Genomic DNA, 56,855 nt, shown 5'->3' with positions numbered 1-56,855 from the left:
CGAGCCATCCGAGGATGATCGGGAAGGCGAGTCGCCGAATCCATGTGGCTACGGCGGAGCGTTCTGCCTGGGGAAGCGGCACCGGTGTGGGCGAGGTGATCTCAGGACCAGCAGCGGCTGTCATAGATGATCCCGGGGCGCAACATGTGCTACATCGTTGGGGCAAGTCATCGCCCAATGGGTCGGACGAGGCGCGTAGAAAGTTCCCACGCTCGAAGCCGCAACCAACGGTTCCCGTTAGAAGGGCGGTGGGTCGTCGTCCGCGGTGGCGTCGACTTTGGGGAACCAGACGGCGTTGAATGCGGCCCGCCGGGCTTGACGGGCCTTGTGGTTCTGGTTGCGTTCGGTCGCGATGCGCGCCGCGCGATTCTGGGCGCGGGTACGCCGTCGGCGGGGCATCATCGCGGTGCGGTCACCACAGCGGTCATCGACAGATGGCTTGGGGACCGGCACCTCCCCGGTAGGTGCGCACAAGCGCGGGAACAGCCACGAACTGCCCGGCGTGGTGACATAGGTCTGGCCCGATGGAGCGGTCAGGATCACCGTCCCGTCCGGCAACTGCTGATCACGCCACGCCCAGAACGTCTTCACCAAATGATGTGTACGGCAATAACATTTAAGGTTTGATGCGTGGGTGGCGCCACCGTCACCATAGGGAACCGTGTGGTCGAGATCGCATTCGGTCGCCGGCCGGTCACACCCAGGCCAGCGACACGTCAGATCCCGGCAGCGGACAAAGTCGGCTAGCGCCTTCGAGGGCACATACCCCGACTCTGGTGGCGCGTCCAAGGGATGCACCAACGACACCAACCGGGCCGATCGGGCAAGCTCGGCGATCAACTCCGGCGGGATCAATCCATCCGCCCCAACCAACGAGCCCGGCGCATCACCGGTCCCGTCGACGGTGGCCTGCTCAGCGATCACATGAATGACCACCGGCGACACCGCCGCACGGCCTCCCGCCACACAATCCGGCCGCCCGCAGCGGCACCCCAGCCGATCCGCCCGCGCCGCCAACGCCCCCATCGCATCGGCCCGCCGCTGCTCACGAGTCCGCGGATCGTGCTCACACACCGTGGCCGCCAACGCATCCAGCGCCCTGTCCACCGCACGCGCATCAACGCTGAACAGACTGCCTTGGATCTCCGAGAGACCCCCCTCGACAAAATTCCCGAACAAGATCTCGCGTTCGGACTGCCGCTCCCTGCGGCGACGCACCGCATCGGCATCGGCCTTCGCCACGATCTTGTCGACCTTTCCCGCCAACCGGTTCATGGTCAGCGACGGCCACCGCGTCACCTGCGCCGCCAACTGCCCATCAACGACCGCCAGCACCTCCCGGTCGGTGATCAACCCGGTGCGATACACCATCGTCTGAAACAACCGCATATCGATATCGCCGGCCTTGAACACCTCCGCCACCTGCGGCAACTGCTCACGCATCGCCCGGGCATAGTGCAACCGACTCCCAGCCAGCCCCTGACTGATCCGCAACGCCGCCGCCACCTCCGCAGCCACCGCCGCCTCAGTATCGACCGCCCACTCCTGCCTCTCACCACAACGACTCAAGCGCAGCGCAAACAACTCCCCAATCGCCACCAACTGCGCCGCCGCCGCCCGATTCTCCGCCCGCGCCAACACGCAAACCCGCTCCACCAACCCCGCCGACTCCGCCGTCACCGACGGATAACGCCGCTCAAACCGCTCACTGAGCCGCGCGACCGACTCCGGAGAGGGAACCCTCGACGACGACTGTTCGAACATACGTTCGATTATAGCGTTCTCCACTGACTCAAACTTTGCGTCAGGGTCGCCAGTTGTGGATAACTGCCGTCACTGTCGGACGGCTGTGGAGTGAGATCTGACTACGGATCAGAAGGTTGGGAGTGTTAGCTCAGTTCCCAGACCGCGGTCACGGTGAAACTCACGGTCTGCTGACCGGGCTCGACCGGGGGAGCGGCGGCCATCGCGCGGGGCATCGGCATGCCGACCGGCATCGGCGGCGGCGTCCCGCCGGCGACCTCGGAGATTGAGAGCACCCGTCCCAGGTGCAGACCGGACAGCTGGGCGTACTGCTCGGCACGGTCCTTGGCGTCGTTGAAGGCCCGCTCCCGGGCTCCGCGCACCAGCGCCGAATCGTCCTCGATGGAGTAGCTCACCCCATTGATTCGGGTGGCGTCCCCGCCGGCCCGCACGATCACCGCCAGCACCTGGGAGGCGGAATCGCGCTCGACCTTGACCCGGATGGTGTTGCCGGCCCGGTAGCCGGTGATGTTCGCCGACCCGCTGGCGTCGGGATTGCCGTACTGCGGTTGCAGGCTGACCTGGGTGGTGCTGATGTCTTTGCGGTCCACCCCGGCATCCACCAGCGCATCGATCACCGCCTGCTGACGCTCGCTGGTCTGGTTCATCGCGCTGGTGACATCTGCGGCGACGAACTCGATGCCCGCCTCGGTGGTCAGCGTGTCCGGAACTCCCTGGACCTCGCCGGTGCCCACCACCGTCACCTGGCGCGGGATGTCCGGTCCGCCGCTCGGCGCGGCGTCGCAGCCGGCCATTGCGAGGGCGGCCACGCCGGCCAGCGCCAGCGTCATGGACCAGCGGAGAACCATCCGGGCACTGTGTGTCGGCATGAGTGGCACCCTATCGGAGTCGATGCCCGTGCCGGCGAGAAAGATCCATGCGGCACACTGAGGCGATGACCTCTGCGCCGTCGCGAGCACTGTCCAGCGCTATCGAGCCGTTCGCCGGCCAGGTGTACTTCGCCCCGGAGTGTCACCGTAGCTACACGGCACTGGGTTTCGGCGCCAGCCCCGCAACAACCGATGGGGTCGAAATGCCGGACGGGCCGGCCTACTTCTGTAGCCGCGGCTCCGCGCTGGGCCAGGCGCCCGGCGCGGTGATCGCCGCGACGTTCGGGGTGTTCAATCCGGCCGTAGTCGTTCCCGCCGTCGGCTACGGCTGGAAGCTGACCGACGCGCCGACCATCCGGGCGGCGCGCACCGAGGGTTCAGCGGCTCAGCTGCGCCGGGTGTTGGGTGCAGCTCCCGACGGCATCGATCGCGCGGTGGAATTGCTGCGCCGCGCTACCGACGGCCTCTCGGTGGCGGGTAAGCCGTTGTTCGCCGGGCTGGTTGCCGACGGGCTGGTCGGCGAGCCGCTGACCGATGCCTGGCTATTGGCTGACCAGCTCCGCGAATTCCGTGGCGATGCGCACGTGAATGCCTGGGTTGCAGCGGGATTCGATGCCGTCGAGATCGGCCTGATCACCGAGCTCTATCGCGGTTTCCGGCCGCGAACCTACGTCCGGTCCCGGGCGTGGAGTGACGAGCAGTTGACCGCCGGGGAGGAGCGGCTGGCCGAGCGTGGCCTGGCGCGCGACGGAGTGCTCAGCGATGCCGGACACGCCGCTCGCGAGGCGATTGAGACCGCAACGGATGCCGCATGCGCGCCGATCGTGGCGCGCCTCGGCGACGACCTGGGTGAGGTGGTCGAGCTGGTCGGCGGGTGGTCGAAGCAGCTGCTCGACGCCGGTGGCTTTCCCAAGGCCTGGCTTAGTGCTGAGGGGTAACCAGGATCTTGCAGTGTCGGTCGGGATCGGCCAGCTCGTCGAAGGCCGCGCCTACGCCATCGAGTCCGACCTCGCCGGTGATCAGCGGCGCCACGTCGATGCGGCCCTCGGCGATAGCCCGCAGTGACGCGGCGAACTCCGCCGGTTCGTAGGCCAACACGAACTGCACGCTGATCTCCTTGGCGATCCCGTAGAACGGGTGCACGGTGTCGGGTTCCATGCACACTCCCGCGACCACCAGTCGGCTGCCTACCGGAGCTCGGCGCAGTACGTCGTCGATGATGCCCGGAACGCCGACCGCTTCAAAGATCACCTTGGGGGTGACGGCATCGAACGGTGATCCCTGCGCCGGATCGAGGGTGCGATGCGCGCCCATGGTCGTCGCAAGTTCTCGGCGGGCCGACGAATAGTCAGCGGCCACAATGTCTTCCACGCCTGCGTTGCGTAAGGCGGCGACGATTGCCATCCCGATCGGTCCGCAGCCCAACACCAGCGCCGTCTCGCCGGGCACAATGCCGGATCTGTTGACCGCATGCAGTCCCACTGCCATCGGTTCGGTCAGTGCGGCGTGGCGGGGATCCAGCCCGCTGGGGATCGGCACCAGCAGCGGAGCCGACAGCAGCATCTTCTCGGCGTAGCCGCCCACTGTGGTGTTGGAGTAGACGATCGGTTCAATACCCTTGGTGGCCAACAAGACCGGGATGGAGGTGACCGGGGTTCCGGCGGGAAAGGTATCGGTTCCGGGGCCGGCCTCGAGCACCGTCGCGCTGAACTCGTGGCCCATGAAGATGTCGGTGCCCAGATCGACCGACGCCCGGGATGAGGGGCTGCCGGACATGGATTGCGTCGCGGCCAGCACCTGCTCGCCATGCGAGGCGAAATGCAGGTCGGATCCGCAGATGCCGCATGCGGTCACCGCAACCAGCACCTGGCCCGGGCCCGGCGTCGGCTCCGGCACGTCGTCGCGGTAGATCATCCGCCCGTCGCGCAGCACCGCGGCGCGCATCAGTGCGAACTGTTCTTTTTGGGGGGCGCCGACTCGGTCACATGCTCGACGACGGCGTTCTTGATCGCCTCGCCGGCTCGGCCGAACAGCGTGTCGCGCATGCCCCGGGCCCAGTCATGCGACGCCTTGGGTGCGGCAAGCTGGCCCTTGAAGTGTGGAATCACCTTGCGGGCCAACAGCTCGTAGCTGCGATAGGTAGCCTCCGGGGCGGCCCAGTCATGCCCCAGGAACAGCAAGGTGCCGAAGCCGCCGGAACGCTCCAGCAAACCGGTGATGTGTTCGATCGCGTCATCGGGAGTGCCGATACAGCAACTTCCGGCCGCGGCGTAGGCCTGGACGAACTCGGTCGGTGTCTGCGGTGAGCCTTCGACTTCGCTGGCCAGCGGTACGAATCCGGCCGCGCCGAAGTAGTTCGCGAAATCCTGCAGTCCGTAGGTGCAGTCGGCGATCGCCTGCTCGCGGGTGTCGGCGATGTGCATGATGCTCAGCACCCGCCAGTCACCCCGGTCCGGTTCGTCGCGGCCGGCTTTGGCGGCCTGATCGCGTACCACATCCCAGGTGTTCTCCAGTGCCGCAAACCCGCCTGGCACCGACATCGACAGCGACAGCAGTGAGGTGCCCAGCGCGCCGGCCAACCGCGGCCCGGACGGTGAAATCATCGCGGCCGCAGAGACTTCTGGGTACGGCCAGGTGTACGGGCGAATGTGCAGGGCGGCGTCGCGCAGGGTGAACCAGTCCGAATGCCGAGTGATCAACTCGCCCGGCTCGGCCCGGAACAGTGCCAGGATCGCCTCCAGCGACTCCTGCATCATCCGGCGCTGTTCGACGGGGTCGATGCCCATCATGTGGGCGTCGGTGGGCAGCGCGCCCGGTCCCGCACCGAACATCACCCGGCCGCGGGTCAGGTGATCCAGCAGCACCCAACGGTCGGCCACCATCAACGGGTGGTGATACGGCAGCGAAACCACGCCGGTGCCCAGCCGGATGTGCTTGGTGCGTTCCGCGGCGGCGGCGATGAACACCTCGGGGCAGGCGATCAGCTCATAGCCGCCCGAATGATGCTCCCCGAACCAGGCTTCGTCGAAGCCCAGCCGATCCAGTGCGACGACGCGCTCCAAGTCATATTCCAATGCGACCGTCGGCGATTGGCCCAGCGCGTGAAATGGGGTGATGAAGACCCCGAAGCGCAGCGGTCGGGCGGTCACCACTGCACCTCGTTCAGAAACTCCAACAGTACGGCGTTGACCTCGTCGGGCCGCTCCTGCTGCAGCCAGTGGCCGGCGCCGTCGATGATCAGCTCGCGGTAGGGGCCGGTGACCAGCTCGGCGGCTCGGTCGCGGCGGGTGAAGGCCAGCACCGGATCGGCGGACCCGGCGATGAACAAGGTGGGACTGTCGATGGTCGCGGCGGGTGGAGTGGTCATGATCTCCCAGTTGCGGTCGAGGTTGCGGTACCAGTTCAGCCCGCCGGTGAACCCGGTGCGGGTGAATTCGGCGATGTAGTGGTCCAGTTCGTCGGCGCTGATCCAGTCCGGACGCGCCGCCGGCTCGGCAAGTCGATCGATGAAGCCCATCGGCCCGGGGGCGGTCATCAGCAATGCCGATTCGCGGTCGCCCGGACTGAGGCTGCCCATCATCCGGCGCATGGTGCGCGCCGGGTCAGAGTCCAATTCCGCGTCCGCGATACCCGGCTCCTGGAAATAGAGCATGTAGAAAAAGTTCTCGCCGAAGATATTGCGGAAGGCCTCCGTCGGAGGGGCTTGCGGCCGGGGCACCGGCGGCACGCTGAGCCCCGCCACGCCGGCCACCCGGTCCGGGTGCAGCTGCGCGGCGCTCCACACCACCGGCCCGCCCCAGTCGTGGCCGATCCAGATCGCACGCTGGGCGCCGACGTCGTCCAACAGCCCGACCAGATCACCGGTGAGCGCTGCGATGTCGTAGGCCGCGATCTCGTCCGGTCGCGACGAGCCGCCATAGCCGCGCTGATCGGGTGCCAGCACATGGAATCCCGCCTCGGCCAGTGCCGGGATCTGATGGCGCCACGAGAAGGCCAATTCCGGGAATCCGTGGGCCAGCAACACCACCGGAGCGCCACGCTCGCCCGCCTCGGTGACCCGCAGGGTCACGCCGTTGGTGTCGACGAATCGTTGCGTTGCTCGTTCGATTGCGGGAGCCACCGTCACACCAAAGCACAACCGGGCCGCGATCGAACAGGGTTCCTGAGTCCGGCCAGGCCTGTTCGTCGTGGGGGACGGTAGCCTGAACATGCCCAGCTGCATGTATTGGAAGGATTTGGCCGCGCCCGGCCGATGTCTGATGAATCGCAAAAACGTGATCCGTACCGTAACCGCGATCGCAGTGGTGTTGCTGCTCGGTTGGTCGTTCTTCTATTTCAGCGATGACACTCGCGGATACAAGCCGGTCGACACCTCGGTGGCGGTGGCCCAGATCCACAGTGGCAACGTCAAGAGCGCCCAGCTCGACGACCGCGAGCAACAGCTGCGCCTGGTCCTGAAGACCCCGCTCACCAGCGTCGAGGTGACCGACAAGGCCGGCCAGCCGGGCAAAGCCGACAAGCGTGGCCGGGCCGAGAAGGTCGACAAGCTGATCACCAAGTACCCAACCGGGTACGCGGTTCCGCTGTACACCGCGTTGACCGCCAAGAAGGCCGAGATCAACACCACGGTGAACCAGGGCAGTCTGCTCGGATCACTGCTGATCTACATGTTGCCGATGTTGCTGCTGATCGGGCTGTTCGTGATGTTCTCCCGAATGCAGGGCGGCGCCCGGATGGGCTTCGGCATGGGCAAATCCCGGGCCAAGCAGTTGGGCAAGGACATGCCCAAGACCACGTTCGCCGACGTCGCCGGTGTCGACGAGGCGGTCGAGGAGCTCTACGAGATCAAAGACTTCCTGCAGAACCCGGCCAGGTATCAGGCGCTGGGCGCCAAGATCCCCAAGGGTGTGCTGCTCTACGGTCCGCCGGGCACCGGCAAGACCCTGCTGGCCCGGGCGGTGGCAGGTGAGGCGGGCGTGCCCTTCTTCACCATCTCCGGCTCGGACTTTGTGGAGATGTTCGTCGGAGTGGGCGCCTCCCGGGTTCGCGACCTATTCGAGCAGGCCAAACAGAACAGCCCATGCATCGTGTTCGTCGACGAGATCGACGCCGTGGGCCGCCAGCGTGGCGCAGGCATGGGCGGTGGCCACGATGAGCGCGAGCAGACGCTCAACCAGTTGCTGGTCGAGATGGACGGCTTCGGTGATCGGGGCGGGGTGATCCTGATTGCGGCCACCAACCGGCCCGACATCCTCGACCCCGCGCTGCTGCGGCCCGGCCGGTTCGACCGCCAGATCCCGGTGACCAACCCCGACATCGCGGGGCGGCGCGCGGTGCTGCGGGTGCACTCCAAGGGCAAGCCCATCGGGCCCGACGCCGACCTGGACGGCCTGGCCAAGCGCACCGTCGGAATGTCCGGTGCTGACCTGGCGAATGTGATCAACGAGGCGGCACTGCTTACCGCACGCGAGAACGGCACCGTCATCACCGCGGCGGCGCTGGAAGAAGCGGTCGACCGGGTGATCGGCGGCCCCCGGCGCAAAGGCCGGATCATCAGCGAACACGAGAAGAAGATCACCGCCTACCACGAGGGTGGCCACACCCTGGCGGCATGGGCGATGCCCGACATCGACCCGGTCTACAAGGTGACGATTCTGGCCCGCGGACGCACCGGCGGGCATGCCGTGGCGGTGCCCGAGGAGGACAAGGGACTGCGCACCCGCTCGGAGATGATCGCCCAGCTGGTCTTCGCCATGGGCGGGCGCGCCGCCGAGGAACTGGTATTCCGTGAGCCGACCACCGGTGCGGTCTCCGACATCGAGAAGGCCACCGCGGTGGCGCGCGCCATGGTCACCGAGTACGGCATGAGCGCCAAGCTGGGGGCGGTCCGCTACGGCAGTGACCACGGTGACCCGTTCGTCGGGCGCGCGATGGGTACCAAGTCCGACTACTCGCACGAGGTGGCCCGCGACATCGACGACGAGGTACGCAAGCTGATCGAGGCCGCGCACACCGAGGCGTGGGAGATCCTCACCGAGTACCGGGATGTCCTCGACATTCTGGCCGGCGAGCTGTTGGAGAAGGAGACGCTGCACCGCGCGGACCTGGAGAAGATCTTCAACGCCGTGACCAAGCGCCCCCGGCTGACCGCGTTCGACGACTTCGGCGGCCGGGTCCCGTCCGACAAACCGCCGATCAAGACCCCCGGCGAGCTGGCCATCGAGCGGGGTGAGCCGTGGCCGCAGCCGAAGCCGGAACCGGCGTTCAAGGCCGCCATCGCCGAGGCGTCCAGGGAGGCGGCGGCCCGGGCCGGTGAGGGCGGTCCCAATGGCAGCAACGGCGTGCCCGCCGGCGGCTACCCGCCCTATCAGCACCAGCCCCAGCCGTATCCCGGTACCAGCCAGCCGCCGGCCCCGCCTGCGCCCACTGGCGACGGCGAAAACAATCGGTCCGAGCAGCCGTCGGGTGACTGAGAAAGCGGGGTCGGCGATGGTGTCGGCAATCTTCGATCAGGCGCGGGCCGAGGCCGCCGTGCGCGAGCTGCTGTTGGCGGTGGGCGAAGACCCCGACCGGGCGGGCCTGCTCGACACCCCGGCGCGGGTCGCGCGGGCTTATCAGGAGATGTTCGCCGGGCTCTACACCGACCCGGACGCGGTGCTGGAGACCACCTTCGACGAGCAGCATGAAGAGCTGGTGATCGTCAAGGAGATCCCGCTCTACTCGACCTGCGAGCACCACCTGGTGTCCTTTCACGGTGTCGCGCACGTCGGGTACATCCCCGGCTACGACGGCCGGATCACCGGTCTGTCCAAACTGGCGCGGTTGGTCGACCTCTACGCGAAGCGGCCGCAGGTGCAGGAGCGGTTGACCGCACAGGTCGCCGACGCCCTGATGCGCAAACTCAATCCGCGCGGAGTCATCGTGGTGATCGAAGCCGAGCACCTCTGCATGGCGATGCGCGGAGTGCGCAAGCCCGGTGCGATCACCACCACATCGGCGGTTCGCGGGCAGTTCAAAACCGACAGCACGTCGCGCGCTGAGGCCCCGGAAGGCGCAAGTGAGCCCGACACGCGTGCAGGTCGTCGGGGTGGTCAATGTCACCGCCGATTCGTTCTCCGACGGCGGGCGCTACCTCAACGTCGATCGCGCCGTCGAGCACGGCCGCCGGCTGGCGGGCCAGGGTGCGGCGATCATCGACGTGGGGGGCGAGTCGACTCGGCCCGGCGCGGTGCGTGCCGAACCGCGAGCGGAGGCGCAGCGCGTCATACCGGTGGTGAAAGAGCTTGCTGACCAAGGTATTACGGTCAGCATCGATACGATGAACGCCGTCGTCGCCGAGGCTGCGCTGGATGCCGGCGCCACGATCGTCAACGACGTGTCCGGGGGAGCGGCGGACCCCGCCATGGCGCCGTTGTTGGCCTCCTCGGGCGCCCGGTGGGTGCTGATGCACTGGCGGCCGGTCGATCCCGACGACCCGCATCGGGTGCCGTGCTACGGCGACATCGTTGCCGAGGTCCGCCAGGATCTGCTCGCCGCCGTCGACGCGGCTGTGGCCGCCGGCGTGGACCCGGCGCAGTTGATCGTCGATCCCGGTCTGGGCTTCGCCAAAACCGCGCAACACAATTGGGCCTTGCTGCGCGGGTTGCCGCAACTGGTAGACCTGGGCATACCGGTTCTGGTTGGCGCGTCACGCAAGCGGTTTCTCGGTACGCTGCTGGCCAGTGCGGACGGTACGCAGCGACCGCCCGGTGAGCGCGAAACGGCCACCGCGGTGATATCGGCGTTGTCTGGGCTGCACGGCGCCTGGGGTGTGCGGGTGCACGACGTGCGGGCCTCGGTCGACGCGCTACGAGTCCTGGGAGCCTGGAACAAAGGGGGCGCGAGCGGTGACTGATCGGATCGAGTTGCGCGGCTTGAAGGTTCGCGGCAATCACGGTGTGTTCGCGCACGAGCGTGCCGACGGCCAGGACTTCATCGTCGACATCACGGTCTGGATGGATCTCGCTGTCGCGGCGGCCAGCGACAACTTGGCCGACACCTACGACTACGGACAGCTCGCACAGCGCGCCGCGGAGATCGTCGCCGGCCCGGCTCGCGACCTCATCGAGACCGTTGCCGCCGAGATCGCCGAGGAGGTGATAGGCGACGCGCGGGTGCAGGCCGTGGAGGTGACGGTGCACAAGCCGCACGCCCCGATCCCGCTGAGCTTCGCCGACGTTGCGGTGGTGGCCCGGCGCTCACGCAGCGATCGGCGCGGCAGGGTGGTCCCGGCATGAGTCGCGCCGTGCTCTCGGTGGGGTCCAACCTGGGGGACCGGTTGGCCCTGCTGCAGTCGGCGGTCGACGGCCTGGGCTCAGCGGTGCGCGCGGTATCTGGGGTGTACGAGACCGAGGCATGGGGCGGAGTCGAACAGGGCCCCTTCCTCAACGCGGTACTGATCGTCGAAGACCCGGCCGCCGATGAGCGCGGCTGGCTGCGCCGGGCGCACGAACTGGAGCAGGCGGCCGAGCGGGTGCGCTCGCAGCGGTGGGGGCCGCGGACCTTGGATGTCGACGTGATCAGCTGCCACGACTCGGTGGGGACCGAGGTGCGGTCCGACGACGACGAGCTGACCCTGCCCCATCCCCGGGCCCATCTGCGTGCGTTCGTCCTGGTGCCCTGGTTGTCGGTGGACCCGGAGGCGCGACTGACCGTGGATGGGCGACCGCGTCCGGTGGCAGATCTACTCGACGAGCTGGAACCGGCGGAGCGCGCCGGAGTGTCGTCGACCGACCTGGTGTTGCAGCTCTGATGGGCCCGACGCGCAAACGTGACGTGGCCGCTGCGGCCGCCGTGGTCGCCATCATCAGCTACCTGGCGGTCCAGGTGCTGTACCGATGGTTCCCGCCCATCACCGTGTGGACCGGGATATCGCTGCTGGCGGCCGCGATCGCCGAGGTGGCCTGGGGCCGCTATGTCGGGGCGAAGATCGACGACGGCCAGATCGGCGCCGGGGCCGGCCGGCTGCATCCGCTCGCGGTGGCGCGCACCGTGGTGGTCGCCAAGGCCTCGGCGTGGATGGGGGCGCTGGTGCTGGGCTTCTGGCTGGGTGTGCTCGGCTACCTGCTGCCGCGCCGGTCCACGTTGCACGTCGCTGCCGAGGACACCGGCGGCGCCGTGGTTGCCGCGGTGAGCGCGCTGGCGCTGCTTCTCGCCGCGCTGTGGCTGCAGAATCGCTGCAAGTCGCCGCAGGATCCGGGCCAATCCGGACATCTGACCGGAAATCAACCCGGGTAAGAATCGCCGAAGCCGGGCGACACGCGGATTGACTTTGTGCAGGTACAGTCGGGCAATGCGGGCCAGCAAGGGTACGGGACAGAGCGACGAGGTGGGACGGCGCAGATGAATTCGGTCCTGTCCCGCGCCCCGGGTCGGCGTGGAGTTCGCAGGCCGGGCTGGACGTTGATGACGGCGTTGCTGATCCTTGCGATCGCCGCGAGTTCGGCGCTGGTGTTCACCAGTCGGGTGGAGCTGCTCAAACTCGCCGTCATCATCGCGCTGTGGGCCGCGGTCGCGGCTGCGTTCGTCTCGGTGATCTATCGACGGCAAAGCGATGTGGACCAGGCCCGGGCCCGAGACCTGAAGCTGGTCTACGACCTGCAACTGGACCGGGAGATTTCCGCACGGCGCGAGTACGAGCTGACGGTGGAGTCCCAACTGCGCCGCGAACTGGCCTCCGAACTGCGGGCACAGGCCGCCGACGAGGTCGCCGCGTTGCGAGCCGAGTTGTCGGCACTGCGAACCAACCTGGAGATCCTGTTCGATGCCGACCTGAGCCACCGTCCGGCACTGGAGCCTGAGCGCACCCCGGTCCGTGCCTACAGCGACTGGGCGCGCTCCGGTGAGCAACCGGGCACCGGCGCCGCCCGGGTCGCATCGTCGGCCACCACGAGCTACCCGCCGGACTCGGTCACCCAGACCGCGGAGAACCCGATCATCGACGTTCCGGAGGTGCGGATTCCGGCCGCTGGGAGCCCCACGCCCCAGGCTCCGCAGCGGCCGGAATCCGCACCTCCGGAACGTCGATGATCGGGTTCNCCCGCGCACGCCGGTGCGGCCGCGGCCCGGCATTCCGCCGGCGCCGACGGGAGCGCCGAGGGCCCCAGCGCCGGCGGTCAGTCGGTGGCTGACTTGCTGGCCCGGCTGCAGCCGACTCCGGGCGAAGGCCGCCGGCACCGTCGCCGCGAGGACTGATTCGCGGTCAACTGCGACCAACGTCACTCGCAGCGCCGGGACCAATGGGGATAGACTCACCGGCGACCGTCCGGTACCCGCAACGCGGGACTGGAACGAATACCAAGAGAACCTGTGAGGTCGTCTGCATGGCGCAGTTCGACGGACTGCGGCCCGCCCGGCTCAAGGTCGGCATCATCTCGGCTGGCCGCGTCGGCACCGCACTCGGTGTTGCGCTGGAACGTGCCGAGCATGTCGTCGTGGCGTGCAGTGCCATCTCCGAGGAGTCGCGGCAGCGCGCCCAGCACCGGCTGCCCGACAGCCTGGTCCTGCCGGCACCCGATGTAGCCGCAGGTGCGGAATTGCTGGTGCTCGCCGTCCCCGACACCGAACTGGCCGGCATCGTGTCCGGTCTGGCCGCCACGGGTGCGGTGCGCGCCGGCACGATCGTCGTGCACACCTCCGGGGCCATCGGGATCAGCGTGCTTGCGCCGCTGGCCGAGCAGGGCTGCCTGCCGCTGGCCATTCATCCCGCGATGACCTTTACCGGCTCAGACGAGGACATCGACCGGTTGTCCCAGAGCTGTTTCGGTATCACCGCCGCCGACGAGATCGGCTTCGCCATCGCCGAGGCATTGACGCTCGAGATCGGCGCGGAGCCGTTCCGGGTCGAGGAATCCGCCCGCACCCTCTACCACGCCGCGCTCTGCCACGGCGGAAATCACGTGGTCACCGTCATCGACGACGCGCTGGCCGCGTTGCGGGCGGCGTTGCCCGGACGGCTCGGCTCGGTCGTGGCCGATGACCCCGACGGTATCGCCGAGCGGGTGCTCGGACCGCTGGTGCGCGCCGCGCTGGCCAACACCCTGCGGGACGGCCGGGCCGCGCTGACCGGGCCGGTGGCCCGTGGCGACTCGGCTACCCTGGCCCGGCACCTGAGGGCGCTGGCCGGCGTAGACCCAGACCTGGCCGAGGCGTATCGCACCAACGCGCTGCGCACCGCGCACCGCGCCGGTGCCGCCGACGACGTGCTGGAGGTGCTGGCTCGATGAGCACGAACGCGGTCCGGGGCCCGCAGCCCACTTTCGCCGCCGGCGGGTTCAACGTCTATGAACGGCCGGACGATGTCGCGCGGGTCAGCCGTGCACTGCGGTCGACCGGTCGCCGGGTGATGCTGGTGCCGACCATGGGCGCCCTGCACGACGGTCACCTGTCGCTGGTTCGAGCGGCGCAGCGGGTGCCTGGCTCGGTAGTGGCGGTGTCGATCTTCGTCAACCCGCTGCAGTTCGGCGCCGGAGAGGACCTCGACGCCTACCCGCGCTCCCTGGACGACGACCTGGCCGCGCTGCGCGCGGCAGGGGTCGACCTGGTTTTCACGCCGACCGCCGCCGCCATGTACCCGAACGGCCCGCGTACCGCCGTGCACCCGGGCCCGCTAGGAGCCGAACTGGAAGGTGCCGCCCGCCCGACCCACTTCGCCGGCATGCTCACCGTGGTCTGCAAACTGCTGTCGATCGTCAACCCCGACCGGGTGTTCTTGGGGGAGAAGGACTATCAGCAGCTGGCGTTGGTGCGCCAGATGGTCACCGACCTCAACCTTGACGTGACGGTGGTGGGCGTTCCCACCGTGCGCGAGTCCGACGGCCTGGCCATGTCGTCGCGCAATCGCTATCTTGACCCCGCGCAGCGCGAAGCCGCGACGGCCCTGTCGGCCGCCCTGGCTGCCGGTGAGCGCGCGGCTGCGGCGGGCGCACAAGCGGCACTGGATGCCGCCGCCGCGGTGTTGTCCGCGGTGCCTGCCGTCGAGGTCGACTACCTGCAGGTTCGAGGAGTCGACCTCGGCCCGGCGCCCACCGATGGATCCGGACGGTTGTTGCTCGCCGCCCGGGTGGGCACCACCCGACTGCTCGACAACGCGGCGATCACGCTTGGACTTCCCATCGAATCAACCCGGAGGAATTGATGTTTCGGACGATGCTCAAGTCGAAGATTCACCGTGCCACGGTCACTCATGCTGACCTGCACTATGTCGGCTCGGTGACCATCGACGCAGATCTGATGGACGCGGCCGACCTACTCGAGGGTGAGCAGGTCACGATCGTCGACATCGACAACGGTGCCCGACTGGTGACCTACGCCATCACCGGTGAGCGCGGCAGCGGTGTCATCGGAATCAACGGTGCGGCAGCGCATCTGGTGCACCCCGGTGACCTGGTTATCCTGATCGCTTACGGCACCATGGAGGACGCCGAGGCTCGCCGCTACCGGCCGCGGATCGTATTCGTCGACGCCGAGAACAAGCAGGTGGACCTCGGTGACGACCCAGCCTTCGTTCCCGACGACGTTTCGGATCTGTCCCCCGCAAGCGGGAGGTACCCCCACTCGCCCCGAATGAGCGTGCGGTAGCCGTGCTGCTGGCGATCGACGTCCGCAACACCCATACCGTCATCGGCCTGATCTCGGGTTCCGGTGACCACGGGAACGTCTTGCAGCAGTGGCGGATTCGGACCGAGGCGGAGATCACTGCCGACGAGCTGGCGCTGACTCTGGACGGACTTATCGGCGATGACGGTGAACAACTCACCGGTGCCGCCGCGCTGTCCACTGTGCCGTCGGTGCTGCACGAAGTTCGGCTGATGCTCGACCAGTACTGGCCCTCGATCCCCGCCGTGTTGATCGAGCCGGGTGTGCGCACCGGGATCCCGCTGCTGGTGGACAACCCCAAGGAAGTGGGGGCCGACCGGATCGTCAACGGGTTGGCCGCGTTTCACAAGTTCAAGACGGCGGCGATCGTCGTCGACTTCGGTTCGTCGATCTGCGTGGACGTGGTTTCAGCCAAGGGAGAATTCCTGGGCGGCGCCATCGCGCCCGGCGTCCAGATCTCGTCAGATGCCGCCGCTGCCCGCTCGGCGGGCCTGCGCCGAGTCGAACTCACCCGGCCGCGCTCGGTGATCGGTAAGAACACCGTCGAATGCATGCAGGCCGGCGCGATCTACGGGTTCGCCGGTCTGGTCGACGGTCTGGTTCGCCGGGTCCGCGAGGAGGCTGCCGGTGCCGGGGACGACGTGACCGTGGTCGCCACCGGACACTCCGCACCGTTATTGCTGGCCGATCTGGAAACGGTCGACCATCACGACGCCAATCTCACCCTGGACGGACTGCGGCTGGTGTTTGAACGCAACCGGGACAGTCAGCGGGGCAGGCTCCGCCCGGCGCGCTGAGCGCCGCCGGCTTTTCGTTCTGTTGCCCCTGTTCCTCTAAGCTGGCGGTTCGTGAGCTCCGCCGATGTATCCCCTGACACGCAAGACGAATCCGATCTCCCTGAGCAGTTCCGGATCCGCCGTGACAAGCGGGCTCGGCTGCTGGCCGAAGGCCGCGATCCCTACCCGGTGGCGGTGGACCGTACCCACACGCTTGCCCAGATCCGGGCCGCTTATCCCGACCTGGTCGCCGACACCGCCACCGGCGACGTCGTCGGCGTAGCGGGCCGGGTGGTATTCGCCCGCAACTCGGGCAAACTGTGCTTCGCGACCCTGCAGGAGGGCGACGGCACCCAGCTTCAGGTGATGATCAGCCTGGCCAGTGTCGGGGAGCAGGAGCTCGAGGCGTGGAAGGCCGACGTCGACCTCGGCGACATCGTCTATGTCCGCGGGGAGGTGATCAGCTCCCGCCGCGGCGAGCTGTCGGTATTGGCGGACTCCTGGCAGATGGCCTCCAAGTCGTTGCGGCCGCTGCCGGTCGCCCACAAGGAGATGAGCGAGGAATCGCGGGTTCGGCAGCGTTATGTCGACCTGATCGTCCGGCCGGAGGCGCGTATGGTGGCGCGCCAGCGTATCGCGGTCATTCGGGCGGTCCGCAACGCGCTTGAGCGTCGCGGATTCCTTGAGGTCGAAACACCGATGTTGCAGACATTGGCCGGTGGGGCGGCCGCCCGGCCTTTCGTCACCCATTCGAACGCCCTCGATGCGGACCTCTTCCTGAGAATCGCACCGGAACTGTTCCTGAAACGCTGCGTTGTCGGTGGGTTCGACCGGGTCTTCGAGCTGAATCGGGTGTTCCGGAATGAAGGCGCCGATTCCACGCATTCGCCCGAGTTTTCGATGCTGGAGACCTACCAGGCCTTCGGCACCTATGACGACTCGGCGGTGGCTACCCGCGAGATTATTCAAGAGGTCGCCGATGAGGTGATCGGGACACGTCAACTGCCGCTGCCGGACGGCAGCATCTATGACATTGACGGCGAATGGGCGACGGTTGAAATGTATCCATCGTTGTCGGCCGCACTCGGCGAAGAGATCACCCCGGGAACCCCGGTGGCCGATCTGTGGGCCATCGCGGAACGGCTCGGTGTGGAGATACCCAAAGACCGCGGCTACGGTCACGGCAAACTGGTCGAGGAACTCTGGGAACATGCTGTCGGCCATGAGTTGAGTGCTCCCACATTCGTTCGGGATTTCCCGGTCGAGACGACGCCACTGACCCGACAGCACCGCAGCATCGCGGGTGTCACCGAGAAGTGGGATCTCTATATGCGCGGTGTCGAACTGGCCACCGGCTATTCCGAGCTCATCGACCCGGTGGTGCAGCGCGACCGATTCGCCGCCCAGGCCCGCGCGGCGGCTGCCGGAGATGACGAGGCGATGGCGCTCGACGAGGATTTTCTGGCGGCGATGGAACATGCGATGCCGCCCTGCACAGGTACCGGAATGGGTATCGACCGCCTGTTGATGGTCTTGACGGGCCTATCAATTAGAGACACCGTTTTGTTTCCGATTGTTCGTCGTCAAGGCAACTGAACTGCCCCGAAGCCTGCTGTGTTGAAGCAAGCGTATTTTTATGGCAGATTAGTTGCAGAGGTCGAATACGGCTTTGCGCACCGATTGCGCGCACGAAAGCTAACCAAGGGGTACCAATGGCGAAAAAAGTGACCGTCACCTTGATCGATGATTTCGATGGTGAGGGTGCCGCCGACGAAACGGTCGAATTTGGCCTGGACGGGGTGACCTACGAGATCGACCTTTCGAGCAAGAATGCTACGAAACTGCGCGCAGAACTGAAGAAGTGGGCCGACTCCGGCCGTCGAGTCGGTGGCCGCCGGCGTGGCCGCTCCGGTGGCGGTCGCCGTGGAACCATCGACCGTGAGCAGAGCGCCGCGATCCGCGAATGGGCCCGCCGTAACGGCCACAATGTGTCGACCCGCGGACGTATCCCGGCCGACATCATCGACGCATTTCACGCCGCAACGTAACGGCCTAGGTTTCGCTGCTGGCGAATCTTGCCCCCGTCGGAACACATTCGGTGGGTTTGGACGTTGCTCCCTTGCGTCCGATGCCAGGTCTTTCGGGACGGGCCATCGGATGGTCGATTCAGTACGCACTGCAAGGCAGGTCACAGCGCGCTGCGCCGCCCACTAGAGTGGACGGTAGGCACGTCGGCCGAGCCGAGGCCGATCAAGTGCCGATCGCGAGGGAGAGCAGGTAGCCACCGATGTTCGAGAGATTTACCGACCGCGCCCGCAGGGTTGTCGTCCTGGCCCAAGAAGAGGCCCGGATGCTCAACCACAACTACATCGGGACCGAGCACATTCTGCTGGGCCTGATCCACGAGGGTGAAGGCGTAGCCGCCAAGTCGCTGGAGTCCCTGGGCATCTCTTTGGAAGGGGTGCGCAGCCAGGTCGAAGAGATTATCGGCCAGGGCCAGCAGGCGCCGTCCGGGCACATCCCGTTCACCCCGCGCGCCAAGAAGGTGCTCGAGCTGAGCCTGCGTGAGGCGCTGCAGCTCGGCCACAACTACATCGGCACCGAGCACATTCTGCTCGGCCTGATCCGTGAGGGTGAGGGCGTCGCCGCCCAGGTTCTGGTCAAGCTGGGTGCTGACCTGACCCGGGTTCGCCAGCAGGTGATTCAGCTGTTGAGTGGTTACCAGGGCAAGGAGACCGCGGAGGCCGGCACTGGGGGACGGGGCGGCGAGTCCGGCTCACCGTCCACCTCGCTGGTGCTCGACCAGTTCGGTCGCAACCTGACCGCGGCCGCCATGGAGGGCAAGCTCGACCCCGTCATCGGCCGCGAGAAGGAAATCGAGCGGGTCATGCAGGTGCTGAGCCGGCGCACCAAGAACAACCCGGTACTGATCGGTGAGCCCGGCGTCGGCAAGACCGCTGTCGTCGAGGGCCTGGCGCAGGCCATCGTGGCCGGCGAGGTCCCCGAGACGCTGAAGGACAAGCAGCTCTACACCCTGGACCTGGGTTCGCTGGTGGCCGGCAGCCGTTACCGCGGTGACTTCGAGGAGCGCCTGAAGAAGGTCCTCAAGGAGATCAACACCCGCGGCGACATCATCTTGTTCATCGACGAACTGCACACCCTGGTGGGTGCCGGTGCGGCCGAGGGCGCGATCGACGCGGCCTCGATCCTCAAGCCCAAGCTGGCCCGCGGTGAACTGCAGACCATCGGCGCCACGACTCTCGATGAGTACCGCAAGTACATCGAGAAGGACGCCGCACTGGAGCGCCGGTTCCAGCCCGTGCAGGTCGGTGAGCCCACCGTCGAGCACACCATCGAGATCCTCAAGGGCCTGCGGGACCGCTACGAAGCCCACCACCGGGTCTCGATCAGTGATTCGGCGATCGTCGCGGCGGCCACCTTGGCCGACCGCTACATCAACGACCGGTTCCTGCCGGACAAGGCGATCGACCTGATCGACGAGGCCGGTGCGCGGATGCGAATCCGCCGGATGACCGCGCCGCCGGACCTGCGCGAGTTCGACGAGAAGATCGCCGACGCACGCCGCGAGAAGGAGTCCGCGATCGACGCGCAGGACTTTGAGAAGGCGGCCAGCCTGCGGGACCGGGAGAAGCAACTCGTCGCGCAGCGCGCCGAGCGCGAAAAGCAATGGCGCTCCGGTGATTTGGACGTCGTGGCTGAGGTCGATGACGAGCAGATCGCCGAGGTGCTCGGCAACTGGACCGGTATCCCGGTGTTCAAGCTGACCGAGGCCGAGACCACCCGCCTGCTGCGCATGGAAGACGAGCTGCACAAGCGGATCATCGGCCAGGAAGACGCCGTCAAGGCGGTCAGCAAGGCCATCCGGCGTACCCGCGCCGGGCTCAAGGACCCGAAGCGGCCGTCGGGCTCGTTCATCTTCGCCGGCCCGTCCGGTGTCGGTAAGACCGAGCTGTCCAAGGCGCTCGCCGAGTTCCTGTTCGGCGACGACGACGCGCTCATCCAGATCGACATGGGAGAGTTCCACGACCGCTTCACCGCGTCGCGGCTGTTCGGTGCCCCGCCGGGCTACGTCGGCTACGAAGAGGGCGGTCAGCTGACCGAGAAGGTGCGGCGCAAGCCGTTCTCGGTGGTGCTGTTCGACGAGATCGAGAAGGCCCACGCCGAGATCTACAACAGCCTGTTGCAGGTTCTCGAGGACGGCCGGCTCACCGACGGGCAGGGCCGCACGGTGGACTTCAAGAACTGCGTGCTGATCTTCACCTCCAACCTGGGCACCTCCGACATCTCCAAGGCGGTCGGACTCGGGTTCACCCAGGGCGGCGGTGAGAACAATTACGAGCGGATGAAGCTCAAGGTCAACGACGAACTCAAGAAGCACTTCCGTCCGGAGTTCCTGAACCGTATCGATGACATCATCGTCTTCCACCAGCTCACCAAGGAAGAGATCATCGAGATGGTCGATCTGATGATCGGCCGGGTGGCCAAGCAGCTCAAGGCCAAGGACATGGACATCGCGCTGACCGACAAGGCCAAGTCCTTGCTGGCCAAGCGAGGCTTCGACCCGGTGTTGGGGGCGCGTCCGCTGCGGCGCACCATCCAGCGTGAGATCGAAGACCAGCTGTCGGAGAAGATCCTGTTCGAAGAGATCGGTCCCGGTCAGCTGGTCACCGTCGACGTCGACAACTGGGACGGCGAAGGTGCGCACGAGAACGTGGTGTTCACCTTTGCCGGTAGCCCGAAGCCGACGGCGGAGGCGTCCGATCTGGCTAAGGCAGCCGCGGAGTAACTGCTACTGAGTCGAAACGGGCGGCACCTGCACTGCAGGTGCCGCCCGTTTCGCGTTCAGCAGGTCTGTCAGCTGAGGCCTTGCCGCCAGAAGAAATGATGCACCATCCCGCTGGGGCTAGGGATCTGCTCAAGATGGAAACGGTCGAGGAGTTCATCGGGGCTCGCCCACAACCTTTCCCCGCGGCCGAGTTCGACCGGTGCCACCGCGACGTGCATCGTGTCGATGAGATCGGCGTCGAGGAACTCCCGAACTGTGGCCACGCCGCCGCCGATGCGCACGTCTTTGCCGTCAGCGGCAGATAATGCCCGCGCAAGTGCGTCCTCGGGGGAGGCGTCGAGGAAATGGAAGGTGGTGTCTCCCAGTGCGAAAGACGGTCGCACGTGGTGGGTGAGCACGAATACCGGTGTGCGGAAGGGGGGCTCATCGCCCCACCATCCTTGCCAGTCATAGTTCTCCCACGGCCCGCGCTGCGGACCGAATTTGTTGCGCCCCATGATCTCTGCGCCGATGTTGTAGGCCCAGTCGCGGGTGATGTAGTCATCGAGCCCCAAGCTCCCGCCGGGATCGGTCCGGTTGACCCAGTGCGCGGTGGCGCCTGCCCAGGACATCAAGTCCGCCGGATTGGCGTGACCGAACGGACGCTCGAGGCTTTGCCCTTCCCCGGCGCCGTATCCGTCGCTGGAAATGCTGAAGTTCTGCACACGGACCAGTTGTCGCATGGGTCCCTTCCTTGGTGCGCTATTCGGGGCTCGGGCTAGTGCTGGGTTGGCAGCAGGCCGAACGCCTGCTTGGCGACCTGCAGCATCCAGCTGCCGACGCTCTTGCCGTGGTCACGCGGCCAATTGAGTTGAAAGCTGACCACCCACGGTTGGCCGCCCCGATCGACGGCGTACCAGCTGAAGGTCAGGTCGCCGGGCAGACCGCCGGCTTTGGCGCCGATATAGGGCCAGTCGGTACGCGGCAGGTCGATGCCACGCACCGCGGACAGGATCTCCCGGACCGGTGCAGCCTTACCCACCGCGGCGGCCTGCAGTGCCACATGCACCCGGCAGATGTCCTCCGCGCTGCCATACCACTCGGCGCCGTAGGCCGAAGCCGGGATGTGCGCGCGAATCGGATCCGGCTCATAGGGCCGGGAATCGGCCTGCCGCAGCAGCTTTGCCCGCTCCTGCGGTGAGCCGTGCTGCCACTGCTCGCGCAGGTCGGGTTTGCCCCAGCCCACCGAAAACAGTTCGTACATGGTGGGAAACGGCGTCATGCTGGCCGGGTCATGGTGGCCGGCCGCAGCCAGTGCACGCTCGACGGCGCGGGTCCCTACCCGGCCGATGAGCAGATCAGTCGCCATGTTGTCGCTGGTGGCGATCATCTTCTCGGCAGCCCTGCGCACCGAAACCTGGGCGCCGTCGGGCAGCTCCTCCAGGCCGGACGAGCCGACCGCTTTGGCTCGGCCGGTGATGGTCAGCGGGTCCTCCCACGACACCGTCCCGGCTTTCACCTCGTTGGCCACCGCCAGCAGCACATACAACTTGAAGATCGATGCCAGCGGCAGGGATTGGGTGGTGTTGGCACCGGCGACCGGCTTACAGACGCCACCTTCGATCCGCGACGCCTGGTAGGAATACCGCGCGCCGGTCTTGTTCAGCACCGCATCGAGATCCTGCCAGGAGCCGATGGCCGGAGCCTCGGTGGTCGGTTTGAACAGGTCCACCATGCCGTTGTCATCGGTGCGGAGCCTGATGTCCTGCCGGGCGCCGTAAGAGGTGGTCAGGTGCAGGGTGGCCGCGCCGGCGCGAATATCGACGTTGTCGAGATGAAACGGCCTGTCCCACCACAGCGATTCCATGGTCGTGACTACTTGCTCGACCTTGTCCGGTGCAGCCAGGGTAGCCACCCCGATCGGACCGATCGGCCAATCGGAGTTCAGCATGTCCATGGTCTGCTTGGCACGCAGACCCGGCGGAGTCTTGGTCGAAATCGTCACGCCGCTGTCGGACCCGGCGTCGGCGGGCGCCGCCGGGGAAGGGGCGCAGCCGGCGGTCGCGGCGGCCAACGTCGCCGTCACCACCCAGGCGGCCAGCGGTCGCCTCATCGAGCTAGGCCTGTGCGGCGGTTCCGGCGACGTCAAGCACGACCTCGAACTCCAGCAACGATGCCCCGGTTGCGACCGGCTTGGCCCGCTGCCCGGCGTGGGCTTCGACGGCGGGCCCCTGCGCCCAGGCCTGGAACGCTTCGTCGGACTCCCAGTGCGTCACCACGAAGTAGCGGTCGTCGCCCTTGACGGGGCGCAGCAGCTGGAAGCCAAGAAAACCGGGCTGGTTCTCCACCGCGTGCGCGCGATTTGCAAACCGTTTCTCCAGTTCGGGCCCGGCGTCGGCGGGCACCTCGATTGCATTGATCTTCACCACTGACATGGGCCTAGGCTACCGTGCCCCGGGTGGGAATCGCGTCGACCGAGCTGCTGACCTATCGCGGTGGACACGGGGCGCCGCTGGTGCTGGTCCACGGACTGATGGGCCGTGGCACCACCTGGCCGCGGCAACTGCCGTGGCTGACCAGGCTGGGTGCGGTCTACACCTACGACGCCCCCTGGCACCGTGGTCGTGAGGTCGCCGACCCCCACCCGATCTCCACCGAACGCTTCGTCGCCGACCTGGCCGTCGCCGTCGAGCAGTTGCCGGGCCCGGTGCGGTTGATCGGGCACTCGATGGGCGGATTGCACTCGTGGTGCCTGGCGGCCCGGCACCCCGAGCTGGTCTCCGCACTGGTGGTGGAGGACATGGCGCCGGACTTCCAGGGCCGCACCACCGGCCCGTGGGAGCCGTGGGTGCATGCCCTGCCGGTGGAGTTCCCCAGCGCCGAGCAGGTGGTCGCCGAGTTCGGCGACATCGCCGGCCGGTACTTCCTGGAAGCCTTCGACCGCACCGAGACCGGCTGGCGGCTGCACGGCCGGCCCGAGTGGTGGTTGCAGATCGCCGCCGAGTGGGGCACCCGCGACTACTGGGAGCAGTGGCGGAACGTGCGCTGCGCGACATTGCTGATTGAGGCCGGCAACTCGGTGACCCCGCCGGGGCAGATGCGCGAGATGCACCGCATAGCATTCGAGAGCACCTATCTGCACGTCCCCGATGCGGGACACCTGGTACACGACGAGGCGCCGCAGCTCTACCGCGAGGCCGTCGAGTCGTTCCTGTCCTGACCGGGCAGCGCGAAGCGGCCGTCGGCGAGCTGTTCCACCAGGCCATCGCCCAGCAGGGAGGTCAGGGCGCGCTCGCGCTGCACCGCATCCACCGGCCAGGCCACGTCAAGATCGGCGCGTGTCACCGCAACGGCGCTGTCCCGCAACACATCCAATAAGCGTCCGCGGACCTGGCGGTCGGTGCCGGCATAGCGTTGGGCGGGACGCTTGGGTGCGGTTCCCGGCGGCGAACCGGCCAGCCGCCAGCTGCAGCTGTGCCGCAGCGGGCAGCCGGTACAGCGCGGCGAGCGGGCGGTGCACACGATGGCGCCCAGCTCCATCAGGGCCGCAGAGAATCGGGCGGCCTGGTCGGCTCCGGGCAGTAGAGCCTCAACGTCGTCGTGGTCGCGCTTCACCGACGGGGCCCCGGCGTCGGCCTGCCCGTGCACGGCCCGGGCCACCACCCGGCGCACGTTGGTGTCCACCACCGGAACCGGTTGGCGGTAGGCGAAACTGGCGACCGCCCTGGCGGTATAGCTGCCGATCCCGGGCAGCTGCTGCAGGACATCGACGTCGTCGGGCACCACGTCGGCGAAGTCCTGGGCGATCACGGTCGCGCATTCGTGGAGGCGTTTGGCGCGGCGGGGATAGCCGAGCTTGCCCCAGGCCCGCAGGACGTCGGCCTGGCTGGCGGCCGCCGTCGCCGACGGGGTCGGCCAGCGCGCCACCCAGTCCGGCCAGATCGGCAGCACTCGAGCGACCGGGGTCTGCTGCAGCATGAACTCGCTCACCAGGATCTGCCACGGCGTCACATCGCCCGCCCGCCACGGCAGATCGCGTTCGGCCATGGCGAACCAGCTGAGCAGATCGTCGACTGGCACGCTCACCGAGCGCTCGGCTCTGATCCCGTGCAGAATGTCGGGCATGCCCAATTCAAACCCGGTCTCAGCGTGGAAAGCACTCAAGGAGGGTAACGAGCGCTTCGTTGCCGGCGAGCCCAGCCATCCCAGCCAGGATGTCGCGCGGCGCGCCGCACTGGCCGCCGGTCAGAAGCCGACCGCGGTGGTGTTCGGCTGTGGGGACAGTCGGGTGGCCGCCGAGCTGATCTTCGATCAGGGCCTGGGCGACATGTTCGTGGTCCGCACCGCCGGCCACGTCATCGACTCGGCGGTGCTGGGCTCGATCGAGTTCGCGGTCGAGGTGCTCAATGTGCCGTTGATCGTCGTGCTCGGCCACGACAGCTGTGGCGCGGTCAAGGCGACGCTGGCCGCGTTGGACGACGGGGTCGTGCCGGGGGGCTATCTGCGCGACATCGTCGAACGGGTGACGCCGTCGATCCTGGTGGGCCGCCGCGACGGGCTCAGTGCCGTCGACGAGTTCGAGGCCCGGCACGTGGATGAGACGGTGGCGCAGCTGGCGAGCCGCTCCAAAGCGGTCGCGGAGCGTATCGAGGCCGGCTCGCTGGCGATTGTCGGCGCCACCTACCACCTGGCCGACGGACGGGTATCGGCGCGCAACCACCTGGGCGACATCGGGGACGTTACGTAGCTCAGCTCCCGTAAGGGAGCGTGTGAATGCGCTGTGAACACTTGACCGAAATTTGGACCCCAGCATAGTTTTGCTATGCGTTTAAGCGGCTAAAGATTGCCGCGCGCTTTTGGGAGAGGTTCAGTAATGAAGCACGTCGCATTGGGCATTGTCACTGGGGGAGCCGCCGCGGCGGCGTACTTCGGCTCCGCTATCGCCTACGCCGACGACCCGACAGGGTCGACCACTGGGACCGGGACCGAGTCGTGGTCACCGATCTACGGGACCGACTCGGCCACCTTGGTCCAGGTCCCGGGTTCGCAGTCGCTGGCCTGGGATCTGCCGGCCAGCTTCACCAATGGCAGCACCACGCTGACCGGGACGGACTACCTGGCGCCGTCGTCGGGCGGTTTCAACAACGAGTTCGTCACCAGCACCGGGGCGACCTACGACCAGGACCAGCTGTTCCCGGGGGTCACCAACCTGTACTACGACTCCGGCGTTTCCGGCGCCGCTCCGGTCGATGTTCTCAAGACGTCGTTCGGGGACTTCAATGCCTCGTCGTTGGCGTCGCTGTTCACCCCGACCACTCCTGCGCACTTCATCGACTCCGGCACAGCTCTGCAGGACGCCGGCCTCTACAGTGCGCTGGACCTGGGACCGGATGGCAAGAGTGGCTCCGAGCCGACGTGGACACCGACCTACGGCGACGTCAGCGAGGTGACCCCCAAGGCGGGCGGCGCGCCGGTGTGGGAGGTGCAGAACACCACCTTTACCCCCAGCACCGGTACGGCGCTCACCGGGACGGATTACCTGGCGCCGTCGTTGGGCGGGTACAACAACGACTTCGTCACCAGCACCGGGGCGACCTACGACCAGGATCAGCTGTTGCCGGGGGTTACCAACCTGTACTACGACGCCACCGCCGACGGCACCCCCGTCGACATTCTCAAGACGTCGTTCGGGGACTTCAACATCTCGTCGATGGCGTCGTGGTTTACCCCGGTCGACTACTCGGATGCCGTCGTGGCCACGCCGGACATGGACCTGACCGACGCGGGCCTGTACAGCGCGCTGGACCTTGGGCTGCCGACAACCTAGGCGGCCGGTCGATCGGTTCTGATCGACACACACATGAATGCCCCGGTTATGCCGGGGCATTCTGTGTGGCCGGCCCGAGTCGGCGCCGGACGCGGTGAATACTCGGGCGAGGTCACAACGCGGCTACGACACGCCGCGAAGGGTCGGACAACTGGCGGTGAGGTCGTCCTACCGTGAGAAGGTGCTCGATTTGGAACCGCAGGGTCCGCTGCCTTCGCAGATCTACTGGCGACGACGTGGCCTCGCGCTGGGCATTGCCCTCATCGTGATTGCAGTCGTGTCGGCCATCATCTTCGGCGTGGTCCATAGCAGCGCCGGTGCCGACAGTGCCGACGGGAAGAAGTCCACCGCCGCGCAGCACGCCAAGCCGCAGAACCCCTCGCCTGAAGAGGTCAAGACGCCGGTGGTGGCTCCCGCGGAGCAGGTGCCACCCCAAGCGCCGACCCCGACCGCCGCGGTGACCCCGCCTCCGGTGCTCAAGGAGGGCGACGACTGCCCCGACTCGACGCTGGCGGTCAAGGGTCTGACCGGTCCGCAGTACACGGTCGGTGAGCAGCCTCAGTTCACCATGGTCGTCACCAACATCGGTTTGGTGGCCTGCAAGCGGGACGTCGGTGCCGCGGTACTGGCTGCCTACGTCTACTCGCTGGACAACCAGCGGCTGTGGTCGAACCTGGACTGCGCGCCGTCCAACGAGACCCTGGTGAAGACCTTCGACCCCGGCGAGCAGGTGACCACCACGGTGACCTGGACCGGAATGGGTTCGGCGCCACAGTGCCCGCTGCCGCGGCAGCCGATCTGACCCGGGACCTACAACCTCGTCGTCCAACTCGGCAATCTGAGATCCGCGACGGTGCCATTCATGCTTGTCGAGCCTTCGCCGGAGGGACCGCCGCCGGGGCCGGAAGTGCCCCCGCCGGACGCGCCGCCACCGGGCAACTGAACGCCGGGTTGATTCGGCGGCCCAGCTTCAGGGGCTGTCGCTAGTTTCGATCCAGTAGCTGCGGCGGGGCCACATGACCGCCGCGTCGGTCGGCGATCTCGACCAGGTGGTGCAGCGCGGCAACGATGTTGGCGGCCGGCACGGTACGCAGGCCGCCCACGGTGGCCGGCGCGCCCGGGGGAGTCAGCGCGGTGGTGAATCCGAGCCGGGCCGCCTCGGCGAGCCGACGGTCCATCCCGCTGACCGGGCGCAGGTCGCCGAGGCGGCCCGGCTGATCCGCGTAGGCCGATGCCAGCGCGATGGCGACGGCCAGATCCGCGGACGGATCGGTCAACCGCATGCCGCCCACCGTGGACAGGTAGATGTCGCCGGCCCCGATCGGAAGTTCGGCGTGCTTGTCCAGTACTGCGGGGAGCAAGGCGGATGGGGTGTGGTCGATGCCACTGACCGCACGGCGCGGCGAGCCGCCCGCCGGCTTGGCCAGCAGTGCCTGCACTTCGCCGATCAACGGACGCTTGCCGTCCAGTGCGACGGTGATGGCGGTGCCGGGCACCGGCTCGCTGCGCTGCTCCAGGAAAAGACCGGACGGGTCGGCGATCCCCTCGATGCCGTCGTCGCGGAGCAGGAAACAGCCCACCTCGTCGGTAGCGCCGAAACGATTCTTGACCGCCCGCACCATCCGCAGCACCGAGTTGCGGTCCCCCTCGAAGTGCAGCACCACGTCGACGAGGTGCTCCAGTGAACGTGGGCCCGCGATCGCGCCGTCCTTGGTCACGTGTCCGACCAGGACCAGCGCCACATCGGCACTCTTGGCGGCCGCGGTCAGAGCGGCCGTCACAGCCCGAACCTGGGTGACCCCGCCGGCCACCCCGTCGGTGTCGGCGGCGGTCACGGTCTGCACCGAATCCACCACCACCAGGGTGGGCCGCACCGCCTCGATATGGCCCAGCACCGTCTGCAGGTCAGATTCGGAGGCCAGGTAGATCTCGTCGTGGGTGCATCCGGTGCGCTCGGCGCGCAGCCGGATCTGCCCCGCGGACTCCTCTCCGGAGACGTACAGCGCCCGGCGCCCCGCCAGTGCCCAGCGGTGCGCGACCTCGAGCAGCAGCGTGGATTTACCGACACCGGGATCGCCGGCCAACAGGGTGACCGAGCCGGGAACCACCCCGCCACCCAACACCCGGTCGAGTTCGGTGACACCGGTCGGCGCCGGCCGTGCTCGACCCGCCTCGATGGAGCTGATCGGCACCGCGGGCCGAGCCGGTGTCGCCGGCCGCAGCCCACCTGCCGGTGCGGCCGCTTCGCCTACCGGGTCGATGCCGCCCCAACTACCGCACTCCGGGCAGCGGCCCAGCCACTTCGCGGTGGTGTTCCCGCATTCCGAACAGCGAAAGAGCGAACGTGCCTTGGCCACTCGGCGACCGTATCGCCCGGGTCCGACAGTGCCGGCCGCGACGGGTGCGTCAGTGGTGCGAAAGCGGGCCGGCCGAGATCGGCACGTCCACGCGCACCTCGCCGGCCCTCTTGAAGGTGAAGGTGAAGTCGTAGGTCAGCCCGTTGCGAATCGCCTTGTCCAGGGTCACCGTCGCAGCGGCGGTGTTGGCGCTGGCCACCTCCGGCAGTGCCCGGGCGGCGGGAGCCGTCGGCAGGTCGGGGCCCGCCGGGGCGCTGAAGACCAGGACGCCGCCGACCGGCACGGTCTTGCTGCCGGTCGGTGACACCTTGCCGATCGAGGTCGTGATGTCGCTCAGCTCATCGTTGGCGTCGGCCGACTGGTTGCTGACCACGAACACCAGGTCGACGGTCTGGCCCGGCTCCAACGCGTCGCCGGTCTGCGTCGCCTGGATGCGCACGTCGCGCAGCGCCAGGTCGCCGACGGTGGCCGAGGCGCCGTTGACCGCAGAGGCCTGGTCAGCGGTCTGAGAGATCTGTCCGGTACCGCAGCCGGCCAGCGCCGCCGCCGCAATCAGCGCGATCGCAGCCTTGTTGAAGGCCCTGTTGAACGAGTTCACGTGTGGTCTCCTGCTCGGCTGTCGCGACTGGTGACTATGCACTGTAGTAGCAACGATCCGGTGGCGGTAGCGCAGGGTTACCGGTCGCCCATGACCCCCGTCGACCAGCCCTGATCAGGCTCCGATCAGGTTTGACCCAGCACGCTTCCGCCGCGATGTCAACCCCCCTGCTGGGGCCGCGGTGCCCCTGACCTGCACCGTTGGTGGTCGTGTGTTGTGGCGGCGTGTTAGCATGGGGTAGCGAAAGGGGCTCAAATCAGATGATCTTTAAGGTCGGAGACACCGTCGTATATCCACACCACGGTGCAGCGTTGATCGAGGCGATTGAAACCCGGACCATCAAAGGCGAGCAAAAGGACTATCTGGTCCTTAAGGTGGCGCAGGGCGACCTCACCGTTCGAGTTCCCGCTGAAAATGCCGAATATGTCGGTGTGCGTGACGTTGTCGGCCAGGAAGGCCTGGACAAGGTCTTCCAGGTGTTGCGTGCCCCGCACACCGAAGAACCGACCAACTGGTCGCGTCGTTACAAGGCCAACCTGGAGAAGCTCGCCTCCGGCGATGTGCACAAGGTAGCCGAGGTCGTTCGTGACCTGTGGCGCCGTGACCAGGAGCGCGGCCTGTCTGCCGGTGAGAAGCGGATGCTGGCCAAGGCACGTCAGATCCTCGTTGGTGAGCTGGCCCTGGCCGAGAACACCGATGATGCCAAGGCGGAGACCATCCTCGACGAGGTGCTGGCCGCGGCGTCCTGACCGCGACGTTCTCTGAGCGACCGGGGATCCGGTGCCAAGCACAGTAGCCGTGGTGCCGGCGGCCGGTTCAGGTGTGCGGCTGGGCGCCGGCATGCCCAAGGCGTTCTTTCTGCTGGGCGGCGTGACGCTGGTTGAGCGCGCCGTGGCAGGTCTGCGGGAGTCCGGGGTCATCGACCAGATCGTGGTCGCCGTGCCGCCGGACCGCACCGACGAGGCCAAATTGATCCTCGGTGGGACTGCCACCGTCGTCGCCGGCGGTGCCGATCGTGTCGATTCCGTTCGGTTGGCGTTGGCCAGCGCCGGAGAGCCCGATTTCGTGCTGGTCCACGACGCCGCCCGACCATTGACTCCGCCCGGACTGGTGGTCCGGGTGGTCGAGGCATTGCATGCCGGGTACCGAGCCGTCGTCCCGGCGCTTCCGGTCGCCGACACCATCAAGGCGGTCGACGCGAACGGAACAGTCCTGGGCACACCCGAGCGGGCCGGCCTGCGGGCCGTGCAGACCCCCCAGGGGTTCGCCGCGGACCTGCTGCTGCGGGCCTACCAGCAGGCCGGTGCGGGCACGCAGTTCACCGATGACGCCGCAATGGTCGAACATGTCGGCGGCCAGGTCCACACCGTCGAAGGCGATCCCTTGGCCTTCAAGATCACCACACCGCTGGATGCGGTGCTCGCCGAGGCCGTGGTGAACCGGTGAGTGCGCTGCCGAGGGTCGGGTTGGGCACCGACGTGCACCCGATCGAGCCGGGCCGGCCGTGCTGGCTGTTGGGGTTGCTGTTTCCCGACGCCGACGGCTGCGCCGGACACTCCGACGGCGACGTGGCCGCACACGCCCTGTGTGACGCGCTGCTGTCGGCGGCAGGGCTGGGGGACCTCGGGTCGGTGTTCGGCGTCGACGAGCCCCGCTGGGCACGAGTAACGGGCGCTGTGATGCTCGGCCACGTGCGCGAGCTGCTCGGCGAGAGCGGATTCGTGATCGGCAATGCCGCGGTGCAGGTCATCGGCAACCGGCCGAAGGTGGGGCCCCGCCGGGCCGAAGCGCAGCAGCTGCTGTCGGAATTGCTGGGCGCACCGGTCTCGGTGTCGGCCACAACAACCGACGGCCTGGGGCTCACCGGTCGGGGCGAGGGACTGGCCGCGGTGGCTACCGCGCTGGTAGTGCCTGCTTAAGCCGTCCGGCGGGAGCTAGCAGTTCCCGCCGAAGATGGCACCGATGATGCAGGTGGCGATGTCGCCGCCGACGGCGCGGATGCCGCCGGCGAGGTTGGTGCCCATGTCAGTGCCACCGTCGAGCAGTGCGGTGGACGCAGCCAGCGCAGCATCACTAGCTGCGCCAGCGGAGTCACCCGCCGCACCGTTGAGGACATCCCCGCCCGCCCCGGCGAAAAGCTCAGGATCGAGGTTCAGGTGCTCGCCCAGGTCGAAGGGCAGTGACCCCGCCGCCGAACCGGGTTCGTGCGCCCCCAGGCCGCTAAAAGCGTCGCTCGCCGCCGCTGAACCGGCGCCAGCGCCATCGCCAGCGGCGTTTGCACCGCTGGCGTTACCTGGGGAGGTAAAGAGGCTCATTGCCGGCTGGAGCATCATCGGCGCGTACATCGCCAACATCGGGGCCATCATCGCCATCTGCATACCGATCTGGGGACCCATCGCAGCCATACTGGCGGTGCTGGCGCTGGCGCCGGCGGTGCTGGCGCCCTGACTCATCTGGTCGGCCTGCTGCTCGGCTTGCTGTCGCTGTTGCTCGGCCTGGGCGTCCTGCATCGCCTCTTGCTGGCCCGGCGCCATCTCCTGCGCGGCGGGCGCAGCCGCCGGCTGCTCAGCCGGCACGGGAGTAACCGCAGCTACGACTTCTGCGGGCTGCGGCTGCTGCTGGTTGTTGTTGTTCGGCTCATCGGCGTATGCGGTTGCGCTACCTGCGAATGCGACCGCAGCCAAGAACGCTCCAGAGGCTGCCACCAGACGTTTACTCACTGCCGCAATATATGCCACGTCACACCCCCTGTCCACCGATACGGCAGGTAGTAGCCGTTCCTGGGAAGCCGCTGGTAATGCCGGGCGTGGCAGTCCGGGGCGCACCGCCCGGTAAGCTGGCCCGTCGTGACCGATCGCCCCAGCCTGCGGCTGCACGACACGGCAACCGGCGCCGTGCGTGAGTTTGTCCCGTTGCGGCCCGGTCAGGTGTCTATCTATCTATGCGGTGCCACCGTCCAGGCTGCGCCCCATATCGGCCATGTCCGCAGCGGCGTGGCGTTCGATGTACTGCGCCGGTGGCTCACCGCCCGCGGCTACGACGTCGCTTTTGTGCGCAACGTGACCGATATCGACGACAAGATCCTCACCAAGGCCGCTGCAGCGGGCCGGCCCTGGTGGGAGTGGGCCGCCACCCACGAGCGTGAGTTCACCGCGGCGTATGAGGCGCTGGGGGTGCTGCCACCGTCGGCCGAACCGCGTGCGACCGGGCACATCACCCAGATGGTCGAGCTGATCGAGCGCCTGATCGACTCGGGACACGCCTATGCCGGCGGCGGCGACGTGTACTTCGACGTGCTCAGCTACCCCGACTACGGCCAGCTGTCCGGTCATCGGATCGACGACGTGCATCAGGGCGAGGGGGTCGCCACCGGCAAGCGCGACCCGCGCGACTTCACGCTGTGGAAGGGCGCCAAGCCCGGTGAGCCCAGCTGGCCCACGCCGTGGGGCCCGGGCCGTCCGGGCTGGCACCTGGAGTGTTCGGCGATGGCCCGGACCTACCTCGGCCCCGAATTCGATATCCACTGCGGCGGGATGGATCTGGTCTTCCCGCACCATGAGAACGAGATCGCTCAGAGTCGCGCCGCCGGAGACGGATTCGCGAACTACTGGCTGCACAACGGCTGGGTCACCCTGGGCGGCGAGAAGATGAGCAAGTCGCTGGGCAATGTGCTGTCGATGTCGGCGGTGCTGCAACGGGTCCGGCCCGCCGAGCTGCGCTATTACCTGGGTAGTGCGCACTACCGGTCGATGCTCGAGTTCTCCGAGACCGCGCTGCGCGACGCCGTCAACGCCTATGTCGGCATCGAGGACTTCCTGCACCGGGTGCGCAGCCGGGTGGGCGCGGTGGTTCCCAGCACCTGGACGGACCGTTTCGCCGCCGCGCTCGACGATGACCTGTCGGTGCCGATTGCCCTGGCTGAGGTGCACCGGACGCGTGCGGAGGGCAACCGGGCGCTGGACTCCGGCGACCACGAGGGCGCTCTGGCCGCAGCCGGTGCGATCCGGGCGATGATGGACGTGTTGGGCTGCGACCCGCTCAACGAGCGCTGGGAATCGCGCGACGAGACCTCGGCGGCGCTGGCCGCAGTCGACGTCTTAGTGCGCGCCGAGTTGCAACGCCGGGAAACCGCTCGTGCGGAACGGGACTGGCAATTGGCAGATGAGATCCGCTGCAGGCTCAAAAATGCCGGTATCGACGTCACCGACACCGGGGATGGTCCGCAATGGTCACTACTGGTGGAGGGGTCTGAGTAGATGGCCGGAAATTCCAAGCGCAAGGGTGCGGTGCGCAAGCCGGGCACCAAGAAAGGGCCGACGGTCGGCTCTGGTGGCCAACGCCGCCGCGGGCTCGAAGGCCGCGGCGCTACCCCGCCGGCGCATCAGCGCGACTACCACCCCGCAGCCAAGGCGGCTAAGCGCGCGGCAAAGCAGCGCGCCTACCGCACCACCAAGCGCACCGATGAGAACGAGACCGTGCTGGGGCGCAACCCGGTTCTGGAGTGCCTGCGTGCCGGAATCCCGGCTACCGCGCTGTATGTGGCGCTGGGCGCCGAGGCCGATGAGCGCCTGACCGAATCAGTTACTCGGGCAGCCGATTCCGGATTGCCGATCCTGGAGGTGCCGCGGTCCGATCTGGACAAGATGACCACCAACGGTCTGCATCAGGGCATCGCGCTTGCGGTCCCGCCCTACAGCTACGCGCATCCCGACGACCTGATCGCGGCCGCGCGGCGCGATGTCGCGCCGCCGTTGCTGGTCGCACTGGACAACATCTCCGATCCGCGCAATCTCGGCGCCATCGTGCGGTCGGTCGCGGCGTTCGGCGGACACGGCGTGGTGATCCCGCAGCGTCGGTCGGCGTCGGTGACCGCGGTGGCCTGGCGCACCAGTGCCGGTGCGGCAGCGCGGGTTCCGATCGCGCGGGCATCCAATCTGAACCAAACGCTGAAAGCATGGGCAGATCGCGGCCTGCAGATCGTCGGGCTCGACGCCGGCGGCGAGACCATGGTCGATGAGTTGGACGGCACCAGCCCGATGGTGCTGGTCGTCGGTTCCGAGGGCAAGGGGCTGTCCCGACTGGTCCGGCAGAACTGCGACGCCATCGTGTCGATTCCGATGTCCGGGCCCACCGAGTCGCTCAATGCCTCGGTGGCCGCCGGGGTGGTGCTGGCCGAGATCGCCCGTCAGCGAAGGTGATTCGCCGCGCGTTGATTGCGGCGGTGCTGATGGCCGCGGTGGTGAGTCCTTCGGCAACGGCCGCCGCGCAACCGTCGACGTTTGATCTGCAGGCGCATCGCGGCGGCCGGGGCGAGACCACCGAGGAATCGTTGCGCGCCTTCGCCAAGTCGCTCGCGCTGGGGGTCAGCACCCTGGAGTTGGACATCGTGCTGACGCGCGACGCGCAGCCGCTGGTCTGGCACGACCCGGTGATCGAGCCGGCGAAGTGCGCCGACACCGGACCGGCCTTCGCCGGCGATCCCGATTACCCGTACGTGAGCAAGCGAGTAGCCGATCTCACCCTCGCCCAGATCCGAACCCTGGACTGCGGACACCTGTTGCCGGAATTCCCCGACGCGGAAGTGGTGGCGGGCAACGTGATCACCACTTTGCCGGAGGTCTTCGCGCTGGCCGGTCACACAGCGGTCCGCTACAACATCGAGACCAAGGTCGACGGCGACAACTCGCAGCAGATCGTCGATGTGATCCTGGCGGCGGTGCGCGCCGCCGGCAAACTCGATTTCGTTGAAATCCAGAGTTTCGACTGGCGCACGCTGCCGCTGGTGCGCGCCGCGGAACCAGCCATTCCGCTGGTCGCGCTGTGGGAGCAGGGGTCTGATCCGATCTCGGGTGCGGTGGCGGTCGGCGCCGATATCGTGTCCCCGGACTACTCGGTGGTGGATCGAGCATTTACCGAACGCGCACATACGGCTGGGCTGCGGGTGATTCCGTGGACGGTCAACGATGCCGACGCCATGCGACAGCAGATCGCCGCCGGAGTCGACGGGCTCATCACCGACTATCCGAGCCGGCTGCGCGCGGTGCTGGCCGAGCTGGGCATGCCGTTGCCGCCGTCCTACTAGACACCCAGCAGTTGCGCGCTCGCCCACAGGGCCAGCACGGCAACCAGCAGTGTGGCCGGAACCGTGCACAGCCCCAGGCGGGTATATTCGCCGACTCCGGCCGGAACGTCGTAGCGGCGCAACACCCGGCGCCACAGCAGGTTAGACAGTGAGCCCGTGTAGCTGAGGTTGGGTCCGATGTTGACCCCGATCAACACCGCCAACACCGCGAGGGGGCCGCTCGATGCGACCAGCGGCACCAGCACCAGCGTCGCGGGCAGGTTGTTGACCACGTTGGCCAGCACCGCGGCGACCGCCGCGACGCCCAGCAGTGCCGGCAGACCAGATCCCGCCGGCAGCACCGCGGTCATCTGGGCGCCCAGCCCGTTGTCGACGACGGCCCGCACCACCACGCCCAGGGCCAACACGAACACCAGGAAACCGGGGTTGGCGGCCCGCGCAATGCCGGCCGCGGTGCTGCGCCGCTGCGCCAGACCACGCGCGGCCAGCACGGCCGCTCCGGCGACGGCCGCCCATGCCGCCGGTACGCCGAACGTCTCGGCGACCCCGAAACCGACCAGCGTCAGTCCCAGCACCACCAGTGCGAAAACCGGAACCGGGGGCGGCGGGCCGGCGTGCCGGTGCACCGGTGTGGCCCGCAGATCGGCGCGGAAAAACCAGCGGAAAATCAGGTAGACGACCGCGGTGGTGGCCAGCCACGGCGCCGCCATCAACGCGGTGAACTTCACGAACGACAGGCCGGCCTGGTTGAACGCCAGCAGATTGGTCAGGTTCGACACCGGCAGCAGCAGCGACGCCGTGTTGGCCAGGTGCGCGGTCGCGTACGCGTGCGGGCGCATCGGCGCTTGGCGGCGGCGGGCCATCATCAGCACCACCGGGGTCAGCAGCACCACCGTCGCGTCCAGGCTCAGCACCGCGGTCAGGCCGGCGGCGATGACGAAGACGCGGCTCAGCAGATGTTGCGGCGGCCCGACGTCGGCGCGTGCCATCGCCGCGCCGGCCGCTTCGAACAGGCCCTCATCGTCACAGAGCTGTGCCAGCACCAGCACCGCGCCCAGGAACGCGACGACATGCAGCAGAGTGGCGGCTTCGGCAAATGCGTCGTGCATCGAGATCGCGCCGGTGGCAACAAGGATGCCGGCGGCCGGCACCGCCGCGAACATCTCCGGCCAGCCGCGGGGGCGGGCTACCGCGAACGCCAGCACGACGGCAAGCAGCAGCAGCGCAAGAGCTAAGTTCAGGCCCACGGGTCCTCACGACGCCAGACCGTGGGCAGGTGAAGGCCGACTCCGTCGGCCTCGGCCAGCTCGCTGAGAACTTGCATCGTGACGTTGAGGTCGTCGCCGGCGTAGGGCAAGGCGCGCAACGGTTTTGACAAAGGCAGGAAAAAGTCGTCCCAGTGGGTCAGCACCACCGTCGAAGCACCGACCGCGCGGACCGTCTCATTCCAGTAGTCGATTAGGTATTGCCGGGGCTGGATGCCGAGCTGGCCGATGCCCAGGTAGACCACCTCGGCGGCGCGGCCCGCCAGCGCCCCCGGGATATAGCCAGCGCTGCCCATGATCAGCAGGTTGCGTCCCGAGGGGCGGTGGGCCACCAACACCGACCAGGCCTCACCGCACTTGTAGGCGGAAGCCCGCACCGGTGGAACCACCGCGGCGGCGATCACGCCGGGGAACCGGTCTGGTGGGCAGTGCCGCGACTCGATGAGGGTGACGTCATAGGCGCCCAACGTGATGGGTTCGCCGGAAGCCGCGACGGTCAGGCGGTCCTCCGAGAGTCCGTGACCCCGGCCCACATTGGCCGTCGACTCGCCACCCACCAGCGTCGCACCGGTACGTTCGGCCACCACAGCGGAGTCCAGCGCGTGATCGATATGTGAGTGCAGGGGGATCACCGCTGCCAGCTTGTGCGCGCCGGCTCGGGCCAGGCAGGCGTCGATGCGGGCGGCCGACGGCGACACCTTGCGCAGGGCCACCTGCGCCAGACTGGGCCGAGAGAAATAGCCGCCGGTCATCAGCGCCGATGACCCGTCGTCGATCAGCATGCTGGTCACGCCGAGCCACGTCACCGACAACGGTGCGCCCGGCGCCGCGGGTGGGACATCGAACCGGTCGGCGTACCGGCCGATGTCGGGGCGGCCGAGCTTGAGGCGCATCCGCTTAGGCTAACGGGGCTGCGGTCCGGCCGCTGATCCCGGCCGTCTCGGGCATGGCGGTCAGGTAGAGCACGAAACCGGCGCCGGCCACCGCCGCCAGGGTGAAGAACGCCGCGTCGTAGCCTGCGGCCGACACGATCTCGCCGGCGACGAAGTTCGACAATGCGGCGCCCACCCCCCAGGCGGTAGTAATCGCCCCCAGGCTCACGTTGAATCGGCCGGTTCCATGCGTGACATCCTGTACGACCAGCGGGAACAGCGCACCGAAGATGCCCGCTCCCACCCCGTCGAGCAACTGCACCCCGACCAGCCAGTAAGAGTTGTCCCATACCGGGTAGAGCAGCCCGCGCACGGTCAGCACGGCGAATCCGACCAGGAAGATCGGCTTGCGGCCCCAGACGTCGGCTTTGGCGCCCGTCAGATACGCCACTGGAACCATGACCAGCTGCGCGGCCACGATGCACGCCGCCATCAGCGCGGTGCCTATCTCGGTGTTGACCAGCGCCAGTTCCTGACCGACCAACGGCAGCATCGCCGCATTGGCGAAATGGAAGATCACCACCGTCGCGGCGAACACCAGCAGGTGGCGGTTGTGCAGCAGCGCCGCGAATCCCGATGGCTGTCCATGCGGCTGGCCCGCCAGATGGTCCATGCCCCGAGCTACGTCGTGATCGATCGCCGATCCGGGAACACGCAGGGTGGCCACCACACTGAGTGCAGCCATGGCGGCCAGCACCCAGAACACCACGATCGGGCCGTAGAAGTAGGCCAGGGCGCCGGTGGCGGCCGCGGTCGCGGCATTACCCGCGTGGTTGAACGATTCGTTGCGGCCAATACGTTTCGCGAACAGACGTGGGCCGACCACGCCGAGAGTGATCGCGGCCAGCGCCGGTGCGAACACCGAACCCGCGATGCCGGTCAGCAACTGCAACGCCGCGACGCTGTAGAAGTCGGGGAACAGCGGCATCGCCAATGCCGCCGCCGTGACGGCCAGTGCACCGACCACCAGCAATGCTCGCTTGGCCGTGGTGCGGTCGACCAGCGCGCCCACCGGGGTCTGCGCCACGACCGCGGCGACGCCGCCGATCGCCATTACCAGGCCGATCGATGCCTGGTCCCAATTGTGGGTCACCAAGAGGTAGATCGACAGGTAGGGCCCAAGGCCGTCCCGTACATCGGCCAGCGTGAAGTTCAACAGGTCCAGCGCATGCGCCAGCCGGCGCGGGATCGGGTCCGTCACCGAGACAGGCACTGGTTCTGGATCTCCTGAACCGGTGGGCATAGTCGTAATACTGAGGTCTAAACCTTGGGACTGTCGTCGTCGCCGATCAGCAACCTCACAGCCAAGTCCAGCCGGGTGCTGAAATCGGTGGCCGACGCCCGCCGGGTCAGCCAGGCGAGCAGGTTGGACAGCCACACATCCGAGATCACCCGGGAGATGTGGTACTGCTCCTCGGTCGGCTCGCCGTCGCTCATTGCCCCGGCGAACATCGAGTCGATCAATTTCTGGACGTGGTCGACTTCGCCGGCCGCCGAGGCGTCGGCGAAGACATACGCCCGGGTCATCGCCTCAGTGAGCAGCGGGTTGCGCTGCATGGCGCGGTTGAGTTTGTTGACCACCAGGTTGAGCCGCTGGTGGCGGGTGGTTGCGGCAAACGTCGCCGGGTCGGTTTTGGTGTCCACCCGCGCGATCTCCCGGCCCATCGCCGAGACCAGCAGGTGAACCTTCGACGGGAAGTAGCGGTACAGGGTGCCGACAGCCACATCCGCGCGGTCGGCGACCGCGCGCATCTGCACCGCGTCGTAACCGCCCTTGGAGGCGATCGCCAGCGTCGCGTCGAGGATGCGCTTGCGGCGTTCGCGCTGCGCTTCGGAGCCCAGGTCAGATTCGGTCAGCACAGCGACGTTGACCACCTCGCGCGGTTGGCTGGCAGATCCGCGGCCTGCGGTGCCCTCAGCTGACGACATGTGCTGCGCGGCTCCCTCCGTCGATCTATTGGCCCATAACGATACGCACCGCGTAGTTGAATTTCGCACTCCCGACATCGGCCGGACCCAACGTGTCCAGCCAGAACGGTTCGACTTGACGCTCGGACGCTGGCACTATTAGAACACGTTCTAGTGGTTGGTGGGGGTGTTCGTGACCCGCCTCTCTCAAGCCCATCTCGACCCCGAGGAGCCCAGCGTGTCAGTGAAGACCACGGAGACCAGTGCCGCCGACCAGCTCGCTGCCCGCGAGCTGGTCCGCGACTGGGCCGCCGCTGCGGGCACCGCCGAGGCGATTCGTGCCGCGGAATTGGGTGAAACCGATTCCTGGCGAGCCGTTTTCGCGCGCCTGGCCGACTTGGGCCTGTTCGGAGTGGCGGTGCCCGAGGAGTTCGGCGGGGCCGGTGGGCGACTCGAAGACCTCTGCGCGATGGTCGACGAGGCCGCCAAGGCCCTGGTGCCCGGGCCGGTGGCGACCACGGCGCTGGCCACCCTGGTGGTTACCGATCCGGCCCTCGCGGAAGCTCTGGCGGCCGGTGAACGGGTTGCCGGCGTGGTGACTGACCCGTCCGCGACGGCGGTGAGCTTCGATGCGGCGGCCGGTGCGGCCTCCGGCACCGCTGAGCGGGTGCTCGGCGCCACCGCCGACGGGCTGCTGCTGTTGCCGGCCGGTAAGGAGGGCCAAGACGGTCAGGCCTGGGTGCTGGTGGATGCCCGTGATCAGGGCGTGAACGTCGAACCGCTGGCCGCCACCGACTTCTCCCGACCGCTGGCCAAGGTGACGTTGTCGGCAGCGCCGGCGGTGCTCCTGGAGGCCGGCACCCGGGTAGAGAATCTGGTGGTCACGGTGCTGGCTGCCGAAGCTGCCGGGGTCGCCCGCTGGGCGTTGGACACCGCCGTCGAATACGCCAAGGTGCGTGAACAGTTCGGCAAGCCGATCGGCAGCTTCCAGGCCATCAAGCACCTGTGTGCAGAGATGCTGTGCCGGGCCGACCAGGCCGCGGTGGCGGCCAGCGATGTGGCGCGCGCCGCCGCCGATCCCGATGACCAGCAGTTCGCGATCGCGGCCGCGGTTGCCGCCGCGATCTGTATCGACGCCGCCAAGGCCAACGCCAAGGACTGCATTCAGGTGCTCGGCGGCATCGGCATTACCTGGGAGCACGACGCGCACCTGTACCTGCGCCGGGCCTACGGCATCGGGCAGGCACTGGGCGGGCCGCAGCGTTGGCTGCGCCGTACCGCCGCACTGACCCGCGACGGGCTGCGCCGCCGGCTGGAGGTCGAGTTGGGTGAGGCCACTGACATCCGGCCCGAGATCGCTGCGGAGGTGGCGCGCATTGCGGACTTGCCGACCGAGGCGCGTCAAGTGGCGCTGGCCGAATCGGGACTGCTGGCGCCGCACTGGCCGGCTCCCTATGGCCGCGCTGCCGGCCCCGCCGAGCAGTTGGTGATCGACCAGGAACTCGCCGCGGCCGGCGTCGGGCGTCCCGACCTGGTGGTCGGCTGGTGGGCGGCCCCGACGATTCTTGAGCACGGCACGCCCGAGCAGATCGAGCGCTTCATCCCGGCCACCCTGACCGGCGAGATCTTCTGGTGCCAGCTGTTCTCCGAGCCCGGTGCCGGCTCGGACCTGGCGGCGCTGCGCACCAAAGCAGTGAAGGTGGACGGCGGCTGGCGGCTGACCGGTCAGAAGGTGTGGACGTCGCGAGCCCACGACTCGCAGTGGGGCGTCTGCCTGGCCAGAACCGATGCCGAAGCTCCCAAACATAAGGGCATCACCTACTTTCTGGTCGATATGGCCGCCGAGGGCATCGACATCCGGCCGCTGCGTGAGATCACCGGCGAGGCCCTGTTCAACGAGGTCTTCCTCGACGACGTATTCGTCCCCGACGAGCAGGTGGTCGGCGGCGTCAACGACGGCTGGCGGCTGGCCCGCACCACGTTGGCCAACGAGCGCGTCGCGATTGCCGGGGGAACCGCGCTGGGCAATCCGATGGAGGAGCTGCTCAAGACCCTGGCGGATCGGGAACCCGACACCGCCACCGCTGAGCGGCTGGCCCGGCTGATCATTGCCGCGCAGGCGGGATCACTGCTGGATCAACGCATCGCCCAGCTTGCCGTCGGCGGCCAAGACCCCGGCTCGGAGTCTTCGGTACGCAAGCTCATCGGGGTGCGCTATCGCCAGGAGTTGGCCGAGTTCCGGATGGATGTGGCCGAGGGGGCCGGTGCGGTGGCCGGATGCGAAGTGCACGACTTCCTCAACACCCGGTGCCTGTCGATCGCCGGGGGCACCGAGCAGATCCTGCTGACGCTGGCCGCCGAGCGGCTGCTGGGGCTGCCGCGCGGGTAGCTTTCCGTCACCGCGGGTACCCCACTGTCGGAATCGCCGCCGACGAACGGAGTCCTGGGTGCCTAGCCGAATCGCGGACATCGACCGCCTGATATCCGGTGTGCATTACGACCCGCATGCGATCCTCGGAGCCCACGACAACGGTAAACGCACCGTGATCCGAACGCTGCGCCCGGGCGCAGCGTTCGGATCACGGTGCGTTTACCGTTGTCGTGGGCTCCGAGGATCGCATGCGGGTCGTAATGCACACCGGATATCAGGCGGTCGATGTCCGCGATTCGGCTAGGCACCCAGGACTCCGTTCGTCGGCGGCGATTCCGACAGTGGGGTACCCGCGGTGACGGAAAGCTACCCGCGCGGCAGCCCCAGCAGCCGCTCGGCGGCCAGCGTCAGCAGGATCTGCTCGGTGCCCCCGGCGATCGACAGGCACCGGGTGTTGAGGAAGTCGTGCACTTCGCATCCGGCCACCGCACCGGCCCCCTCGGCCACATCCATCCGGAACTCGGCCAACTCCTGGCGATAGCGCACCCCGATGAGCTTGCGTACCGAAGACTCCGAGCCGGGGTCTTGGCCGCCGACGGCAAGCTGGGCGATGCGTTGATCCAGCAGTGATCCCGCCTGCGCGGCAATGATCAGCCGGGCCAGCCGCTCAGCGGTGGCGGTGTCGGGTTCCCGATCCGCCAGGGTCTTGAGCAGCTCCTCCATCGGATTGCCCAGCGCGGTTCCCCCGGCAATCGCGACGCGCTCGTTGGCCAACGTGGTGCGGGCCAGCCGCCAGCCGTCGTTGACGCCGCCGACCACCTGCTCGTCGGGGACGAATACGTCGTCGAGGAAGACCTCGTTGAACAGGGCCTCGCCGGTGATCTCACGCAGCGGCCGGATGTCGATGCCCTCGGCGGCCATATCGACCAGAAAGTAGGTGATGCCCTTATGTTTGGGAGCTTCGGCATCGGTTCTGGCCAGGCAGACGCCCCACTGCGAGTCGTGGGCTCGCGACGTCCACACCTTCTGACCGGTCAGCCGCCAGCCGCCGTCCACCTTCACTGCTTTGGTGCGCAGCGCCGCCAGGTCCGAGCCGGCACCGGGCTCGGAGAACAGCTGGCACCAGAAGATCTCGCCGGTCAGGGTGGCCGGGATGAAGCGCTCGATCTGCTCGGGCGTGCCGTGCTCAAGAATCGTCGGGGCCGCCCACCAGCCGACCACCAGGTCGGGACGCCCGACGCCGGCCGCGGCGAGTTCCTGGTCGATCACCAACTGCTCGGCGGGGCCGGCAGCGCGGCCATAGGGAGCCGGCCAGTGCGGCGCCAGCAGTCCCGATTCGGCCAGCGCCACTTGACGCGCCTCGGTCGGCAAGTCCGCAATGCGCGCCACCTCCGCAGCGATCTCGGGCCGGATGTCAGTGGCCTCACCCAACTCGACCTCCAGCCGGCGGCGCAGCCCGTCGCGGGTCAGTGCGGCGGTACGGCGCAGCCAACGCTGCGGCCCGCCCAGTGCCTGCCCGATGCCGTAGGCCCGGCGCAGGTACAGGTGCGCGTCGTGCTCCCAGGTAATGCCGATGCCGCCGAGCACCTGAATGCAGTCCTTGGCGTTGGCCTTGGCGGCGTCGATACAGATCGCGGCGGCAACCGCGGCCGCGATCGCGAACTGCTGGTCATCGGGATCGGCGGCGGCGCGCGCCACATCGCTGGCCGCCACCGCGGCCTGGTCGGCCCGGCACAGCATCTCTGCACACAGGTGCTTGATGGCCTGGAAGCTGCCGATCGGCTTGCCGAACTGTTCACGCACCTTGGCGTATTCGACGGCGGTGTCCAACGCCCAGCGGGCGACCCCGGCAGCTTCGGCAGCCAGCACCGTGACCACCAGATTCTCTACCCGGGTGCCGGCCTCCAGGAGCACCGCCGGCGCTGCCGACAACGTCACCTTGGCCAGCGGTCGGGAGAAGTCGGTGGCGGCCAGCGGTTCGACGTTCACGCCCTGATCACGGGCATCCACCAGCACCCAGGCCTGACCGTCTTGGCCCTCCTTACCGGCCGGCAACAGCAGCAGCCCGTCGGCGGTGGCGCCGAGCACCCGCTCAGCGGTGCCGGAGGCCGCACCGGCCGCCGCATCGAAGCTCACCGCCGTCGCGGACGGGTCAGTCACCACGCCGGCAACCCGTTCACCGGCCGCCAGAGCTTCCGCGAGGGCCGGATCGGTAACCACCAGGGTGGCCAGCGCCGTGGTCGCCACCGGCCCGGGCACCAGGGCCTTGGCGGCCTCGTCGACCATCGCGCAGAGGTCTTCGAGTCGCCCACCGGCCCCGCCGAACTCCTCGGGCACCGCCACTCCGAACAGGCCCAAGTCGGCCAGGCGCGCGAAAACGGCTCGCCAGGAATCGGTTTCACCCAATTCCGCGGCACGAATCGCCTCGGCGGTGCCCGCAGCGGCGGCCCAGTCGCGGACCAGCTCGCGGGCAGCGAGCTGGTCGGCGGCACTGGTCTCCGTGGTCTTCACTGACACGCTGGGCTCCTCGGGGTCGAGATGGGCTTGAGAGAGGCGGGTCACGAACACCCCCACCAACCACTAGAACGTGTTCTAATAGTGCCAGCGTCCGAGCGTCAAGTCGAACCGTTCTGGCTGGACACGTTGGGTCCGGCCGATGTCGGGAGTGCGAAATTCAACTACGCGGTGCGTATCGTTATGGGCCAATAGATCGACGGAGGGAGCCGCGCAGCACATGTCGTCAGCTGAGGGCACCGCAGGCCGCGGATCTGCCAGCCAACCGCGCGAGGTGGTCAACGTCGCTGTGCTGACCGAATCTGACCTGGGCTCCGAAGCGCAGCGCGAACGCCGCAAGCGCATCCTCGACGCGACGCTGGCGATCGCCTCCAAGGGCGGTTACGACGCGGTGCAGATGCGCGCGGTCGCCGACCGCGCGGATGTGGCTGTCGGCACCCTGTACCGCTACTTCCCGTCGAAGGTTCACCTGCTGGTCTCGGCGATGGGCCGGGAGATCGCGCGGGTGGACACCAAAACCGACCCGGCGACGTTTGCCGCAACCACCCGCCACCAGCGGCTCAACCTGGTGGTCAACAAACTCAACCGCGCCATGCAGCGCAACCCGCTGCTCACTGAGGCGATGACCCGGGCGTATGTCTTCGCCGACGCCTCGGCGGCCGGCGAAGTCGACCACGTCCAGAAATTGATCGACTCGATGTTCGCCGGGGCAATGAGCGACGGCGAGCCGACCGAGGAGCAGTACCACATCTCCCGGGTGATCTCGGATGTGTGGCTGTCCAACCTGCTCGCCTGGCTGACCCGGCGGGCGTCGGCCACCGATTTCAGCACCCGGCTGGACTTGGCTGTGAGGTTGCTGATCGGCGACGACGACAGTCCCAAGGTTTAGACCTCAGTATTACGACTATGCCCACCGGTTCAGGAGATCCAGAACCAGTGCCTGTCTCGGTGACGGACCCGATCCCGCGCCGGCTGGCGCATGCGCTGGACCTGTTGAACTTCACGCTGGCCGATGTACGGGACGGCCTTGGGCCCTACCTGTCGATCTACCTCTTGGTGACCCACAATTGGGACCAGGCATCGATCGGCCTGGTAATGGCGATCGGCGGCGTCGCCGCGGTCGTGGCGCAGACCCCGGTGGGCGCGCTGGTCGACCGCACCACGGCCAAGCGAGCATTGCTGGTGGTCGGTGCACTGGCCGTCACGGCGGCGGCATTGGCGATGCCGCTGTTCCCCGACTTCTACAGCGTCGCGGCGTTGCAGTTGCTGACCGGCATCGCGGGTTCGGTGTTCGCACCGGCGCTGGCCGCGATCACTCTCGGCGTGGTCGGCCCACGTCTGTTCGCGAAACGTATTGGCCGCAACGAATCGTTCAACCACGCGGGTAATGCCGCGACCGCGGCCGCCACCGGCGCCCTGGCCTACTTCTACGGCCCGATCGTGGTGTTCTGGGTGCTGGCCGCCATGGCTGCACTCAGTGTGGTGGCCACCCTGCGTGTTCCCGGATCGGCGATCGATCACGACGTAGCTCGGGGCATGGACCATCTGGCGGGCCAGCCGCATGGACAGCCATCGGGATTCGCGGCGCTGCTGCACAACCGCCACCTGCTGGTGTTCGCCGCGACGGTGGTGATCTTCCATTTCGCCAATGCGGCGATGCTGCCGTTGGTCGGTCAGGAACTGGCGCTGGTCAACACCGAGATAGGCACCGCGCTGATGGCGGCGTGCATCGTGGCCGCGCAGCTGGTCATGGTTCCAGTGGCGTATCTGACGGGCGCCAAAGCCGACGTCTGGGGCCGCAAGCCGATCTTCCTGGTCGGATTCGCCGTGCTGACCGTGCGCGGGCTGCTCTACCCGGTATGGGACAACTCTTACTGGCTGGTCGGGGTGCAGTTGCTCGACGGGGTGGGAGCGGGCATCTTCGGTGCGCTGTTCCCGCTGGTCGTACAGGATGTCACGCATGGAACCGGCCGATTCAACGTGAGCCTGGGGGCGATTACTACCGCCTGGGGGGTGGGCGCCGCATTGTCGAACTTCGTCGCCGGCGAGATCGTGTCGGCCGCAGGCTACGACGCGGCGTTCTTCACCCTGGCGGCGGTGGCCGGCGCCGGTTTCGTGCTCTACCTGACCGCCATGCCCGAGACGGCCGGGATCAGCGGCCGGACCGCAGCCCCGTTAGCCTAAGCGGATGCGCCTCAAGCTCGGCCGCCCCGACATCGGCCGGTACGCCGACCGGTTCGATGTCCCACCCGCGGCGCCGGGCGCACCGTTGTCGGTGACGTGGCTCGGCGTGACCAGCATGCTGATCGACGACGGGTCATCGGCGCTGATGACCGGCGGCTATTTCTCTCGGCCCAGTCTGGCGCAGGTGGCCCTGCGCAAGGTGTCGCCGTCGGCCGCCCGCATCGACGCCTGCCTGGCCCGAGCCGGCGCGCACAAGCTGGCAGCGGTGATCCCCCTGCACTCACATATCGATCACGCGCTGGACTCCGCTGTGGTGGCCGAACGTACCGGTGCGACGCTGGTGGGTGGCGAGTCGACGGCCAATGTGGGCCGGGGTCACGGACTCTCGGAGGACCGCCTGACCGTCGCGGCTTCCGGCGAACCCATCACGTTGGGCGCCTATGACGTCACCCTCATCGAGTCGCGGCACTGCCCACCAGACCGGTTCCCCGGCGTGATCGCCGCCGCGGTGGTTCCACCGGTGCGGGCTTCCGCCTACAAGTGCGGTGAGGCCTGGTCGGTGTTGGTGGCCCACCGCCCCTCGGGACGCAACCTGCTGATCATGGGCAGCGCTGGCTATATCCCGGGGGCGCTGGCGGGCCGCGCCGCCGAGGTGGTCTACCTGGGCATCGGCCAGCTCGGCATCCAGCCCCGGCAATACCTAATCGACTACTGGAATGAGACGGTCCGCGCGGTCGGTGCTTCGACGGTGGTGCTGACCCACTGGGACGACTTTTTCCTGCCTTTGTCAAAACCGTTGCGCGCCTTGCCCTACGCCGGCGACGACCTCAACGTCACGATGCAAGTTCTCAGCGAGCTGGCCGAGGCCGACGGAGTCGGCCTTCACCTGCCCACGGTCTGGCGTCGTGAGGACCCGTGGGCCTGAACTTAGCTCTTGCGCTGCTGCTGCTTGCCGTCGTGCTGGCGTTCGCGGTAGCCCGCCCCCGCGGCTGGCCGGAGATGTTCGCGGCGGTGCCGGCCGCCGGCATCCTTGTTGCCACCGGCGCGATCTCGATGCACGACGCATTTGCCGAAGCCGCCACTCTGCTGCATGTCGTCGCGTTCCTGGGCGCGGTGCTGGTGCTGGCACAGCTCTGTGACGATGAGGGCCTGTTCGAAGCGGCCGGCGCGGCGATGGCACGCGCCGACGTCGGGCCGCCGCAACATCTGCTGAGCCGCGTCTTCGTCATCGCCGCCGGCCTGACCGCGGTGCTGAGCCTGGACGCGACGGTGGTGCTGCTGACCCCGGTGGTGCTGATGATGGCCCGCCGCCGCCAAGCGCCGATGCGCCCGCACGCGTACGCGACCGCGCACCTGGCCAACACGGCGTCGCTGCTGCTGCCGGTGTCGAACCTGACCAATCTGCTGGCGTTCAACCAGGCCGGCCTGTCGTTCGTGAAGTTCACCGCGTTGATGGCGGCGCCGTGGCTGGCCACCACCGCGGTCGTCTACCTGATTTTCCGCTGGTTTTTCCGCGCCGATCTGCGGGCCACACCGGTGCACCGGCACGCCGGCCCGCCGCCCCCGGTTCCGGTTTTCGCACTGGTGGTGCTGGGACTGACGCTGGTCGGTTTCGGGGTCGCCGAGACGTTCGGCGTACCGGCGGCATGGGCGGCCGTCGCCGGAGCGGCCGTGCTGGCCGCGCGTGGTCTGGCGCAGCGGCGCAGCACCGCGGCCGGCATTGCGCGGGCCGCCAACCCCGGTTTCCTGGTGTTCGTGTTGGCCCTGGGCGTGGTGGTGCGGGCCGTCGTCGACAACGGGCTGGGCGCCCAGATGACCGCGGTGCTGCCGGCGGGATCTGGTCTGCCGGCACTGCTGGGCGTCGCGGCGGTCGCCGCGGTGCTGGCCAACGTGGTCAACAACCTGCCCGCGACGCTGGTGCTGGTGCCGCTGGTCGCATCGAGCGGCCCCCTCGCGGTGTTGGCGGTGTTGATCGGGGTCAACATCGGACCCAACCTCAGCTACACGGGCTCACTGTCTAACCTGCTGTGGCGCCGGGTGTTGCGCCGCTACGACGTTCCGGCCGGAGTCGGCGAATATACCCGCCTGGGGCTGTGCACGGTTCCGGCCACACTGCTGGTTGCCGTGCTGGCCCTGTGGGCGAGCGCGCAACTGCTGGGTGTCTAGTAGGACGGCGGCAACGGCATGCCCAGCTCGGCCAGCACCGCGCGCAGCCGGCTCGGATAGTCGGTGATGAGCCCGTCGACTCCGGCGGCGATCTGCTGTCGCATGGCGTCGGCATCGTTGACCGTCCACGGAATCACCCGCAGCCCAGCCGTATGTGCGCGTTCGGTAAATGCTCGATCCACCACCGAGTAGTCCGGGGACACGATATCGGCGCCGACCGCCACCGCACCCGAGATCGGATCAGACCCCTGCTCCCACAGCGCGACCAGCGGAATGGCTGGTTCCGCGGCGCGCACCAGCGGCAGCGTGCGCCAGTCGAAACTCTGGATTTCAACGAAATCGAGTTTGCCGGCGGCGCGCACCGCCGCCAGGATCACATCGACGATCTGCTGCGAGTTGTCGCCGTCGACCTTGGTCTCGATGTTGTAGCGGACCGCTGTGTGACCGGCCAGCGCGAAGACCTCCGGCAAAGTGGTGATCACGTTGCCCGCCACCACTTCCGCGTCGGGGAATTCCGGCAACAGGTGTCCGCAGTCCAGGGTTCGGATCTGGGCGAGGGTGAGATCGGCTACTCGCTTGCTCACGTACGGGTAATCGGGATCGCCGGCGAAGGCCGGTCCGGTGTCGGCGCACTTCGCCGGCTCGATCACCGGGTCGTGCCAGACCAGCGGCTGCGCGTCGCGCGTCAGCACGATGTCCAACTCCAGGGTGCTGACCCCCAGCGCGAGCGACTTGGCGAAGGCGCGCAACGATTCCTCGGTGGTCTCGCCCCGGCCGCCGCGATGCGCCTGCAGATCAAACGTCGACGGTTGCGCGGCGGCCGTTGCCGAAGGACTCACCACCGCGGCCATCAGCACCGCCGCAATCAACGCGCGGCGAATCACCTTCGCTGACGGGCGATCTCGGCCAGCACCACCCCGGCGGCCACCGAGGCATTGAGCGACTCGGTGGGCCCGGACATCGGAATCGACACGATGGCGTCGCAGTTCTGCCGGACCAGTCGGGACAGCCCCTTGCCCTCGGAACCGACGACCAGCACCATCGGGCTGGTGCCGTCCAACTCATCGACCATGGTCTCGCCGCCGGCGTCGAGCCCGACGATCTGCAGGCCGCGATCTGCCCATGCTTTCAGCGTTTGGTTCAGATTGGATGCCCGCGCGATCGGAACCCGCGCTGCCGCACCGGCACTGGTGCGCCAGGCCACCGCGGTCACCGACGCCGACCGACGCTGCGGGATCACCACGCCGTGTCCGCCGAACGCCGCGACCGACCGCACGATGGCGCCGAGATTGCGCGGATCGGAGATGTTGTCCAGTGCGACCAGCAACGGCGGCGCGACATCGCGCCGCGCGGCCGCGATCAGGTCGTCGGGATGCGCGTAGCTGTAGGGCGGGACCGCAAGCGCGATGCCCTGATGCAGACCGTTGGTGGTCATCTTGTCCAGATCGGACCGCGGCACCTCCAGGATCGGCAATCCGGAATCGGCTGCCCGAGTAACTGATTCGGTCAGGCGCTCATCGGCCTCGGCGCCCAGCGCCACATACAGCGCGGTAGCCGGGATTCCGGCACGCAGGCACTCCAGAACCGGGTTGCGCCCCAGCACGGTCTCGTTCTCATCGGTGCGCTTGGTGGTGCGGTAGGCGCGCTGCTTTGCCGCGCGCTTAGCCGCCTTGGCTGCGGGGTGGTAGTCGCGCTGATGCGCCGGCGGGGTAGCGCCGCGGCCTTCGAGCCCGCGGCGGCGTTGGCCACCAGAGCCGACCGTCGGCCCTTTCTTGGTGCCCGGCTTGCGCACCGCACCCTTGCGCTTGGAATTTCCGGCCATCTACTCAGACCCCTCCACCAGTAGTGACCATTGCGGACCATCCCCGGTGTCGGTGACGTCGATACCGGCATTTTTGAGCCTGCAGCGGATCTCATCTGCCAATTGCCAGTCCCGTTCCGCACGAGCGGTTTCCCGGCGTTGCAACTCGGCGCGCACTAAGACGTCGACTGCGGCCAGCGCCGCCGAGGTCTCGTCGCGCGATTCCCAGCGCTCGTTGAGCGGGTCGCAGCCCAACACGTCCATCATCGCCCGGATCGCACCGGCTGCGGCCAGAGCGCCCTCGTGGTCGCCGGAGTCCAGCGCCCGGTTGCCCTCCGCACGCGTCCGGTGCACCTCAGCCAGGGCAATCGGCACCGACAGGTCATCGTCGAGCGCGGCGGCGAAACGGTCCGTCCAGGTGCTGGGAACCACCGCGCCCACCCGGCTGCGCACCCGGTGCAGGAAGTCCTCGATGCCGACATAGGCGTTGACGGCGTCGCGCAGCGCGGTCTCGGAGAACTCGAGCATCGACCGGTAGTGCGCACTACCCAGGTAATAGCGCAGCTCGGCGGGCCGGACCCGTTGCAGCACCGCCGACATCGACAGCACATTGCCCAGCGACTTGCTCATCTTCTCGCCGCCCAGGGTGACCCAGCCGTTGTGCAGCCAGTAGTTCGCGAATCCGTCTCCGGCGGCGCGACTCTGAGCGATCTCGTTCTCATGGTGCGGGAAGACCAGATCCATCCCGCCGCAGTGGATATCGAATTCGGGGCCGAGGTAGGTCCGGGCCATCGCCGAACACTCCAGGTGCCAGCCCGGACGGCCCGGGCCCCACGGCGTGGGCCAGCTGGGCTCACCGGGCTTGGCGCCCTTCCACAGCGTGAAGTCGCGCGGGTCGCGCTTGCCGGTGGCGACCCCCTCGCCCTGATGCACGTCGTCGATCCGATGACCGGACAGCTGGCCGTAGTCGGGGTAGCTGAGCACGTCGAAGTACACGTCGCCGCCGCCGGCATAGGCGTGTCCCGAGTCGATCAGGCGCTCGATCAGCTCGACCATCTGGGTGATGTGCCCGGTCGCACGCGGTTCGGCCGACGGTGGCAGCACCCCCAGCGCCTCATACGCCGCGGTGAACTCACGCTCGTGGGTGGCGGCCCACTCCCACCAGGGCCGGCCCGCTGCAGCGGCCTTGGTGAGGATCTTGTCGTCGATATCGGTCACGTTGCGCACAAAAGCGACGTCGTAGCCGCGGGCGGTGAGCCACCGGCGCAGTACATCGAACGCCACGCCGCTGCGGACATGGCCGATATGGGGCGCAGCCTGGACGGTGGCACCGCATAGATAGATAGACACCTGACCGGGCCGCAACGGGACAAACTCACGCACGGCGCCGGTTGCCGTGTCGTGCAGCCGCAGGCTGGGGCGATCGGTCACGACGGGCCAGCTTACCGGGCGGTGCGCCCCGGACTGCCACGCCCGGCATTACCAGCGGCTTCCCAGGAACGGCTACTACCTGCCGTATCGGTGGACAGGGGGTGTGACGTGGCATATATTGCGGCAGTGAGTAAACGTCTGGTGGCAGCCTCTGGAGCGTTCTTGGCTGCGGTCGCATTCGCAGGTAGCGCAACCGCATACGCCGATGAGCCGAACAACAACAACCAGCAGCAGCCGCAGCCCGCAGAAGTCGTAGCTGCGGTTACTCCCGTGCCGGCTGAGCAGCCGGCGGCTGCGCCCGCCGCGCAGGAGATGGCGCCGGGCCAGCAAGAGGCGATGCAGGACGCCCAGGCCGAGCAACAGCGACAGCAAGCCGAGCAGCAGGCCGACCAGATGAGTCAGGGCGCCAGCACCGCCGGCGCCAGCGCCAGCACCGCCAGTATGGCTGCGATGGGTCCCCAGATCGGTATGCAGATGGCGATGATGGCCCCGATGTTGGCGATGTACGCGCCGATGATGCTCCAGCCGGCAATGAGCCTCTTTACCTCCCCAGGTAACGCCAGCGGTGCAAACGCCGCTGGCGATGGCGCTGGCGCCGGTTCAGCGGCGGCGAGCGACGCTTTTAGCGGCCTGGGGGCGCACGAACCCGGTTCGGCGGCGGGGTCACTGCCCTTCGACCTGGGCGAGCACCTGAACCTCGATCCTGAGCTTTTCGCCGGGGCGGGCGGGGATGTCCTCAACGGTGCGGCGGGTGACTCCGCTGGCGCAGCTAGTGATGCTGCGCTGGCTGCGTCCACCGCACTGCTCGACGGTGGCACTGACATGGGCACCAACCTCGCCGGCGGCATCCGCGCCGTCGGCGGCGACATCGCCACCTGCATCATCGGTGCCATCTTCGGCGGGAACTGCTAGCTCCCGCCGGACGGCTTAAGCAGGCACTACCAGCGCGGTAGCCACCGCGGCCAGTCCCTCGCCCCGACCGGTGAGCCCCAGGCCGTCGGTTGTTGTGGCCGACACCGAGACCGGTGCGCCCAGCAATTCCGACAGCAGCTGCTGCGCTTCGGCCCGGCGGGGCCCCACCTTCGGCCGGTTGCCGATGACCTGCACCGCGGCATTGCCGATCACGAATCCGCTCTCGCCGAGCAGCTCGCGCACGTGGCCGAGCATCACAGCGCCCGTTACTCGTGCCCAGCGGGGCTCGTCGACGCCGAACACCGACCCGAGGTCCCCCAGCCCTGCCGCCGACAGCAGCGCGTCACACAGGGCGTGTGCGGCCACGTCGCCGTCGGAGTGTCCGGCGCAGCCGTCGGCGTCGGGAAACAGCAACCCCAACAGCCAGCACGGCCGGCCCGGCTCGATCGGGTGCACGTCGGTGCCCAACCCGACCCTCGGCAGCGCACTCACCGGTTCACCACGGCCTCGGCGAGCACCGCATCCAGCGGTGTGGTGATCTTGAAGGCCAAGGGATCGCCTTCGACGGTGTGGACCTGGCCGCCGACATGTTCGACCATTGCGGCGTCATCGGTGAACTGCGTGCCCGCACCGGCCTGCTGGTAGGCCCGCAGCAGCAGGTCCGCGGCGAACCCCTGGGGGGTCTGCACGGCCCGCAGGCCGGCCCGCTCGGGTGTGCCCAGGACTGTTCCGTTCGCGTCGACCGCCTTGATGGTGTCGGCGACCGGAAGCGCCGGGACGACGGCTCGGTACCCGGCATGCAATGCCTCGACCACCCGGACCACCAGTCCGGGCGGAGTCAATGGTCGGGCGGCGTCGTGGACCAGCACGAAATCGGGCTCTCCGGCGCTGGCCAACGCCAACCGAACGGAATCGACACGATCGGCACCGCCGGCGACGACGGTGGCAGTCCCACCGAGGATCAATTTGGCCTCGTCGGTGCGGTCCGGCGGCACGGCGACCACGATCTGGTCGATGACCCCGGACTCCCGCAGACCTGCCACGGCGCGCTCAACCAGCGTCACGCCGCCCAGCAGAAAGAACGCCTTGGGCATGCCGGCGCCCAGCCGCACACCTGAACCGGCCGCCGGCACCACGGCTACTGTGCTTGGCACCGGATCCCCGGTCGCTCAGAGAACGTCGCGGTCAGGACGCCGCGGCCAGCACCTCGTCGAGGATGGTCTCCGCCTTGGCATCATCGGTGTTCTCGGCCAGGGCCAGCTCACCAACGAGGATCTGACGTGCCTTGGCCAGCATCCGCTTCTCACCGGCAGACAGGCCGCGCTCCTGGTCACGGCGCCACAGGTCACGAACGACCTCGGCTACCTTGTGCACATCGCCGGAGGCGAGCTTCTCCAGGTTGGCCTTGTAACGACGCGACCAGTTGGTCGGTTCTTCGGTGTGCGGGGCACGCAACACCTGGAAGACCTTGTCCAGGCCTTCCTGGCCGACAACGTCACGCACACCGACATATTCGGCATTTTCAGCGGGAACTCGAACGGTGAGGTCGCCCTGCGCCACCTTAAGGACCAGATAGTCCTTTTGCTCGCCTTTGATGGTCCGGGTTTCAATCGCCTCGATCAACGCTGCACCGTGGTGTGGATATACGACGGTGTCTCCGACCTTAAAGATCATCTGATTTGAGCCCCTTTCGCTACCCCATGCTAACACGCCGCCACAACACACGACCACCAACGGTGCAGGTCAGGGGCACCGCGGCCCCAGCAGGGGGGTTGACATCGCGGCGGAAGCGTGCTGGGTCAAACCTGATCGGAGCCTGATCAGGGCTGGTCGACGGGGGTCATGGGCGACCGGTAACCCTGCGCTACCGCCACCGGATCGTTGCTACTACAGTGCATAGTCACAAGTCGCGACAGCCGAGCAGGAGACCACACGTGAACTCGTTCAACAGGGCCTTCAACAAGGCTGCGATCGCGCTGATTGCGGCGGCGGCGCTGGCCGGCTGCGGTACCGGACAGATCTCTCAGACCGCTGACCAGGCCTCTGCGGTCAACGGCGCCTCGGCCACCGTCGGCGACCTGGCGCTGCGCGACGTGCGCATCCAGGCGACGCAGACCGGCGACGCGTTGGAGCCGGGCCAGACCGTCGACCTGGTGTTCGTGGTCAGCAACCAGTCGGCCGACGCCAACGATGAGCTGAGCGACATCACGACCTCGATCGGCAAGGTGTCACCGACCGGCAGCAAGACCGTGCCGGTCGGCGGCGTCCTGGTCTTCAGCGCCCCGGCGGGCCCCGACCTGCCGACGGCTCCCGCCGCCCGGGCACTGCCGGAGGTGGCCAGCGCCAACACCGCCGCTGCGACGGTGACCCTGGACAAGGCGATTCGCAACGGGCTGACCTACGACTTCACCTTCACCTTCAAGAGGGCCGGCGAGGTGCGCGTGGACGTGCCGATCTCGGCCGGCCCGCTTTCGCACCACTGACGCACCCGTCGCGGCCGGCACTGTCGGACCCGGGCGATACGGTCGCCGAGTGGCCAAGGCACGTTCGCTCTTTCGCTGTTCGGAATGCGGGAACACCACCGCGAAGTGGCTGGGCCGCTGCCCGGAGTGCGGTAGTTGGGGCGGCATCGACCCGGTAGGCGAAGCGGCCGCACCGGCAGGTGGGCTGCGGCCGGCGACACCGGCTCGGCCCGCGGTGCCGATCAGCTCCATCGAGGCGGGTCGAGCACGGCCGGCGCCGACCGGTGTCACCGAACTCGACCGGGTGTTGGGTGGCGGGGTGGTTCCCGGCTCGGTCACCCTGTTGGCCGGCGATCCCGGTGTCGGTAAATCCACGCTGCTGCTCGAGGTCGCGCACCGCTGGGCACTGGCGGGGCGCCGGGCGCTGTACGTCTCCGGAGAGGAGTCCGCGGGGCAGATCCGGCTGCGCGCCGAGCGCACCGGATGCACCCACGACGAGATCTACCTGGCCTCCGAATCTGACCTGCAGACGGTGCTGGGCCATATCGAGGCGGTGCGGCCCACCCTGGTGGTGGTGGATTCGGTGCAGACCGTGACCGCCGCCGACACCGACGGGGTGGCCGGCGGGGTCACCCAGGTTCGGGCTGTGACGGCCGCTCTGACCGCGGCCGCCAAGAGTGCCGATGTGGCGCTGGTCCTGGTCGGACACGTGACCAAGGACGGCGCGATCGCGGGCCCACGTTCACTGGAGCACCTCGTCGACGTGGTGCTGCACTTCGAGGGGGACCGCAACTCGGTGCTGCGGATGGTGCGGGCGGTCAAGAATCGTTTCGGCGCTACCGACGAGGTGGGCTGTTTCCTGCTCCGCGACGACGGCATCGAGGGGATCGCCGACCCGTCCGGTCTTTTCCTGGAGCAGCGCAGCGAGCCGGTGCCCTGGCTCTCGCAGTCATCCGTCGCACTGGACGGCAAGCGTCCGTTGATCGGCGAAGTGCAGGCACTGCTGGCCAAGCCGGCGGGCGGCTCGCCGCGCCGTGCGGTCAGTGGCATCGACCACGCCCGGGCCGCCATGATCACCGCAGTACTGGACAAGCACGCCGAACTTCCGATCGGGGCCGGCGACATCTACCTGTCCACGGTGGGCGGCATGCGGTTGACCGATCCGTCCGCGGATCTGGCCGTCGCCATCGCGCTGGCATCGGCCTACGCGGATC

At 68.0% G+C, this 56,855-nt stretch carries 54 protein-coding genes and 4 pseudogenes (1 of these 58 cut by a window edge); 34 read left to right on the top strand and 24 right to left on the bottom strand.

Annotation, left to right across the window (positions count from 1 at the left end):
- The 3 genes from BN4346_RS43785 to BN4346_RS43775 all read right to left on the bottom strand — a co-directional run.
- Positions 1-124, bottom strand: partial view of an MMPL/RND family transporter gene (locus tag BN4346_RS43785; RefSeq protein ID WP_078058825.1) — the 5' portion only. It extends 2,783 nt beyond the left edge of the window; the window shows 124 of its 2,907 coding nt (coding positions 1-124); its start codon is at positions 122-124; its stop codon lies off the left edge, out of view.
- 113 nt (positions 125-237) lie between these two features.
- Positions 238-1,764: an HNH endonuclease signature motif containing protein gene (locus BN4346_RS43780; RefSeq protein ID WP_067976486.1), complete on the bottom strand. Its 1,527-nt coding sequence runs from the start codon at positions 1,762-1,764 to the stop codon at positions 238-240.
- A gap of 125 nt (positions 1,765-1,889) precedes the next feature.
- Positions 1,890-2,633 carry an SIMPL domain-containing protein gene (locus BN4346_RS43775; protein WP_067976484.1) on the bottom strand — a complete coding sequence of 248 codons (744 nt, stop codon included), beginning with the start codon at positions 2,631-2,633 and terminating at the stop codon, positions 1,890-1,892.
- 65 nt (positions 2,634-2,698) lie between these two features.
- Between BN4346_RS43775 and BN4346_RS43770 the strand changes: the two genes are divergently transcribed.
- Positions 2,699-3,571 (top strand): SCO6745 family protein, encoded by an 873-nt coding sequence (locus BN4346_RS43770; RefSeq protein ID WP_067976518.1) that lies wholly within the window; start codon positions 2,699-2,701, stop codon positions 3,569-3,571.
- Here BN4346_RS43770 and BN4346_RS43765 read toward each other — a convergent pair.
- Genes BN4346_RS43765 through BN4346_RS43755 form a run of 3 tightly spaced genes read right to left on the bottom strand, consistent with a single transcriptional unit; the run spans position 3,555 to position 6,753 of the window.
- The gene (locus BN4346_RS43765) at positions 3,555-4,577 is read right to left on the bottom strand and encodes a zinc-binding dehydrogenase (RefSeq protein WP_067976482.1); all 1,023 of its coding nucleotides are present in this window, start codon (positions 4,575-4,577) and stop codon (positions 3,555-3,557) included. The genes BN4346_RS43770 and BN4346_RS43765 overlap by 17 nt on opposite strands.
- Entirely contained in the window at positions 4,577-5,782 is a 1,206-nt protein-coding gene (locus BN4346_RS43760; RefSeq protein WP_067976516.1) for an LLM class flavin-dependent oxidoreductase, read from the bottom strand. Before BN4346_RS43760 ends, BN4346_RS43765 begins: the two co-directional genes overlap by 1 nt.
- Positions 5,779-6,753 (bottom strand): alpha/beta fold hydrolase, encoded by a 975-nt coding sequence (locus BN4346_RS43755; RefSeq protein WP_407695153.1) that lies wholly within the window; start codon positions 6,751-6,753, stop codon positions 5,779-5,781. Before BN4346_RS43755 ends, BN4346_RS43760 begins: the two co-directional genes overlap by 4 nt.
- Positions 6,754-6,892: 139 nt before the next feature.
- Between BN4346_RS43755 and ftsH the strand changes: the two genes are divergently transcribed.
- From ftsH to clpC1, 14 genes and pseudogenes are all read left to right on the top strand, one after another.
- Complete coding sequence (gene ftsH / locus BN4346_RS43750; RefSeq protein WP_067976514.1) at positions 6,893-9,106, top strand: ATP-dependent zinc metalloprotease FtsH; 2,214 nt, start codon at positions 6,893-6,895, stop codon at positions 9,104-9,106.
- Positions 9,107-9,134: 28 nt separating this feature from the next.
- A pseudogene (gene folE, locus BN4346_RS43745) lies at positions 9,135-9,683 on the top strand (GTP cyclohydrolase I FolE); the annotation flags it as partial.
- Between the two features lie 7 nt (positions 9,684-9,690).
- Positions 9,691-10,527, top strand: coding sequence for a dihydropteroate synthase (folP, locus tag BN4346_RS43740; RefSeq protein WP_067976479.1), 837 nt, complete (start codon positions 9,691-9,693; stop codon positions 10,525-10,527).
- Positions 10,520-10,909, top strand: coding sequence for a dihydroneopterin aldolase (gene folB, locus BN4346_RS43735; RefSeq protein WP_067976478.1), 390 nt, complete (start codon positions 10,520-10,522; stop codon positions 10,907-10,909). The genes folP and folB overlap by 8 nt, the downstream gene beginning before the upstream one ends.
- A complete protein-coding gene (folK, locus tag BN4346_RS43730) occupies positions 10,906-11,424 on the top strand; it encodes a 2-amino-4-hydroxy-6-hydroxymethyldihydropteridine diphosphokinase (RefSeq protein ID WP_067976475.1) in 519 nt (172 codons plus the stop codon). The genes folB and folK overlap by 4 nt, the downstream gene beginning before the upstream one ends.
- Positions 11,424-11,909, top strand: coding sequence for a DUF3180 domain-containing protein (locus tag BN4346_RS43725; protein WP_067976473.1), 486 nt, complete (start codon positions 11,424-11,426; stop codon positions 11,907-11,909). Before folK ends, BN4346_RS43725 begins: the two co-directional genes overlap by 1 nt.
- A 105-nt stretch (positions 11,910-12,014) precedes the next feature.
- Positions 12,015-12,937: pseudogene (locus BN4346_RS48545) on the top strand (DUF6779 domain-containing protein); the annotation flags it as partial.
- Between the two features lie 57 nt (positions 12,938-12,994).
- Positions 12,995-13,897 (top strand): Rossmann-like and DUF2520 domain-containing protein, encoded by a 903-nt coding sequence (locus tag BN4346_RS43715; RefSeq protein WP_067976471.1) that lies wholly within the window; start codon positions 12,995-12,997, stop codon positions 13,895-13,897.
- Positions 13,894-14,808, top strand: coding sequence for a pantoate--beta-alanine ligase (gene panC, locus BN4346_RS43710; RefSeq protein ID WP_067976469.1), 915 nt, complete (start codon positions 13,894-13,896; stop codon positions 14,806-14,808). Before BN4346_RS43715 ends, panC begins: the two co-directional genes overlap by 4 nt.
- Positions 14,808-15,251: an aspartate 1-decarboxylase gene (gene panD / locus BN4346_RS43705; RefSeq protein ID WP_067976468.1), complete on the top strand. Its 444-nt coding sequence runs from the start codon at positions 14,808-14,810 to the stop codon at positions 15,249-15,251. The genes panC and panD overlap by 1 nt, the downstream gene beginning before the upstream one ends.
- 2 nt (positions 15,252-15,253) lie before the next feature.
- Positions 15,254-16,066 (top strand): type III pantothenate kinase, encoded by an 813-nt coding sequence (locus BN4346_RS43700; protein WP_067976466.1) that lies wholly within the window; start codon positions 15,254-15,256, stop codon positions 16,064-16,066.
- Positions 16,067-16,117: 51 nt separating this feature from the next.
- Positions 16,118-17,641 carry a lysine--tRNA ligase gene (lysS, locus tag BN4346_RS43695; protein ID WP_067976464.1) on the top strand — a complete coding sequence of 508 codons (1,524 nt, stop codon included), beginning with the start codon at positions 16,118-16,120 and terminating at the stop codon, positions 17,639-17,641.
- Positions 17,642-17,757: 116 nt separating this feature from the next.
- Complete coding sequence (lsr2, locus tag BN4346_RS43690) at positions 17,758-18,093, top strand: histone-like nucleoid-structuring protein Lsr2 (RefSeq protein WP_067976462.1); 336 nt, start codon at positions 17,758-17,760, stop codon at positions 18,091-18,093.
- Between the two features lie 239 nt (positions 18,094-18,332).
- The gene (gene clpC1, locus BN4346_RS43685) at positions 18,333-20,852 is read left to right on the top strand and encodes an ATP-dependent protease ATP-binding subunit ClpC (RefSeq protein WP_067976460.1); all 2,520 of its coding nucleotides are present in this window, start codon (positions 18,333-18,335) and stop codon (positions 20,850-20,852) included.
- A 68-nt stretch (positions 20,853-20,920) separates the two neighbouring features.
- Here clpC1 and BN4346_RS43680 read toward each other — a convergent pair whose 3' ends face one another.
- Genes BN4346_RS43680 through mhuD form a run of 3 tightly spaced genes read right to left on the bottom strand, consistent with a single transcriptional unit; the run spans position 20,921 to position 23,266 of the window.
- Positions 20,921-21,574, bottom strand: a complete 654-nt coding sequence (locus BN4346_RS43680; protein ID WP_067976458.1) for a dihydrofolate reductase family protein — start codon at positions 21,572-21,574, stop codon at positions 20,921-20,923.
- Positions 21,575-21,609: 35 nt separating this feature from the next.
- Complete coding sequence (locus BN4346_RS43675) at positions 21,610-22,944, bottom strand: serine hydrolase (protein WP_067976456.1); 1,335 nt, start codon at positions 22,942-22,944, stop codon at positions 21,610-21,612.
- A gap of 4 nt (positions 22,945-22,948) precedes the next feature.
- Positions 22,949-23,266 (bottom strand): mycobilin-forming heme oxygenase MhuD, encoded by a 318-nt coding sequence (gene mhuD / locus BN4346_RS43670; RefSeq protein ID WP_024442369.1) that lies wholly within the window; start codon positions 23,264-23,266, stop codon positions 22,949-22,951.
- 23 nt (positions 23,267-23,289) lie between these two features.
- Here mhuD and BN4346_RS43665 point away from each other — a divergent pair, with 23 nt between their 5' ends.
- Positions 23,290-24,051 (top strand): alpha/beta fold hydrolase, encoded by a 762-nt coding sequence (locus BN4346_RS43665; protein ID WP_268811501.1) that lies wholly within the window; start codon positions 23,290-23,292, stop codon positions 24,049-24,051.
- On the opposite strand, the gene BN4346_RS43660 is transcribed toward BN4346_RS43665, so the two are convergent.
- Positions 24,018-24,956, bottom strand: a complete 939-nt coding sequence (locus BN4346_RS43660; protein ID WP_067976453.1) for an HhH-GPD family protein — start codon at positions 24,954-24,956, stop codon at positions 24,018-24,020. The genes BN4346_RS43665 and BN4346_RS43660 overlap by 34 nt on opposite strands.
- Here BN4346_RS43660 and BN4346_RS43655 point away from each other — a divergent pair.
- From BN4346_RS43655 to BN4346_RS43645, 3 genes and pseudogenes are all read left to right on the top strand, one after another.
- Complete coding sequence (locus BN4346_RS43655) at positions 24,955-25,578, top strand: carbonic anhydrase (RefSeq protein ID WP_067976512.1); 624 nt, start codon at positions 24,955-24,957, stop codon at positions 25,576-25,578. The genes BN4346_RS43660 and BN4346_RS43655 overlap by 2 nt on opposite strands.
- 126 nt (positions 25,579-25,704) lie before the next feature.
- Complete coding sequence (locus tag BN4346_RS43650; RefSeq protein ID WP_067976451.1) at positions 25,705-26,658, top strand: hypothetical protein; 954 nt, start codon at positions 25,705-25,707, stop codon at positions 26,656-26,658.
- A gap of 181 nt (positions 26,659-26,839) precedes the next feature.
- Positions 26,840-27,601, top strand: a pseudogene (locus BN4346_RS43645) (hypothetical protein).
- A 40-nt stretch (positions 27,602-27,641) separates the two neighbouring features.
- Here the strand turns inward: BN4346_RS43645 and radA (BN4346_RS43640) are convergent.
- Positions 27,642-29,015 carry a DNA repair protein RadA gene (gene radA / locus BN4346_RS43640; RefSeq protein WP_067976449.1) on the bottom strand — a complete coding sequence of 458 codons (1,374 nt, stop codon included), beginning with the start codon at positions 29,013-29,015 and terminating at the stop codon, positions 27,642-27,644.
- A gap of 49 nt (positions 29,016-29,064) precedes the next feature.
- A complete protein-coding gene (locus BN4346_RS43635) occupies positions 29,065-29,613 on the bottom strand; it encodes a hypothetical protein (protein WP_067976429.1) in 549 nt (182 codons plus the stop codon).
- Between the two features lie 260 nt (positions 29,614-29,873).
- Between BN4346_RS43635 and carD (BN4346_RS43630) the strand changes: the two genes are divergently transcribed.
- Genes carD (BN4346_RS43630) through ispF (BN4346_RS43620) form a run of 3 tightly spaced genes read left to right on the top strand, consistent with a single transcriptional unit; the run spans position 29,874 to position 31,532 of the window.
- A complete protein-coding gene (gene carD, locus BN4346_RS43630; RefSeq protein ID WP_013830798.1) occupies positions 29,874-30,362 on the top strand; it encodes an RNA polymerase-binding transcription factor CarD in 489 nt (162 codons plus the stop codon).
- Between the two features lie 31 nt (positions 30,363-30,393).
- A complete protein-coding gene (gene ispD / locus BN4346_RS43625) occupies positions 30,394-31,059 on the top strand; it encodes a 2-C-methyl-D-erythritol 4-phosphate cytidylyltransferase (RefSeq protein WP_067976431.1) in 666 nt (221 codons plus the stop codon).
- Positions 31,056-31,532, top strand: coding sequence for a 2-C-methyl-D-erythritol 2,4-cyclodiphosphate synthase (ispF, locus tag BN4346_RS43620; RefSeq protein ID WP_067976433.1), 477 nt, complete (start codon positions 31,056-31,058; stop codon positions 31,530-31,532). Before ispD (BN4346_RS43625) ends, ispF (BN4346_RS43620) begins: the two co-directional genes overlap by 4 nt.
- A gap of 15 nt (positions 31,533-31,547) precedes the next feature.
- On the opposite strand, the gene BN4346_RS43615 is transcribed toward ispF (BN4346_RS43620), so the two are convergent.
- Positions 31,548-32,333, bottom strand: coding sequence for a hypothetical protein (locus tag BN4346_RS43615; protein ID WP_067976435.1), 786 nt, complete (start codon positions 32,331-32,333; stop codon positions 31,548-31,550).
- Between the two features lie 126 nt (positions 32,334-32,459).
- Here BN4346_RS43615 and cysS (BN4346_RS43610) point away from each other — a divergent pair, with 126 nt between their 5' ends.
- From cysS (BN4346_RS43610) to BN4346_RS43600, 3 genes are read left to right on the top strand one after another with little or no spacing between them, the layout of a single operon-like run.
- Positions 32,460-33,869, top strand: a complete 1,410-nt coding sequence (cysS, locus tag BN4346_RS43610; RefSeq protein WP_067976437.1) for a cysteine--tRNA ligase — start codon at positions 32,460-32,462, stop codon at positions 33,867-33,869.
- Positions 33,870-34,811 (top strand): 23S rRNA (guanosine(2251)-2'-O)-methyltransferase RlmB, encoded by a 942-nt coding sequence (gene rlmB, locus BN4346_RS43605; RefSeq protein ID WP_067976439.1) that lies wholly within the window; start codon positions 33,870-33,872, stop codon positions 34,809-34,811. It abuts the gene before it with no gap.
- 29 nt (positions 34,812-34,840) lie between these two features.
- Positions 34,841-35,695 carry a glycerophosphodiester phosphodiesterase family protein gene (locus BN4346_RS43600; protein ID WP_067976509.1) on the top strand — a complete coding sequence of 285 codons (855 nt, stop codon included), beginning with the start codon at positions 34,841-34,843 and terminating at the stop codon, positions 35,693-35,695.
- On the opposite strand, the gene BN4346_RS43595 is transcribed toward BN4346_RS43600, so the two are convergent.
- Genes BN4346_RS43595 through kstR (BN4346_RS43580) form a run of 4 tightly spaced genes read right to left on the bottom strand, consistent with a single transcriptional unit; the run spans position 35,692 to position 39,821 of the window.
- The gene (locus BN4346_RS43595; RefSeq protein ID WP_067976511.1) at positions 35,692-36,936 is read right to left on the bottom strand and encodes an SLC13 family permease; all 1,245 of its coding nucleotides are present in this window, start codon (positions 36,934-36,936) and stop codon (positions 35,692-35,694) included. The two genes, BN4346_RS43600 and BN4346_RS43595, sit on opposite strands and share 4 nt — an antisense overlap.
- Positions 36,933-37,853, bottom strand: coding sequence for an MBL fold metallo-hydrolase (locus tag BN4346_RS43590; protein WP_067976441.1), 921 nt, complete (start codon positions 37,851-37,853; stop codon positions 36,933-36,935). Before BN4346_RS43590 ends, BN4346_RS43595 begins: the two co-directional genes overlap by 4 nt.
- A gap of 4 nt (positions 37,854-37,857) precedes the next feature.
- The gene (locus tag BN4346_RS43585; protein WP_067976443.1) at positions 37,858-39,135 is read right to left on the bottom strand and encodes an MFS transporter; all 1,278 of its coding nucleotides are present in this window, start codon (positions 39,133-39,135) and stop codon (positions 37,858-37,860) included.
- Positions 39,136-39,152: 17 nt separating this feature from the next.
- Positions 39,153-39,821: a cholesterol catabolism transcriptional regulator KstR gene (gene kstR, locus BN4346_RS43580; RefSeq protein ID WP_024442385.1), complete on the bottom strand. Its 669-nt coding sequence runs from the start codon at positions 39,819-39,821 to the stop codon at positions 39,153-39,155.
- 217 nt (positions 39,822-40,038) lie between these two features.
- Here kstR (BN4346_RS43580) and BN4346_RS43575 point away from each other — a divergent pair, with 217 nt between their 5' ends.
- Complete coding sequence (locus BN4346_RS43575; RefSeq protein ID WP_067976446.1) at positions 40,039-42,189, top strand: acyl-CoA dehydrogenase; 2,151 nt, start codon at positions 40,039-40,041, stop codon at positions 42,187-42,189.
- Between the two features lie 58 nt (positions 42,190-42,247).
- Positions 42,248-42,322: pseudogene (locus BN4346_RS49985) on the top strand (hypothetical protein); the annotation flags it as partial.
- 215 nt (positions 42,323-42,537) lie between these two features.
- Here BN4346_RS49985 and BN4346_RS43565 read toward each other — a convergent pair.
- Complete coding sequence (locus tag BN4346_RS43565) at positions 42,538-44,688, bottom strand: acyl-CoA dehydrogenase (protein ID WP_067976446.1); 2,151 nt, start codon at positions 44,686-44,688, stop codon at positions 42,538-42,540.
- 217 nt (positions 44,689-44,905) lie between these two features.
- On the opposite strand from BN4346_RS43565, the gene kstR (BN4346_RS43560) reads away from it, so the two are divergent.
- Genes kstR (BN4346_RS43560) through BN4346_RS43545 form a run of 4 tightly spaced genes read left to right on the top strand, consistent with a single transcriptional unit; the run spans position 44,906 to position 49,035 of the window.
- Positions 44,906-45,574, top strand: a complete 669-nt coding sequence (kstR, locus tag BN4346_RS43560) for a cholesterol catabolism transcriptional regulator KstR (RefSeq protein ID WP_024442385.1) — start codon at positions 44,906-44,908, stop codon at positions 45,572-45,574.
- A gap of 17 nt (positions 45,575-45,591) precedes the next feature.
- Entirely contained in the window at positions 45,592-46,869 is a 1,278-nt protein-coding gene (locus BN4346_RS43555) for an MFS transporter (RefSeq protein ID WP_067976443.1), read from the top strand.
- 4 nt (positions 46,870-46,873) lie between these two features.
- Positions 46,874-47,794, top strand: a complete 921-nt coding sequence (locus tag BN4346_RS43550; RefSeq protein WP_067976441.1) for an MBL fold metallo-hydrolase — start codon at positions 46,874-46,876, stop codon at positions 47,792-47,794.
- Positions 47,791-49,035, top strand: a complete 1,245-nt coding sequence (locus tag BN4346_RS43545) for an SLC13 family permease (RefSeq protein ID WP_067976511.1) — start codon at positions 47,791-47,793, stop codon at positions 49,033-49,035. Before BN4346_RS43550 ends, BN4346_RS43545 begins: the two co-directional genes overlap by 4 nt.
- Here BN4346_RS43545 and BN4346_RS43540 read toward each other — a convergent pair.
- From BN4346_RS43540 to cysS (BN4346_RS43530), 3 genes are read right to left on the bottom strand one after another with little or no spacing between them, the layout of a single operon-like run.
- Positions 49,032-49,886: a glycerophosphodiester phosphodiesterase family protein gene (locus BN4346_RS43540; RefSeq protein ID WP_067976509.1), complete on the bottom strand. Its 855-nt coding sequence runs from the start codon at positions 49,884-49,886 to the stop codon at positions 49,032-49,034. The two genes, BN4346_RS43545 and BN4346_RS43540, sit on opposite strands and share 4 nt — an antisense overlap.
- Before the next feature lie 29 nt (positions 49,887-49,915).
- Positions 49,916-50,857 (bottom strand): 23S rRNA (guanosine(2251)-2'-O)-methyltransferase RlmB, encoded by a 942-nt coding sequence (gene rlmB, locus BN4346_RS43535; RefSeq protein ID WP_067976439.1) that lies wholly within the window; start codon positions 50,855-50,857, stop codon positions 49,916-49,918.
- Positions 50,858-52,267 (bottom strand): cysteine--tRNA ligase, encoded by a 1,410-nt coding sequence (gene cysS / locus BN4346_RS43530; protein ID WP_067976437.1) that lies wholly within the window; start codon positions 52,265-52,267, stop codon positions 50,858-50,860.
- A 126-nt stretch (positions 52,268-52,393) separates the two neighbouring features.
- Here cysS (BN4346_RS43530) and BN4346_RS43525 point away from each other — a divergent pair, with 126 nt between their 5' ends.
- Positions 52,394-53,179, top strand: coding sequence for a hypothetical protein (locus BN4346_RS43525; protein WP_067976435.1), 786 nt, complete (start codon positions 52,394-52,396; stop codon positions 53,177-53,179).
- Between the two features lie 15 nt (positions 53,180-53,194).
- Here the strand turns inward: BN4346_RS43525 and ispF (BN4346_RS43520) are convergent, their stop codons facing one another.
- The 3 genes from ispF (BN4346_RS43520) to carD (BN4346_RS43510) are packed head-to-tail and all read right to left on the bottom strand — an operon-like array spanning position 53,195 to position 54,853.
- Positions 53,195-53,671: a 2-C-methyl-D-erythritol 2,4-cyclodiphosphate synthase gene (ispF, locus tag BN4346_RS43520; RefSeq protein ID WP_067976433.1), complete on the bottom strand. Its 477-nt coding sequence runs from the start codon at positions 53,669-53,671 to the stop codon at positions 53,195-53,197.
- Positions 53,668-54,333 (bottom strand): 2-C-methyl-D-erythritol 4-phosphate cytidylyltransferase, encoded by a 666-nt coding sequence (gene ispD / locus BN4346_RS43515; RefSeq protein ID WP_067976431.1) that lies wholly within the window; start codon positions 54,331-54,333, stop codon positions 53,668-53,670. Before ispD (BN4346_RS43515) ends, ispF (BN4346_RS43520) begins: the two co-directional genes overlap by 4 nt.
- A gap of 31 nt (positions 54,334-54,364) precedes the next feature.
- The gene (carD, locus tag BN4346_RS43510) at positions 54,365-54,853 is read right to left on the bottom strand and encodes an RNA polymerase-binding transcription factor CarD (RefSeq protein ID WP_013830798.1); all 489 of its coding nucleotides are present in this window, start codon (positions 54,851-54,853) and stop codon (positions 54,365-54,367) included.
- 260 nt (positions 54,854-55,113) lie between these two features.
- Here carD (BN4346_RS43510) and BN4346_RS43505 point away from each other — a divergent pair, with 260 nt between their 5' ends.
- Positions 55,114-55,662: a hypothetical protein gene (locus BN4346_RS43505; RefSeq protein WP_067976429.1), complete on the top strand. Its 549-nt coding sequence runs from the start codon at positions 55,114-55,116 to the stop codon at positions 55,660-55,662.
- A gap of 49 nt (positions 55,663-55,711) precedes the next feature.
- Positions 55,712-56,855: DNA repair protein RadA (gene radA / locus BN4346_RS43500; RefSeq protein ID WP_067976427.1), on the top strand; the 1,144-nt coding region annotated here is incomplete at its 3' end.

This window comes from Mycolicibacter icosiumassiliensis, from assembly GCF_900078685.2.
In the GTDB taxonomy this organism is placed as follows: domain Bacteria; phylum Actinomycetota; class Actinomycetes; order Mycobacteriales; family Mycobacteriaceae; genus Mycobacterium; species Mycobacterium icosiumassiliensis.
The sequence above is the reverse complement of the archived record's forward strand: the minus strand, read 5'-3'. Positions and strand labels throughout refer to the sequence as shown.

Bases quoted from the DNA above. Each gene is read 5' to 3' on its own strand.
- BN4346_RS43780 (WP_067976486.1), bottom strand. From the start codon at position 1,764: ATGTTCGAACAGTCGTCGTCGAGGGTTCCCTCTCCGGAGTCGGTCGCG.
- BN4346_RS43775 (WP_067976484.1), bottom strand. From the start codon at position 2,633: ATGCCGACACACAGTGCCCGGATGGTTCTCCGCTGGTCCATGACGCTG.
- BN4346_RS43770 (WP_067976518.1), top strand. From the start codon at position 2,699: ATGACCTCTGCGCCGTCGCGAGCACTGTCCAGCGCTATCGAGCCGTTC.
- BN4346_RS43765 (WP_067976482.1), bottom strand. From the start codon at position 4,577: ATGCGCGCCGCGGTGCTGCGCGACGGGCGGATGATCTACCGCGACGAC.
- ftsH (WP_067976514.1), top strand. From the start codon at position 6,893: ATGAATCGCAAAAACGTGATCCGTACCGTAACCGCGATCGCAGTGGTG.
- folK (WP_067976475.1), top strand. From the start codon at position 10,906: ATGAGTCGCGCCGTGCTCTCGGTGGGGTCCAACCTGGGGGACCGGTTG.
- BN4346_RS43725 (WP_067976473.1), top strand. From the start codon at position 11,424: ATGGGCCCGACGCGCAAACGTGACGTGGCCGCTGCGGCCGCCGTGGTC.
- BN4346_RS43715 (WP_067976471.1), top strand. From the start codon at position 12,995: ATGGCGCAGTTCGACGGACTGCGGCCCGCCCGGCTCAAGGTCGGCATC.
- panC (WP_067976469.1), top strand. From the start codon at position 13,894: ATGAGCACGAACGCGGTCCGGGGCCCGCAGCCCACTTTCGCCGCCGGC.
- panD (WP_067976468.1), top strand. From the start codon at position 14,808: ATGTTTCGGACGATGCTCAAGTCGAAGATTCACCGTGCCACGGTCACT.
- lsr2 (WP_067976462.1), top strand. From the start codon at position 17,758: ATGGCGAAAAAAGTGACCGTCACCTTGATCGATGATTTCGATGGTGAG.
- clpC1 (WP_067976460.1), top strand. From the start codon at position 18,333: ATGTTCGAGAGATTTACCGACCGCGCCCGCAGGGTTGTCGTCCTGGCC.
- BN4346_RS43680 (WP_067976458.1), bottom strand. From the start codon at position 21,574: ATGCGACAACTGGTCCGTGTGCAGAACTTCAGCATTTCCAGCGACGGA.
- BN4346_RS43675 (WP_067976456.1), bottom strand. From the start codon at position 22,944: ATGAGGCGACCGCTGGCCGCCTGGGTGGTGACGGCGACGTTGGCCGCC.
- mhuD (WP_024442369.1), bottom strand. From the start codon at position 23,266: ATGTCAGTGGTGAAGATCAATGCAATCGAGGTGCCCGCCGACGCCGGG.
- BN4346_RS43655 (WP_067976512.1), top strand. From the start codon at position 24,955: ATGCCCAATTCAAACCCGGTCTCAGCGTGGAAAGCACTCAAGGAGGGT.
- BN4346_RS43660 (WP_067976453.1), bottom strand. From the start codon at position 24,956: ATGCCCGACATTCTGCACGGGATCAGAGCCGAGCGCTCGGTGAGCGTG.
- BN4346_RS43650 (WP_067976451.1), top strand. From the start codon at position 25,705: ATGAAGCACGTCGCATTGGGCATTGTCACTGGGGGAGCCGCCGCGGCG.
- carD (WP_013830798.1), top strand. From the start codon at position 29,874: ATGATCTTTAAGGTCGGAGACACCGTCGTATATCCACACCACGGTGCA.
- rlmB (WP_067976439.1), top strand. From the start codon at position 33,870: ATGGCCGGAAATTCCAAGCGCAAGGGTGCGGTGCGCAAGCCGGGCACC.
- BN4346_RS43600 (WP_067976509.1), top strand. From the start codon at position 34,841: ATGGCCGCGGTGGTGAGTCCTTCGGCAACGGCCGCCGCGCAACCGTCG.
- BN4346_RS43590 (WP_067976441.1), bottom strand. From the start codon at position 37,853: ATGCGCCTCAAGCTCGGCCGCCCCGACATCGGCCGGTACGCCGACCGG.
- BN4346_RS43585 (WP_067976443.1), bottom strand. From the start codon at position 39,135: ATGCCCACCGGTTCAGGAGATCCAGAACCAGTGCCTGTCTCGGTGACG.
- kstR (WP_024442385.1), bottom strand. From the start codon at position 39,821: ATGTCGTCAGCTGAGGGCACCGCAGGCCGCGGATCTGCCAGCCAACCG.
- kstR (WP_024442385.1), top strand. From the start codon at position 44,906: ATGTCGTCAGCTGAGGGCACCGCAGGCCGCGGATCTGCCAGCCAACCG.
- BN4346_RS43555 (WP_067976443.1), top strand. From the start codon at position 45,592: ATGCCCACCGGTTCAGGAGATCCAGAACCAGTGCCTGTCTCGGTGACG.
- BN4346_RS43550 (WP_067976441.1), top strand. From the start codon at position 46,874: ATGCGCCTCAAGCTCGGCCGCCCCGACATCGGCCGGTACGCCGACCGG.
- BN4346_RS43540 (WP_067976509.1), bottom strand. From the start codon at position 49,886: ATGGCCGCGGTGGTGAGTCCTTCGGCAACGGCCGCCGCGCAACCGTCG.
- rlmB (WP_067976439.1), bottom strand. From the start codon at position 50,857: ATGGCCGGAAATTCCAAGCGCAAGGGTGCGGTGCGCAAGCCGGGCACC.
- carD (WP_013830798.1), bottom strand. From the start codon at position 54,853: ATGATCTTTAAGGTCGGAGACACCGTCGTATATCCACACCACGGTGCA.